Genomic DNA, 57,671 nt, shown 5'->3' with positions numbered 1-57,671 from the left:
GAAAGGCTGGTACTGGATGCCGGCATTATTCGTCATCGCGGAAAAATTCAGGCCATTATCGGCAACGCTCGCGCTTTTCTGACGATGGCGCAAAACGGAGAGTCGTTTAGCGAATTCGTCTGGTCATTTGTTGATAACCAACCGCAAGTGACTCGTGCCGCCAATCTGAGCGATATTCCCACCTCCACGTCTGCGTCAGACGCGCTGTCTAAAGCGTTAAAAAAACGCGGATTTAAGTTTGTCGGCACCACCATTTGTTACTCCTTTATGCAGGCGTGCGGCCTGGTCAACGACCATGTCACCAGCTGCATCTGTTATCCGGGAGAACAACATGATTCGTGAATCCAAGGCTGAAGATCTGCCGTCAATTCTGGCGCTGTGGATGGAAAGCACAATCCATGCCCATCCATTTATCGAAGAGCGCTACTGGCGCGAAAGTGAATCCGTGGTGCGGGATGTTTATCTGCCAGCCGCGCAAACCTGGGTTTGGGAAGAAGAAGGCGAGCTCAAAGGCTTTGCCAGCGTGATTGACGACCGCTTTCTCGGCGCGCTGTTTGTCGCACCTGCCGCCATCAGAAGCGGGATCGGCAAAGCGCTGGTGCAGCATGTCCAGCAGCGCTTTTCGATACTCAGCCTTGAGGTCTACCAGAAGAATCAATCAGCGGTGAACTTCTACCATGCGCTGGGTTTTCGTATTGAAGACGGCGCATGGCAGGAAGAGACTCACCACCCCACGTGGATTATGGGCTGGCAGGCGGATCAAACGCCGTAAGCGCCAACGTTGGTCCGCTATATTTTTCAAGCCACGCCAGCGCGGTGTTGCCCGCGCAGCCATTCCCCAGCTTCGAGCTGGGGAGATCTTTGGTCAGCACGTTGACGGCACCATTTTTACAAATACCGTTCGCTGCGAGATCCAAATCAGGCCAGGCGCCTTCATGAATACAGATGACGCCGGGTTTAATACCCGCCGTCACCACCGCGCCCGCCAGAACTTGCCCGCGCTGGTTCCACACCCTGACCGTATCGCCATCCGCAATGCCGCGCGCGTGGGCGTCCTGCGGATGAATCGTTATCGGCTCACGATCCGCTACCGCGTACTGCTCACGTAGCGCACTGTAGTTAAGCTGACTATGCAAACGGTGCGCCGGATGGGCGGAAAGCAGCTGTAGCTGGTCCGGTTCAGCGTTACCGAACCACTCATCCGGCTCCAGCCACATCGGGTGCCCCCCGCAGTCCGCGTAGCCGTAACCTGCAATCCTCGCGGAGTAGATTTCAATTTTCCCGCTGTCCGTTTTCAGCGGATGCGCCTGCGGGTCGCAGCGAAAATCCGCAAAACGGATAAACTGTGCGCTGGCGGCGTTTTCCGGCATTTCGATCAGGGCGTTGTGCTGCCAAAACTCGGCGAAAGGCGGCAATGTCACCTGCTGACTGGCCCCACGTTGCCCGGCAATATTGTAAAAAGTCTCCAGCCACGCCAGTTCGCTTTTACCTTCGGTGAACCGTTCATATCCGCCCTTTTCCCAGCGCTCACTCAGCTCGGCAAAGACATCAAAATCATTTCGCGCTTCGTCCTGCGGCGGTACGACCTGCTTCATCGGCACCAGGTGCTGGTTGCTGTAATCGCCAGTCATGGTCAAATCATTACGCTCAAAGGAGGTGGTTGCTGGCAGCACGATATCAGCATGCTTTGCTGCTGCGGTCCAGAAACACTCCGAGATGACCACCAGCTCCGGTTTTTGCCAGGCGCGAATTAAACGGTTAGTGTCCTGATGATGGGTGAAGTTAGCTCCACCCGCCCACCACAGCATACGGATGTCCGGGAAATGGCGGTCCATGCCGTTGTGCTGGTAAAAACCGCCGGGATTTTCCAGCGCTTCGACAATTCGCGCCACCGGGATTTTATCTACCGCGTCGGTGCCGCCTTTAACGCTGCCCTGCATTGAAGCCAGCACCGCAGCCCGGCGCGTTGGGTTGCCGCCGTTGGCAAAATGGTACGACAGCCCAAAACCGCCGCCTGGCGTCCCGATTTGTCCGAGCATGGCGGCCAGGGTGACAATCATCCAGTGTTTCTGCTCGCCATACTGTTGGCGCTGCATGCCCCATCCGGCCATCAGCATGGTGGTATTTTGGTGAAATATCGCTGCAAGTTCGCGTATCTTCGCTGCCGGAATGCCACAAATCTCTGCCGCCCATTTTGCCGTTTTTGCAACATCGTCAGATTTACCCAGCAGATAGTCGGCAAAACGGTCATATCCGGTAGTACACCGGGAGAGAAAGTCCTCGTCATGCCAGCCGTTTTCCACCAGCGTATGCGCGATGCCCAGCATCAGCGCTACGTCGGTCCCCATATGCGGGGCAATCCATTCCATCTTATCGCCAAAGAAATCGACGCTTTCCGATCGCATCGGATCGATACAGATCAACCGTTTACCGCTGTCGCGCAATGCCTCAAAGTACGCGAGGCCCTGCTCATCGGACGCGTTCCAGGCAATCTTCAGGGTATTCAGCGGATTGGCGCTCCACAACACCACCACCTCGCTGTTCTCCAGCACCACCGGCCAGCTGGTTTGCTGCTGGTAAACTTCGTTCCCGCCCACCACGTACGGCATGATCGCTTGCGCAGCCCCCGTCGAGTAATCCCCCAGATGCCCGGTATAACCGCCCGCCAACGCCATATAACGCTGTAACAGGGTCGCCGCTTTGTGTAACACGCCGTTGGAACGCCAGCCGTACGAACCGGCAAAAATTGAGGCCGGGCCGTAGCTGTCACGGATGCGTTTATGCTGCGTATGGATAAGATTCAGCGCGTCGTCCCAACTGACGCGAACAAACTCATCCTGCCCACGTATGCCCTGTGGGTTCTCCGGCGAGGCGAGAAACCCTTTACGCACCATCGGAAAACGTACCCGCGTTTTACTGTGAACCTGGTCGCGCACCACGGTTTGCAAAGAGTTGGGATGAGTGGTGGGCAGCGCGCCACGCGAGGAGAAAACTGTCTCCCCATCAGTGTCGACGAGGATTGGTCCCCAGTGGGCGGCGGTTAACACCGAGTAATGTGCGGGTGAATTAGCCAAGATGGCGCTCCTGAATGCGATGTGACGGATTATTTATTATGCCGTTCAATGTTACTTACAAATTTCAGAGTCTTCCCTGGAATTTTCTTCATGTTCACACGTCATAATCAACCGCCACGGTCGCTGTGGCAAAGAAGAAAAAGTCATTAAGGAATTAAGATGAAGAAACGTGTATTTGTTATTGCTGCCATCGTGAGCGGCGCCCTGGCGGTTTCTGGCTGCACAACAAACCCTTACACCGGCGAACGCGAAGCAGGTAAATCCGGCATTGGCGCAGGTATTGGCTCTCTGGTCGGCGCGGGCATTGGCGCACTCTCTTCTTCGAAGAAAGATCGCGGCAAAGGCGCACTGATTGGCGCAGCGGCTGGCGCGGCCGTTGGCGGTGGTATCGGCTATTACATGGACGTGCAGGAAGCGAAACTGCGCGAAAAAATGCAGGGAACGGGCGTCAGCGTGACGCGCAGTGGCGATAACATCATTCTGAACATGCCAAACAACGTCACCTTCGACAGCAGCAGTGCCAACCTGAAGCCTGCGGGTGCTAACACCCTGACCGGCGTGGCGATGGTACTGAAAGAGTACAATAAAACCGCCGTCAACGTGCTGGGCTTCACCGACAGCACCGGCAGCCAGGATCTGAATATGCGTCTGTCGCAGCAGCGCGCAGACTCCGTAGCCAGTGCCTTGATCACTCAAGGGGTCGCAGCTAACCGCATCCGCACTCAGGGTATGGGCCCGGCAAATCCGATCGCCAGTAACAGCACAGCGGAAGGTAAAGCGCAAAACCGCCGCGTAGAAATTACCTTAAGCCCGATCCAGTAACGTTTTGTGCCGGATGGAAGCAGACCGTATCCATCCGGCATGAAGCACTTGCCATCGTTGATTTTCGCGTTAAGGTGTTGTCACCAAATTCAGGGAAATCAGCGATGAGCAAATCAACACGGGCAACCATCAGCGATGTGGCGAAAGCTGCAAAAACCGGCAAGACCAGCATTTCACGTTATCTCAACGGTGAAAAGCACCTGCTTTCCGACGCGCTGCTGGCCCGCATTGAACAAGCCATTGCCGATCTCGACTACCGTCCCAGCCTGATGGCAAGAGGCCTGAAACATGGTCGTACCCGCCTGATTGGCCTGATCATCGCCGATATTACTAATCCCTACTCCGTCAACGTGCTAAGTGGTATTGAAGCCGCCTGTCGCGATAAAGGCTTTACCCCGCTGGTGTGTAACACCAACAACGAAGTGGATCAGGAGCTGCATTATCTCGATCTGCTGCGCAGCTACCAGGTCGAAGGGATTGTGGTCAACGCCGTCGGGATGCGCGAAGAGGGGCTGAACCGCCTGCAACAGTCTGCGCTGCCGATGGTGCTGATTGACCGTAAAATTCCCGATTTCGCCTGTGATATGGTCGGGCTGGATAACACCCAGGCGGCAACGGTTGCCACCGAGCATCTGGTAGAGCAAGGTTTTGAAGCCATCCTGTTCCTCAGCGAACCACTCGGCATGGTGAATACCCGCCGCGAACGCCTGAGCGCTTTTCGTGCCACGCTCGCGCAATACCCCGGCGTGATCGCGCAAAATGCCGAAGTCCCGCTCACGGACAATACGCAACTGGACGACACCTTGCGCCAGTTTCACCAGCAGCATCGTGGAATGCGCAAAGCCGTTATCTCTGCCAACGGTGCCCTCACGCTACAAGTAGCCCGCGCCCTGAAACGCATTGGCCTCAACTGGGGGAGCGACATTGGCCTACTCGGTTTTGACGAGCTGGAATGGGCCGAGCTGGCGGGCGTTGGTATTACCACATTGAAACAACCCACCTGGCAGATTGGTTACACCGCCGTTGAGCAGGTTGTGCGCCGGATTGATGGCGGCTCCGCTGCCATTCAGGAACAGGTCTTCTCCGGCGAGCTGATCGTGCGCGGCTCTACCGCCCGTTAAATTACCTTCGTGATGGTGATCATAAATTCGACATCATGGGCTTTTCTTTGGAACCGGTTCCATCTAGCGTTATAACAAGAACGCTAGTCTGGAGTTTCCATGAAAAGAAAAATTATGGTGGTCACCGCCGCTTACGGCCACGACCAGGTACGGGCCGCAGGCGGGCAAACGGCAATGCTGCCCATCATCGCTGAAGCCGGTGCTGACGGCGTTGAAATCCGCCGCGAGCTATTAACCGACGCCGAGCTGAAGACGCTGTCAACGATGGCCTCTGCGATCGAAATCTTCGGCCTGCTGGCCTGTTACTCTGCGCCTGAACCGTTGTTCCTTGAAGACGGTAACCTCAACCCCCGTCTTCCAGAACTACTTGAGGAAGCGCAGGCCTTGCAGGCGCTGTGGTTAAAAGTCTCCCTCGGCCATTTTTCCCATACCGAACAGTTCGACGTTCTACGCCAATGGCTGGACAACAGCGGAATGGAGCTGGTTGTCGAGAACGATCAGACCGACTACGGACGCCTGCAGCCAATGCAGCGCTTTAACGAAGCCTGTCAGGCGCAAAACCTGCCGATATCTCTGACCTTCGATATGGGCAACTGGCTGTGGGTGGGCGACTCCCCGGAACAGGCGGCGCAGAACCTGGCGTCAACCGTTGGGTATATCCATGTCAAAGCCGCAGTTGCACATCGCGACAGCTACCGCGCCGTGCCACCTGATGAAGCCGATCCGCGCTGGCTGGCGCTGCTAAAAACGCTGCCCAACGATGTCCCACGCGGCATTGAGTTCCCCCTGGAAGGGCAGGATTTGGCGGCGGTTACCCGCCGCTACGTCGAGCTGTTACGCGAGGAGTAACGCATGAAAAATTCACTGGATGTGGTCACTATTGGTGAAGCGATGGCGATGTTTGTCGCCACGCAAACCGGCGAACTGGCGGATGTGGAGCAATTTATCAAGCGCGTTGCAGGCGCGGAGCTTAACGTAGCGACCGGTCTTGCCCGTCTGGGCCTGAAGGTCGGTTGGGTAAGCCGCGTTGGCAACGACAGTTTTGGACGTTTTATCGTTAAGTCGCTGGAAAAAGAAGGGATTGATGCGCAGGGAGTCACCCAGGACGGGCGTTACGCTACTGGCTTTCAGCTTAAATCTAAGGTCGAAAATGGAACCGATCCCATTGTGGAATATTTCCGTAAAGGTTCCGCTGCCAGCCACCTCAGCATTGAGGATTACCACGAGAACTATTTTGCCAGCGCGCGCCACCTGCACCTGAGTGGCGTAGCGGCAGCGCTTTCTGCCAGCTCTTATGAACTACTGGCGCATACCGCCCGCACCATGAAGGCCCAGGGGAAGACCATCTCGTTCGACCCGAATTTGCGCCCGGTATTGTGGAAAAGCGAAGCCGAGATGGTGGAAAAACTGAACCGGCTGGCATTCCAGGCTGACTGGGTTTTACCAGGGTTAAAAGAGGGCATGATTTTAACCGGTCAGCAAACGCCTGAAGCCATCGCCGACTTTTATCTGCGCCATGGAGTGAAGGCCGTGATCGTGAAAACCGGGGCTGATGGCGCCTGGTACAAAACCGCCAGCGGCGAACAAGGCTGCGTGGCACCGGTAAAAGTCGACAATGTGGTCGATACGGTCGGCGCAGGAGATGGCTTTGCCGTAGGCGTTATTAGCGCCCTGCTGGAAGGCCGCTCGTTGCATCAGGCGGTGACCCGCGGCAATAAAATTGGCGCACTGGCCATTCAGGTTCAGGGCGACAGCGAAGGATTACCCACACGTGAACAATTAGGGGAATAAACTCCCGGCCAACTCTGTACCCTACATACAGAGGCGGCGTATCAGCATAACCAGAGGGCAGTCTATGAATAGCTCAACTAATGCAGCAAAACGCTGGTGGTACATCATGCCAATCGTGTTTATCACGTATAGCCTGGCGTACCTTGACCGCGCGAACTTCAGCTTCGCCTCCGCCGCCGGTATCAACGAGGACCTCGGCATTACCAAGGGGATCTCTTCCCTGCTGGGCGCACTGTTTTTCCTCGGCTATTTCTTCTTTCAGATCCCGGGCGCAATTTACGCTGAACGCCGCAGCGTACGAAAACTGATTTTTGTCTGTCTGATCCTCTGGGGCGCATGCGCGTCGTTAACCGGCATGGTCAGCAATATTCCAATGCTTGCCGCCATCCGCTTTATTCTTGGCGTCGTTGAAGCCGCCGTGATGCCGGCAATGCTGATTTATATCAGCAACTGGTTTACGAAATCTGAACGCTCGCGCGCAAACACTTTCCTGATCCTCGGTAATCCGGTCACCGTTCTGTGGATGTCCGTGGTTTCCGGTTACCTGATTCAGGCGCTGGGCTGGCGAGAAATGTTCATCATCGAGGGCTTCCCAGCCATCATCTGGGCGTTCTGCTGGTGGGTGCTGGTAAAAGACAAACCGTCTCAGGTCGGTTGGCTGTCAGAATCTGAAAAAGCCGCTCTTCAGGCACAACTGGAAAAAGAGCAGCAAGGCATCAAAGCCGTACGTAACTATAGCGAGGCTTTCCGCTCACGTAACGTCATCCTGCTGTGTATGCAGTATTTCGCCTGGAGTATTGGCGTTTATGGTTTTGTCCTGTGGCTGCCGTCGATTATCCGCAACGGCGGCGCAAACCTGGGGATGGTGGAAGTTGGTTGGCTGTCATCCGTACCGTATCTGGCGGCAACGGCGGCGATGATCCTCGTCTCCTGGGCGTCCGATAAGCTGCAAAACCGTAAGCTGTTTGTCTGGCCACTGTTACTGATCGCGGCGTTCGCGTTTATCGGCTCCTGGGCCGTAGGCGCAGACCACTTCTGGATTTCTTACACGCTGTTGGTTATTGCAGGCGCGGCAATGTATGCCCCCTATGGTCCCTTCTTCGCCATCATCCCGGAAATGCTGCCGCGCAACGTCGCCGGTGGGGCAATGGCGCTGATCAACAGCATGGGCGCGCTAGGTTCATTCTTTGGTTCATGGTTTGTCGGCTACCTCAATGGCGCTACCGGCAGCCCGTCTGCCTCGTACATTTTTATGGGGGTAGCGCTTTTTGTCTCAGTGTGGCTAACTCTCATTGTTAAGCCTGCTAATAATCAACAGCTACCTATTGGCGCACGCCACGCTTAAATTTTAACTTACGGAGATTCGCATGAAGCCGTCCATTATTCTCTATAAAGCGTTACCTGACGATTTACTGCATCGCCTGGAAGAACATTTTACTGTGACTCAGGTGCCTAACCTGCGCCCGGAAACGGTCGCACAGCACGCCGACGCTTTTGCCAATGCAGAAGGTCTGCTGGGCTCCAGTGAAGCCGTCAATACCGCTCTGCTGGAGAAAATGCCCAGGCTGCGTGCGACATCCACGATTTCCGTAGGCTATGACAACTTCGACGTCGATGCCCTCAACGCGCGTAAGGTGCTGTTGATGCACACGCCAACCGTGCTGACGGAAACCGTCGCCGATACGGTAATGGCGCTGGTGTTAAGCACCGCTCGACGCGTAGTGGAAGTTGCCGAACGGGTAAAGGTCGGCGAATGGACCAAAAGTATCGGACCGGACTGGTTTGGTACCGATGTACACCACAAAACGCTGGGGATTGTCGGTATGGGCCGCATTGGGCTGGCGCTGGCACAACGTGCGCATTTCGGCTTTAGCATGCCGATTCTCTATAATGCGCGCCGTCATCATCAGGAAGCAGAAGAGCGCTTCAATGCACGTTACTGCGACCTCGATACACTGTTGCAGGAGTCTGATTTTGTCTGCCTGATCCTGCCGTTAACCGACGAAACGCATCATCTGTTCAGCACCGAGCAGTTTGCCAAAATGAAGTCTTCCGCCATTTTCATTAACGCCGGACGTGGCCCGGTGGTCGATGAAAAAGCGTTGATTGCTGCCCTGCAAAAAGGCGAAATTCATGCCGCTGGCCTGGATGTATTTGAGCAAGAGCCATTATCGGTAGACTCACCGCTGCTGTCACTGCCCAACGTGGTGGCCGTACCGCACATTGGTTCAGCCACGCACGAAACGCGCTACAACATGGCGGCCTGTGCGGTGGATAACTTAATCGATGCGCTGCAAGGACACGTTGAGAAGAACTGCGTAAACCCGCAGGTCGCATCATAAACAAAAGGCCGGGTAGCGCTTACGCTCACCCGGCCTTTCATGTATTACCGTATCTTAATTACTGAGCGGCATTCACCGCAGCAGTCCAGGCCTGATTAAATGCCTGATGCTGAGCAGCCAACGGGCCAATCAGCGTATTGTACTGACTTGCCTGCTGTGACGTTGGGAACTGGATACCGTTGGCGACAAAGCTCACCTGCGTATCCTGCTGGGCCACAAAATCACCAACCTGCACCAGCTGCTGCGTGAAAATTTGCGCGGCAGGGATCAGCGGCTGTAAGGCCTCTGCTGGTGCAGTAACAACTTTGTTGTACACCTGATCAAAGACCGGTTTCAGATCTTCGCCCTGCTTCAGCGCGCCATGCGCAGCATCTGCCTGTAGTTTCGCATTCTGCAACTGTTGCCCTAATACACCTAGCGCACCATTTGCCTGACGCAGCGGTTCACGCTGAGTCACATAATCCTGAGGAACACGAATCGCATTTACGCTATCAACCACCGGACGCAGACCGGAGTCCATCGCCTGATTAACCTGTTGCGAATAGCCATACAGAATCGCGTAATCGGACACAAACGGGCCAAACTGTTTTTTCTGATCGGCGGTCAGCGTTGGTAAACGCTCTCCGCTACGCATTGCAGTATTCTGCAGAAAATCGATAAACGCTTTGCGTTGATCGCCTTCTTTATCAAAACACCCACTCAGGCCAACTACCATTAAGAGCGCCAAAACAGGCGCAAACCAGCGAGAGCAGGACTTACCTGTCGCCATTTTAATACTCCTTTCACCCAAAAATGCGCACAACGACACCCGCGTGCCTGACGTTGACAAGGATAGTCCAGGTCAGCCCCGCAAGATACCCTTTCCGCGTAATCTTGTGGGGGAAAATAACCGTTCCCGCCACCGTTCGTTTTGCTAAACAATGCTGCATTTACCACTCGGCGTCATATTTTAGTCATCTTTACAATCGGAATCGATCGTTCGGAGATCCCGACCTTTATCAGTTCGTTAGCCAGCAAAAGATTGTCACCTGCGATCCGCTGAAACGAATCCATCACACAACCCTTAAATCCGGCTTCATTTTTTCCGACTACTCTTAATGAGCTTCGAAGAAATTCACGATCCCGCTGTGTGATTTGTAGGAGTTCTCAATGGAATACAAAGATCCTATGTTTGAACTGCTAAGCAGTCTGGAGCAGATTGTTTTTAAAGATGTATCGCAGACGGTCACTCTGCCGCAAAAAACCAACCCTTTCACCGAATTTGAACAGCTACGACGAGGGACAGGTTTAAAAACAGATGATTTTGCCCGAGTGATGGGCGTGACGGTCGCGATGGTTCATGAATGGGAGTCTAAACGCGTAAAGCCTTCCACTACCGAATTGAAGTTAATGCGCCTGATTCAGGCAGACCCTAGGTTAAGTAAGCAACTGATGGATTGAACTATTTTTCAATTTTGCTTAAGAACGGTCCTGTTTCAGGGCCGTTCTCTTACGAAGGTTATCCACAAAAAAGAAAATAGTAGTTGCATCCACATGCGTAAAATGAGTTAATGCCCTCAACGGTTTGACGTACAGACCATTACAGCAGTTAGTAAGGCAAGTCCCTTCAAGAGTTATCGTTGATACCCTTCGTAGTGAGCATTTCCTTTACTGTTAAAAAATCTGTAAAGCACGCCATATCGCCGAAAGGCACACTTATTTTTTAAAAGGTAATACACTATGTCCGGTAAAATGACTGGTATCGTAAAATGGTTCAACGCTGACAAAGGTTTCGGCTTCATCACTCCTGACGATGGCTCTAAAGACGTGTTCGTACACTTCTCTGCTATCCAGAACGATGGCTACAAATCTCTGGACGAAGGTCAGAAAGTTTCCTTCACCATCGAAAGCGGCGCTAAAGGCCCGGCAGCTGGCAACGTAACCAGCCTGTAAGCTTAAAAAGCTCAAAATTCTGAATCCCTGCCAAACGGCGGGGATTTTTTTTATCTGTACTTCGCAGCACATCCCACCTAAACGCTTCTTTGCATTACTTTACCCGTCGCCCCTTTGACCTTTCCCTAAGGGTAAGCTTTATAGTGAGCCAGTCTATATTCCACAATTTTCACAAGGAATTGAAGCTATGTCGAAATCCTCACTGCTGCTGATTTTAGGTTTGCTCACTACAGGTACTGCGTTCGCGGCAACGCCGGAAGCTACTTTTCTGGCCGAACACGGGCTTAGCGGGAAATCCGTCGAACAAATCGTAGAGACGATTGATCAGTCACCGCAGAGTCGCCCGCTGCCGTACTCCGCGTCCATCACCAGCACCGCGTTGAAGCTCTCTTCGGGCGATCAGGTTTATACCCTGCCGCTCGGTGACAAGTTTTATCTGTCGTTTGCCCCGTATGAATGGCAAACACATCCTTGCTTCAACCACAGCCTTTCTGGCTGCCAGGGCGAAATGCCGGAGAAGACATTCAATGTCAAAGTGACGGATAACAAGGGTGATGTGGTGGTACAAAAAGCGATGAAGAGCGGCCGTAATGGCTTTGTCGGGGTATGGCTACCGCGCAATATGGAAGGCACCATCGCAGTGAGCTACAACGGTAAAACGGCGGAGTATCCTATTAAGACGATGGAAGACAGCCAGACCTGTCTGACAAAATTGCAGTTGCGCTAATAACATAAAAAAATGCCGGATAGCGCAATGCTTATCCGGCCTACTGGTGTTTCTCTCGTAGGCCGGATAAGGCGAAGCCGCCATCCGGCATTTTCTAAGTCAGCGCAGGGTCGTTACTGCAGCAGAGAAATATCTGCCACGCGCAAGAACAGCTCGCGCAGTTTTTCGAGCATAGACAGACGGTTAATACGCAGATCTTTATCTTCTACGTTGACCATCACTTTCTCGAAGAACGCATCAACCGGTTCACGCAGTTCCGCCAACTCAACCAGCGCTTCCTGGTAACGACCGGCAGCGAAGACAGGCTCCAGCTTATCGCGCAGCACAACCACCTGCATCGCCAGCGCAATTTCTTCCGGCTCTTTCAGCGTTGCCGCATTCACGCGGTCATTCAGCGTCTCTTCAGACTTCGCCAGGATGTTCGATACACGCTTGTTCGCGGCAGCCAGCGCGGACGCGGCTTCCAGCGTACGGAAGTGCGAAACCGCCTTCATACGTGCGTCAAAATCAGCCGGACGAGTCGGACGACGTGCCAGCACGGCCTGAATGGTGTCGACGGTATAACCTTCGTCCTGATACCAGGCGCGGAAGCGACCGAGCATAAAGTCGATAACGTCATCCACCACGTTGGCGTTGGTCAGCTTGTCACCATACAGACGAACCGCTTCTTCGGTCAGCGTTTGCAGATCCAGATTCAGGTTCTTCTCAACGATAATACGCAGCACACCCAGCGCAGCACGACGCAGCGCAAACGGGTCTTTGTCACCTTTCGGATGCTGACCGATACCGAAGATACCCGCCAGGGTGTCCATCTTGTCAGCAATCGCCACGGCACAAGCTACCGGGTTCGACGGCAGATCATCACCGGCAAAACGCGGCTGATACTGCTCGTTCAGCGCCACAGCTACATCTTCCGCTTCGCCATCGTGACGCGCATAGTGCATGCCCATCACACCCTGGGTGTCGGTGAACTCGAAGACCATGTTGGTCATCAGGTCACACTTGGACAGCAGGCCAGCACGCGTTGCGTGGTTAACATCAGCGCCAATCTGACCAGCAATCCAGCCCGCCAGCGCCTGGATACGGTCAGTCTTGTCGCGCAGCGTACCCAGTTGCTGTTGGAACAGCACGGTTTGCAGACGCGGCAGATGGTCTTCCAGACGTTTTTTACGGTCGGTATTGAAGAAGAACTCGGCATCCGCCAGGCGCGGACGAACGACTTTCTCGTTACCGGAGATAATCTGGATCGGATCTTTCGATTCGATGTTGGCAACGAAGATAAAGTTCGGCAGCAGTTTGCCGTCGTTCGCGTAAACCGGGAAGTACTTCTGGTCACCTTTCATGGTGTGAACCAGCGCTTCAGACGGAACTGCGAGGAATTTCTCTTCGAATTTCGCGGTCAGCACTACCGGCCATTCTACCAGCGAGGTGACTTCTTCCAGCAGGCTCTCGCTCAGATCAGCGTTACCGCCAATCTTACGCGCCGCTTCTTCAGCATCGGCTTTGATTTTCGCTTTACGCTCAGCGTAATCCGCAATTACTTTGCCGCGCTCACGCAGGATTTCCGGGTACTGATCGGCAGAATCGATGGTGAATTCCGGCTCGCCCATAAAGCGGTGTCCACGGATCACGCGATCGGACTGAATGCCCAGAATCGTTGCCGGAATCACTTTGTCGCCCAACAGCAGGGTCACGGTGTGAACCGGACGCACGAAGTGGACATCAGACGCGCCCCAGCGCATCAGTTTCGGGATAGGCAGCTTCGCCAGTGACGTGGCGATCATGTTTGGCAGCAGCGTTTCTGCGCTTTCGCCTTTTACATGCGCACGGTACAGCAGCCATTCGCCTTTGTCGGTAGTCAGACGCTCAGCCTGATCAACCGTGATGCCGCAGCCACGTGCCCAACCTTCTGCCGCTTTGCTCGGTTTACCTTCAGCGTCAAACGCCTGGGCAATGGCCGGACCGCGTTTTTCAACTTCGCGATCGGGTTGAGATTCCGCCAGATTCGCGACTTTCAGCGCCAGACGACGCGGCGCGGCGAACCACTCAACGTTGCCGTGCGCGATGCCAGCGTTATCCAGCTCCGCGGTAAAGTTTGCAGCAAAGGACTCAGCCAGGCTGCGCAGTGCTTTTGGTGGCAGCTCTTCAGTGCCGATTTCCACCAGAAAAGTTTTCTCAGACATGGCCGCCTCTTATTTGTCTTTGTTGCACATCGGGAAGCCAAGGGCTTCACGGGAAGCGTAGTAAGCTTCTGCCACTGCTTTGGTCAGGGTGCGAATTCGCAGGATATAGCGCTGACGCTCAGTGACGGAGATGGCTTTACGCGCATCCAGCAGGTTGAAGCTATGGGCGGCTTTCAGAATGCGTTCATACGCAGGCAGCGGCAGCGGATTTTCCAGCGCCAGCAGCTGCTGCGCCTCTTTCTCGTACTGCTCGAAGCAGGTGAACAGGAAGTCCACGTCGGCGTATTCAAAGTTGTAGGTGGATTGCTCCACTTCGTTCTGATGGAACACGTCGCCGTAAGTGGTTTTACCCAGCGGGCCGTCGCTCCAGACCAGGTCGTAAACGCTGTCTACGCCCTGAATGTACATGGCCAGACGTTCCAGACCGTAAGTAATTTCCCCGGTTACTGGTTTACATTCCAGGCCACCAACCTGCTGGAAGTAGGTGAACTGCGTCACTTCCATGCCGTTCAGCCACACTTCCCAACCCAGACCCCAGGCACCCAGCGTCGGGTTTTCCCAGTTATCTTCCACGAAACGGATATCGTGAATGGTCGGGTCCATACCCAGTTCTTTCAGAGAACCCAGGTACAGCTCCTGAATGTTGTCCGGAGACGGCTTAATCACTACCTGGAACTGATAGTAGTGCTGTAAGCGGTTCGGGTTTTCGCCATAGCGGCCATCGGTCGGACGACGAGAAGGCTGCACATAAGCAGTCGCCATCGGCTCCGGCCCCAGCGCACGCAGGCAGGTCATTGGGTGAGATGTTCCCGCGCCGACTTCCATGTCCAATGGTTGAACGATGGTGCAGCCCTGGCGAGCCCAGTAATCCTGTAAGGTCAGGATCAAGCCCTGGAAGGTCCTGGTATCAAACTTTTGCATATTATTTCGTGCTGGATACGTGTGGATTTAAAGGAAGCGGTCAGTATACCCGCTGGCTGCAAGATATACAGTACGAAACGGGAAAAAGGGGGAACTTAGCGCATGGAAAGGTGCAAAAACTGCCCGTCTGCATCAAAAGAGCAGACAAAACTCTCTTTACGGAAGGTAGAACCACGCATCTCATAGCTGCCCTGGAATTGCTCCAGGCCGGAGATATCAATTTTCTGCGCGCCAGTGTTGTAGCGTTGCGCCGCCTCATTTTTGCACAATGACTCCATATCCAGCGAACGTGTGGCACTGACCTTAACCTTTTGCGCTTTCTGCGCAGGTGCAGACGATTGTGTGTCAGCGCACGCTACCAGCAAAAGGGCAGCGATCGCGGGAAAGAAATACTTCATCATCATTTTATTACCGCCTGGTTTGCTGGTCAGTCTTATTATTAGTGTCTGGAAACAGATCCTATTTTGAGAATCTCATCAGACCATCTCAAGCTTTAGCGTAAGAACTCGGATTATTCCAGTGAGCTACGTTCGCAAAATATCGGTCAGACTTTTTTTAATGGACACAGAGGAACTGATGCAGCCCAAAATTTTCTGGATTGATAACCTGCGCGGGATAGCCTGTTTAATGGTCGTGATGATCCACACCACAACCTGGTACATCACCAATGCGCAAAGCGTCAGCCCGTTGAATTGGGATCTGGCTAACGTGCTCAATTCAGCTTCTCGCGTCAGCGTTCCGCTGTTCTTTATGATTTCGGGCTATCTGTTTTTTGGTGAGCGTAGCGCCAAACCGCGCCATTTCCTGCGTATCGCACTTTGCATTCTGTTTTACAGCAGCGTGGCGCTGGCCTATATCCTGCTGTTTACCTCGATCAACGCTGAGCTGTCGCTGAAGAACCTGCTGCAAAAGCCGGTGTTCTATCACCTGTGGTTTTTCTTCGCGATCGCCGTCATCTACCTGGTTTCTCCGCTAATACAGGTGAAAAATATCAGCGGCAAGATGCTACTGGCGCTCATGGTTGTGATTGGGGTGATTGCCAATCCCAACACCGTCTCGCAAAAAATCGGCGGCTTTGAGTGGCTCCCAGTCAACCTGTACATCAGTGGCGATACTTTCTATTACATCCTGTACGGCATGCTGGGCCGGGCGATTGGCATGATGGATACGCAAAAGCGTGCGCTCAGCTGGCTCTGTGCGGCGTTATTCATTACCGCAGTATTTATTATTTCTCGTGGCACATTGCATGAACTGCGCTGGCGAGGCAATTTTGCCGACACCTGGTACCTCTACTGCGGCCCAGCAGTATTTATTTGCGCCACCTCGCTCCTGACGCTGGTCAAAAATACGCTCAGCGCACGTACTCTGCCGCTACTGGGCCTTATTTCTCGCCATTCATTGGGCATATATGGTTTTCATGCGCTGATCATTCACGCACTACGTACCAACGGAATTGAACTCAAAAACTGGCCGCCGCTGGATATGCTGTGGATTTTCAGCGCCACGCTGGCAGGAAGTTTACTGTTGTCTATTCTGTTGCAGCGTATTGATACGCGCAGGCTGGTGAGTTAGGTGTCTCCAGGCAGCGCCTTCTTACGCGAACGCTGCAGTAAAAATTGCCCCATTAAACAGACGAAGAATGCTGCCGGGTATAACCCTATTTCGAAGGACGCCAACGGGGCATTCCACACCCCCACCAGCAACAACCCTGCCGTGATGAGCGCCACCATCTGACATACGGAAGTGAAGCGTTCATCGTTTTGATTGAGATTTACTGCGCGCTGATAGGCATACGTTACGAACATCCCCGTCATCAGCGCCCCCAAAAAATACCCCTTGCCGCTCAATAACGGGCATGCGCGCCATAAACCGATACTGTAAGTCAGTATGCCTGAGAGAAATAATATCCATGGCAACAGCCTGGTTGTCTTCATTGGGATCTCCTTATCCATCATGGATACAATATGAATAACCCGCTAAAGACAACACAGAAAAAAGCGACTACGCAGGACTTTCAGAATACATCCATACGTGTAACTTATTATTTTTGTGGATATATGTATGCGTCAAATTCCCCTCTGCTAGCCAGAGGGGAAAGTGGTCAGGACATCAGCGGTTGTAATTGCTGATAGATACGACGGAAGGTTTCTCGACGCTGTTGATAACGAGCATGACGCTCCGCGTCAGGATAATGCGCCTGCTCCAGCGTAAGCTGAGGCAGTAACTCTGATAACGACGTTTGCGGATTCATGGCAACTTGCGCCAGGCGCGCCGCGCCGAGTGCAGGGCCAACGTCACCGCCGGTACGGTAATCCAGCTGCAATCCGCTGATGTCAGATAGCATCTGACGCCAGTATTCACTGCGTGCCCCACCGCCGATCAGCGTAATGCTGGCGGGCTGAACGCCACAGGCATGTACCACGTCCATACCATCAGCCAGCGCAAACCCCACACCTTCCAGCACCGCCTGCGCCAGTTCTGCCGGACCATGCTGATGCGTCAGACCGAAAAATACGCCCTTGGCCTGCGGATTGTTATGCGGCGTACGCTCGCCGGACAAATAAGGTAAAAACCAGACCGGCTCCGCGTGTTCATCCGCCTGTTGCGCAGCGTCAATCAACGCAGGAACGCTCGCCAGTCCGGTTAATTTTGCCGCCCAGTCCAGACACGATGCCGCACTTAACATTACAGACATCAGATGCCATCGCTCAGGCAAAGCATGGCAAAAACTGTGAACCGCACTTTCCGGTTTGCTAAGGAAACCATCACTCACCGCAAAATAGACGCCGGATGTCCCCAGCGAAAGCATCGCCTGACCGGCATTCATCATGCCTACGCCAACCGCGCCCGCCGCGTTATCACCGCCTCCGGCAACAACCGCAACCTCCTGCATTCCCCAGGCTTTGGCGACGTCTGGCAATAAGGTTCCGGTAATCTCGCTGCCTTCATAGAGCGCAGGCATATGTGCGCGAGTCAGTTTACAGGCAGCCAGCATGACATCGCTCCAGTCACGCTTCGCGACATCCAGCCACATTGTCCCTGCCGCATCAGACATATCGCTGGCAAAATCACCGGTCATGCGCAAACGCAGGTAATCTTTCGGCAGCAGGACTTTATCAATCTGGTTGAAAATCTCCGGCTCGTGGCGTTGCACCCACAGCAGTTTTGGCGCGGTAAAGCCAGGCATCATCAGGTTGCCAGTGATGGCACGAGACTGCGGTACCTGATTCTCCAGCATCTCGCACTCTTCAGCACAGCGACCGTCGTTCCATAAGATAGCCGGACGCAATACCTTCTGTTGTTCATCCAGTAGCGTCGCGCCGTGCATCTGCCCGGCAATCCCCAACGCTTTCACCTCGCGGAGTGAATGCTGCTGACCCAGTGCTTTTACCGCCCGATCCGTTGCCAGCCACCACTGCTCAGGGTCTTGTTCTGACCATAACGGGTGCGGGCGCGAGACGGTGAGTTTCTCCGTTTGTGAAGCCACCACATCGCCCTGCTCATTGAGCAGAATGGCCTTTACGCCTGATGTGCCAAGATCTATCCCGATATACATAAGGCATCGTTCCTTAAAGAAAGGCCCGGTAGCGCTAGCTGACCGGGCTTACGGACGTTCTCAGAGACCCGTTATTTGTCGAACAAATAATGGTTTACCAGATTTTCCAGCAATTCCTGATGACCGCTCTGGTGCACTGGCGCCAGGTTGTGTTGTTCAGCGTACTGCGCAATTTCTGTCAGCGTCATCTGGCCTTTCAGAATTTGCTGGCCCAGCTCACCATTCCAACCGGCATAACGTTTAGCCACACGCTGATCCAGGCCACCGTCTTCAATCATACGGGCCGCAATTTTCAGCGACAGCGCCATGGTATCCATCGCGCCAATATGACCATAGAACAGATCGTATTTATCGGTGCTCTGACGACGTACTTTGGCATCAAAGTTCAGGCCGCCGGTAGTGAAGCCGCCCGCTTTCAGGATTTCGTACATCACCAGCGCATTCTCTTCTACGCTGTTCGGGAACTGGTCGGTGTCCCAGCCCAACTGTGCGTCGCCGCGGTTGGCATCGACAGAGCCAAACAGACCCAGCGCGATAGCAGTGGCGATTTCGTGATGGAACGAATGGCCTGCAAGCGTAGCGTGGTTGGCTTCGATATTCAGTTTGATCTCTTTTTCCAGACCGAACTGCTTGAGGAATCCGTACACGGTCGCCGCATCGTAGTCGTACTGGTGCTTGGTCGGTTCCTGCGGTTTCGGCTCGATAAGCAAAGTGCCCTGGAAACCGGTTTTGTGTTTGTGTTCCACGACTAATTGCATGAAACGACCAATCTGCTCACGTTCCTGACGCAGATCGGTATTCAGCAGTGTTTCATAACCTTCACGGCCGCCCCACAGAACGTAGTTTTCTCCACCTAACTTGTGCGTGGCATCCATGGCCGTAACCACCTGCGTGGCGGCCCAGCTGAACACTTCTGGATCTGGGTTTGTGGCCGCACCCGCACCGTAGCGTGGGTTAGTGAAGCAGTTTGCTGTACCCCACAGCAGCTTCACGCCGCTCTGTTCCTGTTTTGCCGCCAGCACATCAACCATCTGCGCAAAGTTGTTTTTGTACTCTTTCAAAGACGCGCCTTCCGGCGAAACATCCACGTCATGGAAGCAGTAGTAAGGCACGTTCAGCTTGTGGAAAAACTCAAATGCCACATCCGCTTTGCGTTTCGCCAGCGCCAGAGCTTCACCAGGCTGCTGCCATGGACGATCGAAAGCGCCCATACCGAACATATCCGCCCCGTTCCAGCAGAAGGTATGCCAGTAGCAGGCCGCAAAACGCAGATGATCTTCCATGCGCTTGCCCAATACGATTTCGTCAGGGTTGTAATGGCGAAATGCGAGCGGGTTGGTGGATTGAGTGCCTTCGAAACGAACACGATCGAGTTGGTCAAAATAAGCCGGCATAATAAGCTCCATAATCAGGTAATACGGCAAGTAAACTGCGATATGGCTATACTGGAATTTCCTGATTTATTGCTCAATTACGTTATTTCACACCGCCATTAAGAGAATACCCAAACGTGCGCTGGCTCCCAAAAAAACGCGCTAAATAAAGAAATAAAAAAGCGATCGCGATCGAAGGTTAGTCATTAAACAAAAAACCGTAATGCGCAGATAAAAAATGACAATTGTCATCCCGCGACCAGTATGTAAATTTTGCGTAGCCTCAGGCAATCAGGAATTTTGTCACGCTTCATCAAGCAGTCGTACCTGCGATTTTGCTAGTATCGACAGGCCCACGTTAACCTTTCCAGGACAGGTTCTTATGTTTGATAAACGTCACCGCATCACTCTGCTATTTAATGCCAATAAAGCCTACGACCGCCAGGTGGTAGAAGGTGTGGGTGAATATTTACAGGCATCGCAATCCGAGTGGGATATATTCATTGAGGAAGATTTCCGCGCCCGTATCGATAATATTAAAGACTGGTTAGGCGACGGCGTTATTGCTGATTATGACGATGATGATATTGCGCAATTACTTGCCGATGTTGAAGTTCCCATCATCGGCGTTGGAGGCTCCTACCATCTGGAGCAAGATTATCCACCGGTACATTACATCGCCACCGACAACCATGCGTTGGTAGAAAGCGCTTTCCTGCACCTGAAGGAAAAAGGGGTTAACCGCTTTGCATTCTATGGTCTGCCATCGTCAAGCGGCAAACGCTGGGCCGCGGAACGTGAATATGCGTTTTGCCAGCTGGTTGCCAAAGAGAAGTACCGCGGCGTTGTCTATCAGGGGCTGGAAACCGCACCGGAAAACTGGCAGCACGCGCAAAATCGTCTGGCGGACTGGCTACAAACACTACCGCCGCAAACCGGTATTATCGCCGTTACCGATGCACGAGCACGACACGTCCTGCAAGTTTGCGAACACCTGCATATTCCGGTTCCGGAAAAGCTGTGTGTGATTGGGATCGACAACGAAGAACTGACCCGCTATCTGTCGCGGGTGGCGCTTTCATCCGTGGCTCAGGGAGCCAGGCAGATGGGGTATCAGGCCGCTAAGCTCTTACATCGTTTACTGGCAAATGAAGAGCTGCCGCTGCAACGTACACTGGTTCCTCCGGTGCGCGTCATTGAACGCCGCTCAACCGACTACCGTTCATTAACCGATCCGGCGGTGATTCAGGCGATGCACTTTATCCGCAACCATGCCTGTAAAGGTATTAAGGTTGAACAAGTGCTGGATTCAGTGGGGATTTCTCGTTCGAATCTGGAGAAGCGTTTTAAAGAAGAGGTCGGAGAGACTATCCACGCCGTGATTCATGCCGAAAAGCTGGAAAAAGCGCGCAGCCTGTTGATATCTACCACGCTTTCAATCAACGAAATCTCACAGATGTGCGGCTATCCGTCTCTGCAATACTTTTATTCGGTCTTTAAGAAAGAGTATGACACGACGCCAAAAGAGTATCGCGATGTGAACAGCGAAGTGTTGCTGTGAGGATTATTGCCGGATGCGGCAAAGCCGCCATCCGGCACACAGAATTACATATGCGCGGCGATTAAACGCTGGTTATCCTGATACATTGCGAACAGATAGTTGTTGTAGCTCTGTCCTTTAGTGGAATAACCCTTCAGCTTATGAATCATCGCGGTAGCGGTGACTTCCTGATCGGCTTTACGCAGTTGCGCACGTGACTTACGGAATGAAGAGTAAGCCGGATGCGTGTTCAGGTTGATGACGTAAGCATTCACCGACTCTTTCACCGATTCAAACTGTGAGTAGCCTTTCACCTTACCCGGGGCATTATTACAACGACCTTTGCCACATTTCATGCCAAACAGGTTGTTGTTGCTACGCGCCAGCTTCGACGTACCCCAGCCACTTTCAGCCGCAGCCATGGTTGCCACCATACTGGTCGGGATAATGTCTACGCGCTCAAGCAGCGTATTCCATGGGATTTTACGCGTGTTGCCAGACCAGCTCACCTTGTAGCGCTTCGCGATGTCTTTCATACGCGTACGCTCAGTCGGTGACCAGCGGTTCTGGTACTGTTTTGAAATCAGCCAGTTACGGTCCGCCGTAATGGCAGCATTTTGACTGGTAATATAAGGCATAACCGTCCGGAGAAACGCTTTTTTCCTTGGTGTTCCGGAAGGGTATTTTCGCAAATCAGGAAGTGAACTACTCTTTGCACTATTGCGAGAATACTCTTGTTTACTGCTTACCTGTGTATTACTTGTCTTGATTACCTGGGGCTTGTGACTCGTTGTCGCCGTGTGTGTCTTTGCCAGCACCTCACCCGAAAATGCAACGGTGAGTAACATAAGAATCATTGCCCCATATCGTCGAATGGGAGTCAATATCATTAGGTCTCCTGGTCGGATTTATACATTCCAACACCTTATATTTTTCACAAAAATGAGAGATGAATCTCAAATCATATCAAAAATAGCCGTCAAGAGCACCCAAAGGAATAGTCCAATTCTGAAACCATGTCACGCATTAACGGTTCAGGGTGCTATTAATTCGAAGAAAATGTGGAGGTTATCGCAAAATAAGTTCATTTTTTGCGCGCGATCGCTCACCCTCACTTCTCCTCCTGGCGGAATCGACTCAAAGGAGGAGTTTCCGGCCTGATTTCACTGGCAAACTGGCGAAAATCGCAGCACCAAGGACAGCATTATGAAACTTGCCGCCGTTGCGCTGGCGCTCATGCCCGGCATTGCCATCGCCTCATCATGGACTTCTCAGGGACTCCCCACCTTCGAAGCGGAAGGTACGGGTAAATTCGTCAGCCATGCAGCGTTGACGAAGGGTACGCGTCCTTTAATCCTAAATTTTGACCAACAGTGCTGGCAGCCTGCTGATGCGATAAAACTCAACCAGATGCTGTCGCTAAAACCGTGTGAAGGCGCCCCACCGCAGTGGCGCTTATTCAAAGACGGCGATTACACGCTGGAAGTGGATACCCGCTCCGGAACGCCAACGTTGATGCTCTCGGTAAAAAGCGCCGCAGACCCTGTCACGACCCAGATTCGCCAGTGCCCGAAATGGGATGGTTCGCCGTTAACACTGGATGTGAGCCAGACCTTTCCGGAAGGTGCCGTGGTGCGTGATTTCTACAGCCAGCAAACGGCAACGGTAAAAAATGGGTCGATTACCCTACAGCCTGCCGCAGCCAGTAACGGACTGTTGCTGCTGGAACGGGCGGAAACCGATGCCCCGGCCGCTTTCGACTGGCATAACGCTACGGTGTATTTCGTCCTGACGGATCGCTTTGTAAATGGTGACCCAAGCAACGACCACAGCTACGGGCGTCGCAACGACGGCATGCAGGAAATTGGTACTTTCCACGGGGGCGATTTGCGCGGTCTGGCCAGCAAACTCGACTATCTACAACAGTTAGGCATCAACGCCCTGTGGATCAGCGCACCGTTTGAGCAAATTCACGGCTGGGTCGGCGGTGGCACCAAAGGCGATTTCCCCCATTATGCTTACCATGGCTATTACACTCAGGACTGGACCACGCTCGACGCGAATATGGGTAATGAAGCTGACCTGCGTGCGCTGGTTGACGGCGCGCACCAGCGCGGCATTCGCATCCTGTTTGATGTCGTCATGAATCATACCGGCTACGCCACGCTGGCGGATATGCAGGAGTATCATTTTGGGGCATTGTACTTGTCGGGCGATGAACTGAAAAACACGCTCGGTGAACGCTGGACGGAATGGAAGCCAGCCGCCGGGCAAAGCTGGCACAGCTTTAATGATTACATCAACTTCAGCGATAAAGCAGGCTGGGAAAAATGGTGGGGGAAAAACTGGATCCGCACCGATATTGGTGATTACGACAATCCGGGTTTTGACGACCTGACCATGTCGCTGGCTTTCCTGCCCGATCTGAAAACCGAATCCACCACGCCTTCCGGGCTGCCAAACTTTTATCTACACAAACCAGATACGCACGCTAAAGCTATTGCTGGTTACACGCCCCGAGATTATCTGACCCACTGGCTCAGCCAGTGGGTGCGTGATTACGGGATTGACGGGTTTCGGGTCGATACCGCCAAACACGTCGAACTTCCCGCCTGGCAGCAGTTAAAAACACAGGCCAGCGCGGCGCTGGTTGAATGGAAGAAAGCGAACCCGGATAAAGCGCTGGATGACAAACCTTTCTGGATGACCGGCGAGGCCTGGGGTCACGGCGTGATGCAAAGCGACTATTACCGTCACGGCTTTGATGCGATGATCAATTTCGACTATCAGGAGCAGGCGGCAAAGGCCGTCGATTGTCTGGCAAATATGGATGTCACCTGGCAACAAATGGCTGAAAAACTACAGGATTTCAACGTCCTGAGCTATCTTTCCTCGCACGATACGCGCCTGTTCCGCGAAGGTGGAGACAAAGCCGCCGAGCTATTGCTGCTGGCGCCAGGCGCGGTACAACTCTTTTACGGCGACGAATCGGCCCGGCCCTTTGGACCAACAGGTTCAGACCCATTGCAGGGTACGCGCTCAGAAATGAACTGGCCGGATGTGGCCGGGAAATCTGCCGCCAGCGTCACTCACTGGCAGCGCATCAGTCAGTTCCGGGCCAGACATCCCGCCATCGGTGCTGGTAAACAGACCACGCTGACATTGAAGCAGGGATACGGATTTATCCGCGAGCATGGCGACGATAAGGTGATGGTGGTGTGGGCCGGTCAGCCCTGATCCCAACAGGCTTCCCGCTGTGCATACAGCGGGAAACCCAACACAAAATAAAAAACCAGCCAGGCAAGCATCTGTAGCACAAAACATCAATCCAGCCCGCTCCCCCTGATTTGCACCCTGCCATAGGTAGCGCTATGGTTAGCCACTTTACTACTCAGTTCGACAGACCCCCTGCTATGACATTCTCACTTTTTGGCGACAAATTTACCCGCCATTCAGGCATCACCCGCCTGATGGAGGACCTCAACGACGGTTTACGCACCCCAGGCGCCATCATGCTCGGCGGTGGTAATCCGGCGCAAATTCCAGAGATGCAAAATTACTTCCAGTCTCTGCTGACAGATATGCTGGCAAACGGCAAAGCCACTGATGCGCTTTGCAATTATGACGGTCCGCAAGGGAAAACCGAGCTACTGTCTGAACTGGCGAAACTGCTACGTGAGAAGCAGGGTTGGGATATCGAGCCACAAAATATTGCACTGACAAATGGCAGTCAGAGCGCGTTTTTCTACTTATTCAATTTGTTCGCCGGACGCCGCGCTGACGGAACAACGCAAAAAGTGTTATTCCCGTTAGCGCCGGAATACATTGGCTATGCAGATTCCGGGCTGGAAGAAGATCTCTTCGTCTCAGCACGTCCGAACATTGAGCTGCTACCGGAAGGCCAGTTTAAGTATCACGTTGATTTTGAACACCTGCACATCGGTGAAGAGACAGGGATGATCTGCGTATCGCGCCCCACTAACCCGACAGGCAACGTGATCACCGACGACGAGCTGATGAAGCTGGACCGGCTGGCCAACCAGCATGGGATCCCGCTGGTGATTGATAACGCCTATGGCGTACCATTCCCTGGCATTATCTTTAGCGAAGCACGCCCGCTGTGGAACCCCAACATTGTGTTGTGCATGAGCCTTTCCAAGCTGGGTCTGCCAGGTTCCCGCTGCGGTATCATTATCGCGAATGAAAAAATCATCACTGCGATTACCAATATGAACGGCATCATCAGCCTTGCACCTGGCGGGATGGGACCGGCGATGATGTGCGAGATGATTAAACGTAACGATCTGCTGCGTCTGTCCGAAACGGTTATCAAGCCGTTTTACTATCAGCGCGTTCAGGAGACGATTGCGATTATTCGCCGCTACTTGTCTGAAGATCGCTGCCTTATCCATAAACCTGAAGGCGCGATTTTCCTGTGGCTATGGTTCAAAGATTTACCGATCACCACAGAACTGTTGTATCAGCGCCTGAAAGCGCGCGGCGTACTGATGGTTCCTGGTGACTACTTCTTCCCGGGGCTGGATAAACCCTGGCCGCATACCCATCAGTGCATGCGGATGAACTACGTGCCAGAGCCGGAGAAAATCGAAGCTGGCGTGAAGATTCTGGCGGAAGAGATCGAACGCGCCTGGCTGGAAGGCTAACGCAAACCCGACCCAGGTGCGGGTCGGGCTCACTTCACAGCGGCTGTGAACGCAGGCGCTGGCGCTGAATACTGACGGCATCAACACACTGCAACGCGCTGGTCGGGCAGGCTTCGACACACGCTGGTCCCGCCTCGCGATGCCAGCACAAATCGCATTTTATCGCCTGCACCCGCGACGAACGGGCAACGACATTCATTGCCCCAAACGGGCAGGCCAGCATACAGCTTTTACAACCAATACAACGTGCCTGTTCAACGAAGATATGCCCATGTTCACGACGAATGGCGTGAGTTGGACAAACATTCGCACAGGGAGCGTCTTCGCATTGATGGCAGGCGACCGCCGTGGTAAAGGCGTCGTCTTTGATGACCCGAATCCGCGGTATAAACGCAGAAGAAGAGACCGAAGCACAGTCCTGGTTTTGCTGATGCGCGACGACGCAGGCAACTTCGCAGGTACGACACCCAATACATTTTGCCGCATCCGCCATAATAAACGCGTTCATTGCCCCCTCCCTCTGCGTGAAAACCACAGAGTGCCAGAGAGACCGCCCCTGACGCTTTGATCGGACAGGGGAAACGGTTAAATACTGTCAGGTGCCTGAACGACTTTGGGGATTGCCTGCAATTTTGTAGGCCGGGTAAGCATAGCGCCACCCGGCGATCCTCATTTACGCCGAATTAATATGCTCTTTGCAGTAGCGCCTTTTCCACGCCGCAGGCGTCAGGCTGGTATGCTTACGAAAGATTTTACGAAAGTAACCCACATCATTAAATCCACATTTAATCGCCACTTCGGTAAGCGACAGCGAGTCACTGATCAACAGCTTTTCTGCCGCCCTTACCCGCTGGCGATGCAATGCTTCAGTTAGCGTCAGCCGGAAAGCGCTCCGGAATACACGCCCCAGATAATCTGCATTGCAATGCAGCTCTTTCGCCAGAGTTGAAGCACTAATCGGTAGGTGGAACTGGGTGTGGATTATTTGTTGCGCTTTCCATGCCAGCGCATTACCGGGGCTATCTGCGGGTTGCTCGCTAGCCGCCGCGGAGATTTGCTGCAAAATCAGCAGTAGGATCAGTTCCAGCGCAACGCTGCGATGAATATTTTCCTGCTCGCGTAAGAACTGGCGAAACAGCGAAATAATATATTGTGGCTCGCTAACCCGGGCATGCTGAGGAATCGCAAGCAACGGTTCTGTAAGTGAAGCATCGTTTTCTGCTGTCACCTCAAAGTGTAGCCAGTAAAATTTCAAATCAGCCGGAAACTGTCCCACACCAATATGCGAACGCTGCGGCCATAACAGCAAACTTTCTCCAGCATTCACGCAAAAAACGGTCTGGCCTTCGCGAATCGTTAATGTCCCTTTTTCGACAAAGATGATTTCCCAGGATTGCAATTGCCGCGCCGGATGGCTTCCCACACCTCGGGAAATAAATAGCCCACCATTTTGCACTTTAATCGGAAGAGACATGGATAATTCGAGCATATATATTCAAATTCCCGCTTTTTACATTATTTAAACTGCTCTTTATTATTGATTATTCACGATAAACTTGCTTTTCTCTGGATCGAAATCACATTTTTATAATGAAGTCGGAATTGTCATCTTTTTATACTTTTCTCTTCCCTTGTTGACCCAAACATTTCGTGCAGAATAAATAACGTACTTTGCAAATTACAAACAAATAACCCGCAACGTAGCGGGATACTTTCTGAACATCCTCTCCGGGAGTTATTTATGACTTCGGCTCCGATTACGACATCTGATTTGGCACAGCGTGCCCAGGACGACAAATTATCCCTGCGTGAAAAAATAGGTTATGGGTTAGGCGATGCTGGCGGGACGGTAATTACCTGTCTGATCATGAACTTCCTGACATTTTTCTATACCGATGTCTTCGGGTTAACGCCCGCGCTGGTCGGCACATTGTTTATTGCCCTGCGTGTATTTGATGCCATTTCCGATCCGATAATGGGCATACTTGCCGACCGCACGCAAAGCCGCTGGGGGCGTTTTCGCCCATGGCAGCTGTGGGTGGCAATTCCCATTGGCATCATTGGCGTACTCACGTTTACCGTCCCTGACGCCAGCATGAGCGTAAAAATAGCCTGGGCATTTGGCACCTATCTACTGCTCTCTGTCGGCTATACCGCCATCAACGTACCGTATTGTGCGCTGATCAACACCATGACGACCCGCCATAACGAGGTGATCGCCTGTCAGTCCTGGCGCTTTGTGCTGTGCGGCGTGGCGGGATTCCTTGTCTCCGTTGGTCTGCCGTGGATGGTGGATATTCTGGGTCAGGGCAATGCCGCGCAGGGTTATCAGTTCGGCGTGGGCATCCTGTGCGCCATCGCTGTGGTGATGTTCCTGTGCTGCTTCTTCTGGGTTCGCGAGCGTGTACCGCTGGCGATGATGGGGAAATTTACCCTGCGTGAACACATTGGTGGGCTACGCAAAAATGGCCAGTTGCTGCTGATGCTGGTGATGTCTTTCCTGCTGATTAACGTCTTCAATATTCGTGGCGGCGGGTACATGTATTTCATTACCTACGTGCTGGAAGGCAGTACCGCTTACACGTCGCTGTTTTTCACCATGGTGACCTTTGCGTCCATCATCGGTTCAGTGGTTGTCAGCCCGCTGACCCGCCGTATAGATACCGTCAAACTCTATTACTACACCAACCTGGTGCTGGCAGCCCTGGCAGTGATGATGTGGTTCCTGCCGACCGGTCCGGCTTATCAAACATTATGGCTGGCGGTTATTCTCGGCAACGGCATTATTCTGGGCTTTACGCTGCCTCTGCACTTCTCGCTGATGGCCTTTGCCGACGATTACGGCGAGTGGAAAACCGGCGTGCGTTCTTCCGGCATGAATTTCGCCTTCAACCTGTTTTTCATCAAGCTGGCCTGGGCCTCAAGTGCGGGGATCATCAGCCTGTTATTTATTTTTGTCGCCTATCAGCCAGGCGCTGGTAACCAAACCGCCAGTTCGCTGCAAGGAATTACCGCGATGGAGACGCTACTTCCCGCACTGTTCCACCTGCTGTTGGCGCTGTCTATCCGCATCTGCAAACTCAATAATCCGATGATGTCGCGCATTGCCACCGATCTGCGTCAGCGTCATGTACAGCCTTAAGGAGCACGAAATGAACGTACTGGAAGTCGACCTGCATAAGCTCACCGTCAGCGATCCGTTCCTCGGACAATACCAACAGTTGGTCCGTGATGTAGTGATCCCCTACCAGTGGGATGCGCTGAATGACCGCATTGCAGAGGCGGAACCAAGTCATGCGATAGAGAACTTTCGTATCGCCGCAGGACTGCAGGATGGCGAATTTTACGGCATGGTTTTTCAGGATAGCGACGTAGCGAAATGGCTGGAGGCAGTCGCCTGGTCCCTGTGCCAGAAACCTGATGCGGAACTTGAGAAAACCGCTGATGAGGTCATTGAACTGGTGGCTGCGGCACAGTGTGCAGACGGCTATCTCAATACTTACTTCACGGTAAAAGCTCCGGATGAACGCTGGACCAACCTCGCCGAATGCCATGAACTGTACTGCGCCGGTCATTTAATTGAAGCGGGCGTCGCATTCTTCCAGGCGACGGGTAAGCGTCGTCTGTTAGAAGTGGTGTGCCGCCTGGCGGATCATATCGACAGCGTGTTTGGGCTTGGTGAAAATCAGTTACGCGGCTACCCCGGACACCCGGAAATCGAGCTGGCCTTAATGCGCTTATATGAAGTGACTCAGCAGCCACGCTATATGGCGCTGGTAAATTACTTTGTTGAACAACGCGGCGCTCAGCCCCATTTCTATGACGAAGAGTACGAAAAGCGGGGGCAAACCTCTTACTGGCACACTTACGGCCCGGCGTGGATGGTGAAAGATAAACCCTACAGCCAGGCACATCAGCCCATTTCAGAACAGCAAACGGCTATCGGTCACGCGGTGCGCTTTGTATATCTGATGACCGGCGTGGCGCACCTGGCACGTTTAAGCCAGGACGAAGGCAAGCGTCAGGATTGCCTGCGTCTGTGGAAAAATATGGCCCAGCGCCAGTTGTACATTACCGGCGGCATTGGCTCTCAAAGCAGTGGCGAGGCGTTTAGCAGCGATTACGATCTGCCCAACGACTCCGTGTACGCGGAAAGCTGCGCTTCAATCGGACTGATGATGTTCGCCCGCAGAATGCTGGAAATGGAGGCCGACAGCCAGTATGCCGACGTCATGGAGCGCGCCCTGTATAACACCGTTCTCGGCGGCATGGCGCTGGACGGTAAACACTTCTTCTACGTTAACCCACTGGAAGTACACCCTAAGTCATTAAAATTCAATCATATTTACGACCACGTGAAGCCCGTTCGCCAACGCTGGTTCGGCTGCGCCTGCTGTCCGCCCAATATCGCCCGCGTCTTAACCTCAATTGGCCATTACATCTACACGCCACGTCAGGACGCGCTGTATATCAATATGTATGTGGGCAATAGCATGGAAGTCCCCGTGGCAGATGGCGCGCTCAAACTGCGCATTAGCGGGGATTATCCATGGCATGAGCAGGTGAAAATCGCCATTGAATCACCGCAGTCGATATATCACACCCTGGCCCTGCGCCTGCCAGACTGGTGCACCGCACCGCAGGTTTTACTGAATGGTCAGCCAGTTGAGCAGGATATTCGTAAAGGCTATTTGCACATCAGCCGAACCTGGCAGGAAGGCGATACGCTCAGTCTGACCCTGCCAATGCCGGTGCGTCGGGTGTACGGAAATCCATTAGTGCGTCATGTTGCCGGTAAGGTCGCCATTCAGCGTGGACCGCTGGTGTATTGCCTGGAGCAGGCCGATAACGGTGAGGAATTGCATAACCTGTGGTTGCCAAAAGAGAGTGAGTTCAGAGTATTCGAGGGTAAGGGATTGTTCAGCCATAAAATGTTAATTCAGGCTGAAGGCGTGAAGCAAAGTACTGCCGATGCAGCACAACAATCGTTGTGGCACTACGATGTTTCCCCAGCTTCGCGCCAGGCGCATACGTTGACGTTTATTCCGTGGTTTAGCTGGGCGAACCGTGGTGAAGGCGAAATGCGTATCTGGATAAACGAGCAGTAATAATAAGGCGGATGGCGGCGGTTAGCCCCCATCCGTCAATGTCTCATGAAAAGATTGCCCTCCTCCCTGAGGACAAACGGGTGAGAATCAGAAACGCCAGGTCAGACCGGACATAAAGGTGAAGCTGTCATCACGATCAACCATCGGACTATTTTTAATGTCATCCGGCAGTGCGCTATAGTTGGCGCTTGCCAGCAGCGTCAGGTTAGTGGTTAATGCGTATTTAGCGGACAGGCCAACATACGGTGTCCAGCTATCGCCTGGGGAATAGCTTGATAAGCCACTACGACGGGACTCATTACCCGAAATGCCGTAGTAGTATTCATTGAATTTTTCGTCATAGTAGAGCACGCCAATTGATGGCGTCAGCGTCAGCTTGCCCATCGGCATTGGACGGAACAGTGAAACTTCCCCTACCCAGCCATTACTGTTGTCCAGCACATCCGCAGCAGCAGAGACTTTCACGCTACCCCATCTTTCATGGTGATACCACGCGGCACCCGCCATTGCAGTTGCGTCACGCTTATCCAGCGTTTTCATCGCGTGATCGTCATTGTCGCCGGGATCAAACTCCAGCGGCATATAAGAGGCAGTAATACTAAATTCATTACTTTCACTCTTAGACAAAATATAACCTAGCGTTGTTTGCCTAAAATAAAATGATTCACTTTCATAACTGACAAGCGGTACTGCGTGAACATTATCATTATACCCGCGATAAGGTGATTCATTATATACAGCGCCAGCGCCAATAGAAAATTCTGCGGCAGTTGCACTCGCCATAAAAGAAAAGGCGAGCAGCGCCACAATATTGTGTTTAATTAACATGCCAACATTCCATTTTAAAATAAGCTACAAAGCGGGTGCATAATAATGCTTACAATTTCATCGGTGCAAGGTTCATATTTATATAGTAATATATATAAAATTATATATATTGGGCTTGGCGATGAATAAATTACAACTTAAACACCGGGAACTGAAGATTATTTCGGTAATTGCTGCCAGTGAAAATATCAGCCATGCCGCTACTGTTCTCGGCATTGCTCAGGCCAATGTAAGTAAGTATCTTGCTGATTTTGAATCAAAAGTTGGGCTAAAGGTATTTGACCGCACCACCCGACAACTGACCCTCACGCCGTTTGGTATAGCGTTACTTCCTTACATCAATGACATGTTAGACAGAAATGATCAGTTAAATAATTTCATTGCTGATTATAAGCACGAGAAACGTGGAAAAGTAACGGTATATGCACCAACCGGAATTATTGCTTACTTATCGCAACATGTTATTGCAAAAATTATGGATATTGGCGATATCAGTCTGGTGCTAAAAACCTATAACCTGGATCGCAAAGCATTTTATGAAGGCGTCGACTTTCCTGACGATTGTGATATTTTACTTTCCTATGCTCATCCTAAAGATGAATCACTGGTCGCCAGTTTTATCACTAAATATGCGGTTATTGCTTTTGCCAGCCAGGAATATCTCACAAAGCATCCCATTAGCAGTCCTGATGAATTAGTCAACCACTCCTGTATTCTAATTGATTCTATGATGATTGATGATGCCAACATTTGGCGATTCAATTCCGCTGAAGACAAAAAGATGCGTGACTATCGCGTTACGGGAAATTACATCTGCGACAATACACAATCTGCACTGGCGCTGGCGCGTAACCATTTGGGGATTGTTTTTGCGCCAAATGAAAGTGTGCAAAAAGATTGTCGTTCCGAGATGCTGGTCCCGTGTTTCTCAGAACAACATGAATGGTGGCTGGATTTAGTGGCGATTTTCCGCAAGCGTGAATACCAGCCCTGGCGAGTGCAGTATATTCTCGATGCAATGCTCGCGGAGATACGTCAGCAACTTGCTCAGGCGATACGACAGCCTGAGTAAGCGAAATAGCCTGCGCTAGTGGTCGAGGTACAGGTAATGCACCCAACTGGTCATCCGCAGCAACACCTTGCGCATGACCGACACATGTTCGAAGTGGTCAGAGTAAACGGCGACCTGGGCGTAGATCCCATCAGGTAATGCGTTCACATCCGCATTGTCATTCAGCTCAATCGTGGCGATTACCCCTTCCGAACCAGGCGTAGAGTTTAAAGATTGCAGTGCCCCGTTCGACTGGTATGTACCACCCGGTACTGCCGGACTAATAGCTGCCAGTTTACCGCTAAACACCTTACCCGGCAGGGCATTAAACACCACTTCCGCTTCATCGCCTGGCTCCAGTCGCAACAACGAGTTTTGACGGAACTGGGCGATAATTTGTCGTTTCTGATCCGGGATGAATACCATGACCGGGCGCATCGGCAGCGCGGCGGCATAGGTTCCTGGGCGCATCAGCACCTGAGTGACGTAACCATCGCTGGGCGCGCGAACCACGGTCTGGTCCAGGTTGAACTCTGCTTCCGCTAGCTGTGCTTTCAGGCTGGCAATTTGCGAATTCTCACCCAGTACCAGGCTGTCCAACTGGCTCTGAATTTGCTGTTGTTCTGCAACGGAGGATTTCACCGAAGCTTCCTGCGCCAGGTAGTTTTGGCGCGCCGCGTCGATATCGCGTTCAGAAAAAGGATTCACCTTCGCCTGACTCCCCTGCGCATAGCGCTGGTAATCTTTTGCCAGTTTGTCACGCGTGGCCTTTGCCCGCTGCGTGTTGGCTTTCATTTCGTCTAACTGCGCAACCAGAGCCTGCTCTTTATGCTGTGCGGTAACAATATCAGCCTTCAGGCGATCGACCCGCGCCTGATAACGCCCTGGATTAAGCTTAAACAGAACCTCGCCTTTTTTGATTAGCGTATTCTTCTTATCCGTCACTTCTGTCACTACACCCGTTACCTGCGGCACCACGGGAATAGAAATTACCGCTTTTTGTGCCTTAAATGTATACGGATGGTTATAATTCATCAGTAATATAAGTCCGCAAACAATGAATATACCGCCTAATGCCGCGGTAGGAACTGTCCATTTATTTACAGGAATTTTAAAAATTTTAAATATTGACCATGCACACGCCACATAGGTCAGAACAATCAGTAAATCCATCGATATTACTCCGCCGGAGAGGTCTTGGCCTCACCCAGTTTCTTTTCCAGATCCGCAACCCTTGCCTGAAGCTGGCTCAGGGAAGAATCCGCGCTCTGCATGCCCCACCCGCGTTCCGGGCGATAAAGCGTTGCCCAGATCCATAAAAAGGGCCAAATAACATGTAAGGTAAACAAACTAACCCACCCCGCAACATGTATTGCGTCGGCATGAGGATGGTTACGTTTCTTTGCAATTAGATAGGGAATATCATGCAGAATAATAATCCCGTAAAAAATGACCAGGAATACAAAAATAAGCACTCCTAATGCAAAATAATTAAGGAACATATTTGCCTCAGGGATTTAAATTAAGGAATTCGGATGCAATTTGATTTAAACAATAGAGTTGATAATAGTATTGGAATGACCAGATTGGATGCAATTATCTTATTTATATAACGATATATGGGTTTATATATACCCGTCGTCTTTCGAGCTGCTTCTTTGTTGGCTGCGTTCGTTCACCCCAGCCACTTACCTGAGGACATAACTTGATGCCCGGTACGCTAAACGCGACCGGGCAGTAGGTGACGTGAAATTAAAACAGCCCCAGTGGTTTATCAGAGTAGCTCACTAACAGGCATTTGGTTTGCTGATAATGCTCAAGCATCATCTTATGCGTCTCGCGCCCGATACCCGACTGCTTGTAGCCGCCGAACGCCGCATGTGCCGGGTAAGCATGGTAACAGTTGGTCCAAACTCGTCCCGCCTGAATCCCACGCCCCATTTTGTAAGCCAGATTTCCGTTACGACTCCAGACGCCAGCGCCAAGCCCATATTGGGTGTCATTAGCGATTTCCAGCGCTTCCTCCATAGTTTTGAAGGTCGTGACGGCCAGCACCGGTCCGAAGATCTCCTCCTGGAAAACCCGCATGTTGTTCTTACCAAACAGAATAGTCGGTTCGAGGTAGTACCCCTCTTTTAACTCGCCATCCAGCTGCTTGCGCCGCCCGCCGGTGAGAACATCTGCCCCTTCTTTTTTACCAATGTCGATGTAATTCAGAATGGTTTCCAGTTGACCATGCGACACCTGCGCGCCCATTTGCGTCACGCTGTCTAACGGGTTGCCGCTACGGATACTTTCCACCCGACGAATGGCTCTTTCCATAAAACGTTCGTAAATGGATTCTTGTACCAGCGCCCGACTCGGGCAGGTACATACTTCGCCCTGGTTGAAGGCAAACAATGCAAAACCTTCCAGCGCTTTGTCAAAGAACGCATCTTCTTCATCCATCACGTCCGCGAAGAAGATATTGGGGGATTTCCCGCCCAGCTCCAGCGTGACAGGGATAATGTTCTGCGTGGCGTACTGCATGATCTGCTGCCCAACTTCCGTTGAGCCGGTAAACGCCACTTTTGCAATGCGTTTTGACGTCGCCAGATACTCACCGATTTCCCCTCCCGCGCCGTTTACCACGTTCACCACGCCTGGCGGGAGCAGATCGCCGACAACTTCCATCAGCAACAACACGGACAGCGGCGTCAGGCGCGCAGGTTTAAGCACGACACAGTTACCGGCAGCCAGGGCGGGCGCCATCTTCCAACTGGCCATCAACAGCGGGAAGTTCCACGGGATAATTTGCCCCACCACGCCAAGAGGTTCATGGAAGTGATACGCCACGGTATCGCTATCAACTTCGCTTATTCCCCCTTCCTGTGCACGAATACAGGACGCGAAATAGCGGAAATGGTCAATCGCCAGCGGCACATCTGCCGCGCTGGTTTCACGGATGGGTTTACCGTTATCCCAGGTTTCAGCCGTCGCCAGCAGCTCCAGATTTTGCTCCATACGATCGGCAATTTTGAACAAAATCGCCGCCCTGTCCTGCACGGAAGTCTGCGCCCATTTGTCTTTTGCTTTGTGCGCGGCATCCAGTGCCAAATCGATGTCCTTTTTGCCGGAAGAGGCCACTTCGCACAGTAATTGCCCGGTTACCGGCGTCAGGTTTTGGTAATACTCACCGTCCACCGGTGCGATCCAGTCACCGCCGATAAAGTTATCGTATCGGGCTTTTAACTTCAGAGGGTAACCATACTCGCCGGGATAAATACGCGTTGAAGGGGGGTTATTGGTCATGACCGTCTCCTTGCTGTAGGGGTACTACAAGGGTAGACGGGACTGGCGAATTATTCGCCAGCCTTTTACTGCTTTACGACAGGTATCACGAATTACATGGCAGCACGATAAATCGCTATGATTTCTTCATGTGTCGCCTGAATCGGGTTAGTGAAACCACAGGCATCTTTCAGGGCATTAGTCGCCAGAACGGCAAAATCTTCTTCTTTCACGTTCAGCTCACGCAGCCCAGCCGGAATATTCACTTTCTGCGCCAGTTCACGGATCGCCGCGATGCAGGCTTCTGCCCCTTGATCTTCGCTCAGACCAGCAACGTTCACACCCATTGCCGAGGCGCAATCGCGCAGACGGGCGGCAGCAACTTTGCTATTAAATACCTGTACGTGCGGCAGCAGTACGGCATTACATACTCCGTGTGGCAGATCGTAGAAGCCACCCAGCTGGTGCGCCATCGCATGCACGTAGCCAAGAGAGGCATTGTTAAATGCCATACCTGCAAGGAACTGCGCATAGGCCATGGCTTCGCGCGCCTGAGCATTGCCGCCCTCTTCCACGGCGACCGGCAGGTTTTCCGCAATCATGGCGACCGCTTTAAGCGCGCACGCATCGGTAATGGGGGTCGCAGCAATAGAAACATAGGCTTCGATAGCGTGAGTCAGCGCATCCATACCTGTAGCCGCCGTCAGAGACTTCGGCATACCGGCCATCAGCGAGGAGTCATTGACGGACAGCAGCGGTGTAACATGCTTATCCACAATCGCCATTTTAATGTGGCGTACTTCATCAGTGATGATGCAGAAGCGGGTCATTTCAGATGCCGTACCCGCCGTGGTGTTGATGGCGATCATCGGCAGCTGCGGTTTTGCAGAGCGGTCTACACCTTCGTAGTCACGAATATCGCCACCATTAGCCGCCACCAGCGCAATGCCCTTCGCACAATCGTGAGGAGAGCCGCCGCCGAGAGAAATAACGCTATCACAGTCATTTTCTTTCAGCATTTTCAGGCCAGCAGCAACATTACTGGTCGTGGGGTTAGGATGCGTACCATCGTAAATTACGCTGGAAATATCATGTTCCTGTAGCACTTTTTGAATATCGCCAGCCATACCTAATTTCGTCAGCATGGCATCCGTAACAATCAGCGTACGGCGAAAACCATATTCCGCCATTGTATTCATTGCGTCTTTTAATGCGTCAGCGCCGATTACATTCACGGAAGGAATAAAAAATGTTGAAGCAGCCATTGTACGATCCTTAATTACTCTAAAGAGGTAGGAAGCATACGAGTGAAATTTCCAACAAAATATGATCGTGGTTGTTATTTTAATAACACTTACAATTAAAAAGCACATTAGGTTCATAATCTAATGTGCTTATTTCAATCAACATCTATTTTGTATTAATTCATTTAATCCATGAATTAATTGTTTCATTATTTTTCAGGGAACAGCAAGGCATCGCGTAATAAATGATCATTTCCCCGACGGCGAGTAAAACCAATGCGGTCAAAATATTCCAGAATTTGGATAGCCAATTTGCGCCCAACGTTAAGCCTGTCGCGAAAATCGGCGGCACATGTCGATCCCCTTTCCTGATCCAGTTCGCGGATCATATTGGCAAAGGCCACAATCCGATCGTTACGGTAATAACGATCTTTCACGATCGCGGTAATGATGCCTTGCTGTGCCGCTTGTCGTAACGCCACACGCATCATCTGCTCATCCGTTCCCGTTTGTTTTGCCAAATCGCGCACCCACCACGGCTCATCGCCAAAAAGTGGTTCTACTTTTTGCCAGATTGCCAACTGCTCATCGCTGAAACCCGCCTTATGTTCCGGCAAATGCAACCAGCCATGATGGCTATGGATCGCGCCACTCTCGCGCATCTTTTCAATTAGCAGCAATACCAGCGCTTCGTCTTCCATCGGCAAAGCCATACGGCGCAGGCGCTCGCGCCCGGGTCCTGGTTCATCACGGTGCTGCTCATGGTAGGTCGCCAGCGTATCGAGAACTTTCCGCTGCCAGCGCGCGGCAACGGGGGCATTCAACAGGCTGTATCCCGCCTGAATAAATCCATGTTGCTCAATCAACGGACGCATACCATTGCCATTGAGCTGACGCGCCCAGGCAAAGTCAGGAATATTCACCGCCCCACGCGCCAGGTGCAGCGCCAGAGCGTCACCGTCAGTCTCCGCGTTTTCCAGCGCCGACAGCCACTGTAAATATTCCGGCTTACGCTTTCCGCGTCGCGGCGGATTAAGCGTCACAACACGTGCACCTGCCAGCGTTGTCCGGGCAGAAATATCACGCAGCACCAGACGGTCGTTATCAGCAAGCCAGAGTGGTGTATCAAACACCAGTTCCGCCAGCGTTCCTTCAAGCAGAGAGATGCGCCCGGTGACATGGCTGGCCGCGTGGTGAATATGCAACGGTTGCCACTGCATCAGCGGCGCGGCATGTTCTAAAGAAACAATCACGCGGGTAAAAGCCTCTGGCGGCGCATCGGAAAGCAGCCAGTCGCCGCGGTTTAGTTCTTCTTTTTGCGCATCACCGGCAATATTCAGCGCAATACGTTGTCCCGCTTGCGCGCGGTCGGTGGCCTGGTTTTGTGCATGCAAGCTACGTACGCGCATCGGTTTGTTGACGCCCGTGAGCCACAGCGTGTCACCGACATTCACTTCACCGCTGAGCGCCGTCCCGGTTACCACCAGTCCTGCGCCTTTGACCGTAAAGGCGCGGTCAATCGCCAGGCGGAAGCTGTGATCGCGGGCATGCTCGCGCGACGTTAATTGCAACAAATGGTCACGCAGTTCCTCGATGCCACGGCCTTCACTGGCCGCAGTGACAAAAAGCACCGACTCCGCGAAACCATAATTCCCCAGCGTGGCCTGAATCTCCGCACGCACCTCTTCAATTCTTGCTTCGTCTACGCGGTCGGCTTTCGTGAGTGCCACGGTGATCTGCGGATTGCCCGTCAGCTGCAGAATTTGCAAATGCTCACGGGTTTGCGCCATTACGCCATCATCACACGCCACCACCAGCAACGCATGATCGATGCCGCCGACCCCCGCCAACATGTTGGACAAAAACTTTTCGTGTCCAGGAACGTCGATAAACCCCAGCACCCGCCCATCCGGCTGCGGCCAGTAGGCATAGCCGAGATCGATGGTCATGCCGCGCTTTTTTTCTTCCGGCAGACGGTCGGCATTCACACCGGTAATCGCCTGTAATAACGTTGTTTTTCCGTGGTCAACGTGTCCGGCGGTTGCAATAATCATTTCAGCATCATCTCCATAAACCGGGTCTCGTCTTCAAGGCAGCGCAGATCCAGCCATAAGCGGCCATCATAAATTCGCCCAATAACCGGTACGGGCAGCGTACGCCAACGGGCTGCCAACGCTTCGAGGCGGCTCCCGCGCCCATCATGTGGGGTAAAGGTTAGCGCCGCGCTGGGCAGCCTATCAACAGGTAGTGAGCCGCTGCCAATCTGCGACAGGCAAGGCATCACATTCAGGGCGAACTCATCGCCGTAATGCTCTGCAAGCTGTGCCTGTAATTGCTGTGCCTGCGCGTGGATCGCTTCTTGTGAGCGGGTGAGCTGGCGCAACGTCGGCAACTTCTCCGCCAGTGCTTCCGGGTGCAGATAGAGCCGTAGCGTCGCTTCCAGCGCAGCCAGTGTCATTTTATCTGCCCGTAATGCGCGTTTCAGCGGATGGCTCTGCAAACGAGCGATCATCTCTTTTTTACCGACAATTATCCCAGCCTGCGGCCCGCCCAGCAGTTTATCGCCGGAGAAACTCACCAGACTGACGCCAGCGGCAATCAGTTGCTGCGGCATCGGCTCCTGCGGCAAACCATACTGGCTGAGATCGACCAGCGAACCACTGCCCAGATCCGCCACCACCGGTATATCCAGCTCCTGGCCAATTACGGCCAGCTCCGCCTCATCCACCGACTTTGTGAAGCCTTCAATGCTGTAATTACTGGTATGCACTTTCATCAGCAGACCGGTGTTTTCATTCACTGCCTGGCGGTAATCTTTCGCATGGGTCCGGTTGGTGGTCCCCACCTCGCGTAGAATGCATCCGGCCTGACACATGACGTCCGGAATACGAAACGCGCCGCCAATTTCCACCAGCTCGCCGCGAGAAACAACCACCTCTTTGCCGTTCGCCGTGGCGGCCAGCATCAGTAGAACAGCTGCCGCATTGTTATTGACGATACAGGCGTCTTCCGCCCCCGTCAGACGGCAGAGTAAATCCGCCAGGGCCCGATCCCGATGTCCCCGCCCGGCATCATCCAGACTGTATTCCAGCGTCACCGGCGTGCGCATCGCCTGTACCACCGCTTCAATTGCTTCTTCGGCCTGCGACGCGCGCCCAAGGTTGGTATGCAGCACCGTTCCGGTCAGGTTAATCACCGGGCGTAGCGCACTTTGCGATTCTCGTTCCAGCCGGGCGCTGGCTTCTTGTGCCCAGTCCTCACACCATGCCGGGAGCGCGTGCGTGTCGCGAATAGCTTCTCTGGCTTCATCGAGCATGTGACGCAGCAGGTCAACCACCCGGGTATGGCCGTGAGATTCACGTAGGGCTGGGAAGGCGCTATCGCGCAATAAACGATCGATAGCAGGAAGCTGGCTGTAGAGTGAACGCATGTCGGTTGTCATGAAAGGGCCTGGCTGTTGGTGGCCCTCTCCACCGTGGAGAGGGATATCGATATAGGAAGGATTGTACCGTGACTTTGCTCAGGCGGACATAATACGCATCAAGCCTTTGGCGGTTCTGTACGGGCAAAACTCTCGCGTTGAAAGAGCGTTTCCACCAGTTTGACCAGACGGGGTCGGTCAACACACCAACCGGGCGCAACCCGACGGAAATTGAGATAACCGACGGCGCAGGCAATCGCAATGGTTGCCAGGTTAACCGTATCCGTTTTCAGCGTACCATCCGCCAGATAGCCTTCCAGCACATCCAGACTACGGGTGATCTTCTCACGCTGACGTAATAATTCAGTTTCTGACTGCTGCGCGGCAGGGCGAGCCTGTTCGCGCACCGAAACTAAACCGGCATCCATAATGCCGTCTGCCAACGCTTCCAACTGGCGTACCTTCAGCGCAGCCAGCGGATCACGCGGCAGCATGGCTGGTGCAATATCCAGTAGCTCTATATATTCCGCGATGATAGGAGAATCAAACCAATACTCGCCCGCATCGGTGACCAACGCGGGTACTTTACCTAACGGGTTATAGCGCGCCACGCCGCTATCCGCGTTATAGGGGAGTTCATTCACAAATTCGAAGGTGATGCCCTTTTCCAGTAACAGAATAGAAATTTTACGCACAAAAGGGCTGGTATAGCTGCCAATGAGTTTCATGCCGGGTCCTTTTTGCCAACAAAAAAGCGGTGCCCAACGATAGTGGGACACCGCTTAGTATGGCTCAGGTCACTGAAAATGGCAGGTGATGGCAGTCTCAATGATCCAAATAAAGGTAATGCATCCAACTGGTCATGCGCAGCAGTACTTTACGCATTACCGACACGTGGGCGAAATGGTCGGAATAGACTGCAACCTGAGCATAGATACCGTCCGGCAGCGCATCCACATCGGCATTCGGATCCAGCTCAATCGTGGCCAGCACGCCATCGGTACCCGGCACCACCGTTAAGGACTGTAATGCGCCCTGCGCCTGATAAGAACCGCCCGGAACGACCGGAAGAATACTGGTCAGCTTGCCGGTGAAAACCTGGCCAGGCAGCGCGTTAAACACCACTTCCGCTTCATCGCCTGGTTTAAGGCGCAGCAGCGAGTTCTGGCGAAATTGCGCCACGATTTGCCGTTTTTGTTCAGGAATAAATACCATAACTGGTCGCAGAGGCAACGCGGCGGCGTAAGTCCCCGGGCGAATGAGCACCTGCGTCACGTAACCGTTGCTGGGCGCACGAACTACCGTCTGTTCAAGATTGTATTTAGCCTCGGCAAGCTGAGCACGTAGGGACGCAACCTGAGATTGCTCACCGTTGACCATACTGTCTAACTGGCTCTGAATCTGCGTCTGTTCTGCAACCGAGCCTTTGACCAGCGCATCCTGTGCCAGATAGTTTTGCCGGGCGTTATCGATATCGCTTTCAGAGAACGGGTTAACCTTCGCCTGACTGCCTTTCAAATAGCGTTGATAATCTTTATACAGACGGTCACGTTCAGCAGATACACGGGTGGTATTGGCGACCGCTTCCGACAACTGTGCTTTCAGGTTGTCGATGTTGTGCGTAGCGGTAACCAGATCAGCCTGCAGCCTGTCGACACGCGCCTGATACCGTACCGGATCGAGCTTAAACAGCACATCGCCTTTTTTAATTAGCTGATTATTTTTATCCGTTACCTCACTAACAATTCCTGTGACTTGCGGAGTGACCGGAATTGAAATAACCGCTTTTTGCGCCGTAAAGGTATATGGGTGGTTATAGTTCATTAATAAAATCAATCCCGCAACAATGAACACCCCGCCTAATGCAGCGGTAGCAAGCGTCCATTGGTTTACCGGAATACGGAATATTTTAAAGATGGCCCAGGCAAAGGCCACATAGGTCAGGACTATCAACAAATCCATGATTAAATCTCCGGAAAGGTGGAGTTATCGGTTTTTTTCTCCCCATCCAGTCTTTTTTCCAACTGGGTGATTCGCGCTGCCAGCGCGGCAATCTCAGGGTCTGACTCCTTTCCGGTCGGTGTGATGTGTGACTGCATTCCCCATCCCTTTTCAGGCTGGTAGAGCGTGGCCCAGATCCACAGGAACGGCCAAATAACATGAAGAGTGAACAAGCTCACCCATCCTGCAGTATGGATGGCATCGGCATGGGGATGGTTGCGCTTCTTAGCCATGTTATAGGGGATATCGTGGATGGCGATGATTCCATAAAACAGAACCAGAAATACGAAAATCAGCACGCCCAACGCGAAATAATTTAGAAACATACCTGCCTCGAATTCACACTAATTAGAGTTTTTTTATGCCGGCAGCCGTATGCACCCTGGCTGATGTTTTGAACATAACTGGAGTTAAGGGTTTTTGCCATACCACAAAATAAATATTTTTTCTGGTGAGAAATTGCTTTGTTTTGCAATAAAAAATGTCGGGGGTAGAACCTGCCGCAGATCACATCTGATAAATTTCAGATGAAAATACTTTGCGATTCACATCACAAAAATCCAACAAACAAGGAAAGAAAAAATGTGAACCACTTCACATTTAATCCTCATTTTCAGCGAATTATTGCACTGCGATGTTTTTTTGTACGGGTATTTTGTGATGAAAATCACATTAACTAACGCCATACACCCTATATTTACGTGACGAATGTCACATAAAAGGCCGTCGACTGGACAGTTGAACGATTCAGTGCCAGATTTCGCAGTATCTACAGGGTCCGGCTACCTCCTGCCGCTACATTAACAAACCTCGGGCTTTCAGCCTGCGTGATAGCAAACATAAGAAGGGGTGTTTTTATGTCATCCGATATTAAGATCAAGGTGCAAAGCTTTGGTCGATTCCTCAGCAACATGGTGATGCCAAATATCGGCGCGTTTATCGCGTGGGGTATTATCACCGCATTATTCATTCCGACAGGGTGGTTGCCGAACGAAACGCTGGCGAAGCTGGTCGGCCCGATGATCACCTATCTGCTGCCGCTACTGATCGGTTATACCGGTGGTAAACTGGTTGGCGGCGAGCGTGGCGGCGTAGTTGGTGCAATCACCACCATGGGCGTTATCGTCGGTGCGGACATGCCAATGTTCCTCGGCGCGATGATTGCAGGTCCACTGGGCGGCTGGGCGATCAAACACTTCGACAACTGGGTAGACGGTAAGATCAAATCCGGTTTTGAGATGCTGGTGAATAACTTCTCCGCTGGCATCATCGGTATGATCCTCGCCATTCTGGCATTCCTCGGCATTGGCCCATTGGTTGAAGCACTGTCCAAAATTCTGGCGGCAGGCGTTAACTTCATGGTTGTCCATGACATGCTGCCGCTGGCGTCTATCTTCGTTGAACCGGCGAAAATCCTGTTCCTCAACAACGCCATTAACCACGGTATTTTCTCACCGCTGGGTATTCAGCAGTCCCATGAGATGGGCAAATCCATCTTCTTCCTGATTGAAGCTAACCCGGGTCCGGGTATGGGCGTCCTGCTGGCGTACATGTTCTTCGGTCACGGCAGCGCTAAGCAGTCTGCAGGCGGCGCGGCTATCATCCACTTCCTGGGTGGTATCCACGAAATTTACTTCCCGTACGTGCTGATGAACCCGCGCCTGATCCTGGCCGTTATTCTCGGCGGTATGACTGGCGTATTTACCCTGACTATCCTGAACGGCGGTCTGGTTTCTCCGGCGTCTCCGGGTTCTATCCTGGCCGTGCTGGCAATGACACCGAAGGGAGCTTACTTCGCTAACATCGCTGCTATCTGTGCGGCTATGGCAGTCTCCTTTGTGGTCTCAGCCATTCTGCTGAAAACCAGCAAAGTGAAAGAAGATGATGACATTGATGCCGCAACCCGTCGTATGCACGACATGAAAGCGGAATCCAAAGGCGCATCTCCGCTGGCGGCTGGCGACGTCACCAACGACCTGAGCCATGTGCGTAAAATCATCGTTGCCTGCGATGCCGGTATGGGTTCCAGTGCCATGGGTGCGGGCGTACTGCGTAAGAAAGTACAGGATGCAGGGCTGTCTCAGATTTCCGTCACTAACAGCGCGATTAATAATCTGCCGCCGGATGTGGATCTGGTCATTACCCACCGTGACCTGACCGAACGCGCGATGCGCCAGGTGCCTCAGGCACAGCACATTTCGCTGACCAACTTCCTCGACAGCGGTCTGTACTCCAACCTGACCGAACGTCTGGTCGCTGCGCAGCGCCACAACGTGAACGAGGAGAAAGTTCGCGACCACCTGAAAGACAGCTTTGAAGAGGGTGATACCCACCTGTTCAAACTGGGTGCGGAGAACATCTTCCTTGGCCGTAAAGCGGCTAACAAAGAAGAAGCGATTCGCTTTGCTGGTGAGCAACTGGTGAAAGGTGGTTACGTTGAGCCAGAATACGTCGAGGCGATGCTGGACCGCGAAAAACTGACCCCGACTTACCTGGGTGAGTCCATCGCAGTACCGCACGGTACGGTTGAAGCCAAAGACCGCGTGCTGAAAACCGGTGTGGTGTTCTGCCAGTACCCGGAAGGCGTTCGCTTCGGTGAAGAAGAAGACGATATTGCCCGTCTGGTTATTGGTATCGCAGCGCGTAACAACGAGCACATCCAGGTGATTACCAGCCTGACCAACGCTCTGGATGATGAATCCGTGATCGAACGTCTGGCCCATACCACCAGCGTGGATGAAGTTCTGGAACTGCTGGCAGGTCGTAAGTAAGCGTTATTGCCCGGTGGCGCTCACGCTTACCGGGCCTACAAAATCCTCTCCCTTGTGGAGAGGGTTAGGTTGAGGGAAAAGCCTCACCCCAGCCCTCTTGGGTAAAAACATTAATGAAGGTTAATACTATGAAAGCATTACATTTTGGCGCAGGTAATATCGGTCGTGGCTTTATCGGCAAACTGCTGGCGGACGCGGGGATACAGCTGACGTTCGCGGATGTAAATCAGGTCGTGCTCGATGCCCTGAATGCCCGTCATAGCTATCAGGTTCATGTCGTGGGTGAAAATGAGCAGGTTGATACCGTCTCCGGCGTCAACGCTGTAAGCAGCATCGGCGATGATGTTGTTGAACTGATTGCCCACGTAGATTTAGTCACTACCGCCGTCGGTCCGGTTGTACTTGAGCGTATCGCTCCAGCCATCGCCAAAGGACTGGTTAAACGCAAGGCGCAGGGCATCGCTACTCCACTAAATATCATCGCTTGTGAAAACATGGTGCGCGGAACGACCCAGTTGAAAGGCCATGTAATGAACGCGTTAGCAGATGAAGATAAAGCCTGGGTTGAAGAACATGTTGGCTTTGTCGATTCTGCCGTGGACCGCATTGTTCCGCCTTCAGCTTCAGCAACCAACGATCCGCTGGAAGTTACCGTCGAAACCTTCAGTGAGTGGATTGTCGACAAAACACAGTTCAAAGGTGAACTGCCAAATATCCCAGGAATGGAATTAACTGATAACCTGATGGCATTTGTCGAACGTAAACTCTTCACGCTGAACACCGGGCATGCTATAACCGCGTACCTCGGAAAATTGACCGGTCATCAGACCATCCGTGACGCGATTCTCGACGAGAAAATCCGCGCAGTGGTAAAAGGTGCGATGGAAGAGAGCGGCGCGGTACTGATCAAACGCTATGGCTTTGATGCAGCAAAACATGCGGCATACATTCAGAAAATCCTCGGTCGTTTTGAAAACCCGTATCTGAAAGATGACGTTGAGCGCGTGGGTCGTCAGCCGCTGCGTAAGCTGAGCGCAGGCGACCGCCTGATTAAACCGCTGCTGGGTACGCTGGAATATGGTTTGCCGCATGCGAATCTGGTTACCGGTATTGCGGCAGCGATGCACTATCGCAGCGAAGAAGATCCGCAGGCACAGGAACTGGCCGCGCTGATTGACGAAAAAGGTCCACAGGCCGCGCTGGCGCAAGTTTCCGGGCTGGATGCCAATAGTGATGTCGTGCTTGAGGCTGTTAACGCGTATAACGCAAAGAAATGATGCAGGACCTGGCGCAGGATATCCTGCGCCTGAATAATAGATTGTCAGATATGCAGGCAATAATGGAACAAACGCAGGCCTTTGAAAATCGTGTGCTTGAGCGTCTGAATGCTGGCAAAACCGTACGCAGCTTCCTCATCACCGCCGTAGAACTGCTCACCGAGGCGGTGAATATCCTTGTGCTTCAGGTATTTCGCAAAGACGACTATGCGGTGAAATACGCCGTAGAACCGCTGCTAGACGGCGACGGTCCGTTGGGCGATCTTTCCGTTCGTCTGAAGTTAATCTACGGCCTGGGCGTACTCAGTCGCCCGGAGTACGAAGATGCGGAGCTGCTGATGGCGCTGCGGGAGGAGCTGAATCACGACGGCAACGAATACGCATTCACCGACGACGAAATTCTTGGACCGTTTGGTGAACTTCACTGCGTGACGGCACTCCCGCCGCCACCCCAGTTTGATACCTCAGACTCTGGTTTGCATGCCATGCAGATCCAGCGTTACCAGCAGATGGTACGATCCACCATGGTCCTTTCCCTGACCGAGCTGATTTCTAAAATCAGCTTAAAAAAAGCCTTTCAAAAATAAGACGATGCTTGCTTATTTCTCTTCCTGCTGCGGTCGATACAGCTGCCGATAGTACGCCAGACGTTGCAGATACAGCTGCGCGTTTTCCTGCGGTATTTCTGAAGGGACAACGTTGCGCGGCGGTGTTTTATTCAAATATTCGCGAAAAGCCTGGCTTGAAGCCATAAAATCGACAGTTTTATCAATCAGGATTGAAACGTTCTCACCTATTTTCGCCATAATCTTCCCTCCTCCATGTATTAACCGCGCTCAGCCTGTGCGGTTGATCATTTAAGTTTAGGATCAGTTGGGTGTTTATATTGAGGAAAACGTGCTTCACCACGAACACGCCAATAAAAAGCACCACGGTCGATCTTATCGCTTAAAATTCCTTGTTAATCAATGTAATAACATTATCATTAGCTAATTAATACTTACGGTATTTGATTATTTATCTTCGAGCAGTTGTGAATAATCCCGCTCTGCGCGCATACTATAGGGCATTCATCCTATTTTTATCAGAAGCTATCCTATGAAAGAAGTCGAAAAAAACGAAATTAAACGCCTGAGCGATCGTCTGGACGCTATTCGCCACCAGCAGGCAGACCTGTCCCTGGTTGAAGCCGCCGACAAATACGCCGAGCTGGAAAAAGAGAAAGAAACTCTGGAAGCCGAGATCGCACGCCTGCGTGAAGTTCACGGCCAGAAACTGAGCAAAGAAGCGCAAAAGCTGACAAAACTTCCGTTCCGTCGGGCCATCACCAAAAAAGAGCAGGCTGACATGGGCAAACTGAAGAAAAGCGTGCGCGGCCTGATCGTCGTCCACCCGATGACCGAGCTTGGCCGTGAAATGGGCCTGAAAGAGATGACGGGCTTCGCGAAGAGCGAGTTCTAATCTCCCACCGGGCAACATCCGCTTGCCCGGTCCTTCATTCCCCCCTCAATTGGCCCTACCAATTTTAGCCAGATCCTACCAGCACCTCACATTTCATTAAAATGTACGTACAATACCGTTGCCAATAAATAACATTTGATTAACCATTCATTGTCATTACCCCTACACAACAATATTGGCAGGGCCACTTTTACACATAATGTGACGAAGATTTGAGCAAAGACTCATTCCATTATGTCAGCGGCCCCCAGGAGACCTGCAATGAATCTCTGGCAACAGAACTACGACCCGGCCGGTAATATCTGGCTTTCCAGCCTGATCGCATCGCTCCCTATCCTGTTCTTTTTCTTCGCCCTGATTAAGCTCAAGCTGAAAGGCTATGTTGCGGCGTCATGGACGGTGGTGATCGCTTTGTCGGTCGCCCTGCTGTTCTACAAAATGCCGGTCGATCACGCACTGGCATCCGTTGTGTACGGTTTCTTCTACGGTCTGTGGCCAATTGCCTGGATCATTATCGCCGCGGTATTCGTCTATAAAATCTCGGTGAAGACCGGGCAGTTCGACATCATCCGCTCATCAATACTCTCGATTACCCCAGACCAGCGTCTGCAAATGCTGATTGTTGGTTTCTCCTTTGGGGCATTCCTCGAAGGAGCGGCAGGCTTTGGCGCTCCGGTAGCGATTACCGCCGCACTGCTGGTTGGTCTTGGCTTTAACCCGCTGTATGCGGCAGGTTTGTGCCTGATCGTAAATACCGCGCCGGTCGCTTTTGGCGCAATGGGCATTCCGATTCTGGTCGCCGGTCAGGTTACCGGACTGGACAGCTTCGAGATTGGCCAGATGGTAGGTCGTCAGCTGCCGTTCCTGACCATTATCGTGCTGTTCTGGATTATGGCGATTATGGATGGCTGGCGTGGTGTCAAAGAAACCTGGCCTGCGGTGATGGTCGCTGGCGGCTCGTTTGCTATCGCACAGTACCTCAGCTCTAACTTTATCGGGCCGGAACTGCCGGATATCATCTCTTCTCTGGTCTCACTGGTGTGTCTGACGCTGTTCCTGAAACGCTGGCAGCCGGTACGTATCTTCCGTTTTGGCGATATGGGCGCTTCGCAGGTCGATATGGATCTGTCGCGCACCCGCTTCACCGCTGGACAGGTGGTACGCGCCTGGTCACCGTTCCTGTTCCTGACAGCTACCGTCACACTGTGGAGCATACCGCCGTTTAAAGCGCTGTTTGCGCCAGGCGGCGCGATGTACCACTGGGTGGTCAACATTCCGGTTCCGTTCCTCGACAAGCTGGTTGCCCGTATGCCGCCGGTCGTACACGAAGCCACGGCCTACGCGGCGGTGTACAAATTTGACTGGTTCTCCGCGACCGGTACCGCAATACTGTTTGCCGCCCTGCTATCTATCGTCTGGCTGAAGATGAAGCCATCTGCTGCGCTGCAGACCTTTGGTAGCACGCTGAAAGATCTGGCGCTGCCTATCTACTCCATCGGGATGGTGCTGGCGTTCGCGTTTATCTCTAACTACTCCGGGCTTTCATCCACCCTGGCACTGGCCCTGGCACATACCGGCAGCGCATTTACCTTCTTCTCGCCGTTCCTTGGCTGGCTGGGGGTATTCCTGACCGGGTCCGACACCTCATCAAACGCATTGTTCGCCGCCCTGCAGGCCACGGCCGCTCAGCAAATCGGCGTTTCTGATGTGCTGATGGTGGCCGCAAATACCACCGGCGGCGTGACCGGCAAAATGATCTCTCCACAATCTATCGCTATCGCCTGTGCGGCAGTGGGATTAGTGGGGAAAGAGTCTGATCTGTTCCGCTTTACCGTGAAGCACAGCCTGATTTTCACCTGCATGGTGGGTGTGATTACCACGCTGCAGGCCTATGTCTTAACCTGGATGATTCCATGATAGTGATGCCCAGACGCCTGTCAGACGAAGTCGCATCTCGTGTGCGGGCGCTGATTGAAGAACAACAGCTGGAGGCGGGCATGAAGTTGCCCGCTGAGCGCCAGCTGGCCGTACAGCTCGGCGTATCGCGCAACTCGCTGCGCGAGGCGCTGGCGAAACTGGTGAGCGAAGGCGTGTTGATTAGCCGTCGTGGCGGCGGGACGTTTATCCGCTGGCAGCATGAGGCATGGTCTGAACAAAACATCGTTCAGCCGCTGAAAACTCTACTGGCAGACGACCCTGATTACAGTTTCGATATTCTGGAAGCCCGCCACGCCATCGAAGCCAGCACCGCCTGGCATGCAGCTATGCGTGCCACTGCTGCCGACAAAGAGAAGATCAGACTCTGTTTCGAGGCCACACAAAGCGAAGATCCAGATCTCGCCTCGCAGGCAGACGTTCGCTTTCATCTCGCCATTGCGGAAGCCTCGCACAACGTGGTGCTGTTACAGACCATGCGCGGTTTCTTCGACGTATTACAGTCTTCGGTGAAACAGAGCCGTCAGCGTATGTACCTTGTGCCGCCCGTATTTTCGCAACTGACGGCGCAGCATCAGGCCGTCCTGGATGCGATTGTTGCCGGAGATGCCGACGGAGCGCGTAAAGCAATGATGGCGCACCTCAGTTTTGTCCACACCACGATTAAACGATTTGATGAAGATCAGGCCCGCCAGGCGCGTATCACGCGCCTACCCGGTGACCCTGGTGAGAATAGCAGGGAGAACAACACATGATTATTTCAGCAGCCAGCGACTATCGCGCCGCAGCCCAGCGCATCCTACCCCCCTTCTTGTTCCACTATATAGACGGAGGGGCGTATGCAGAGCACACTCTGCGCCGTAACGTGGCAGACCTGTCAGAGGTGGCGCTGCGCCAGCGCGTGCTGAAGAATATGTCCGACCTGAGCCTGGAGACAAAGCTGTTCAACGAAACGCTCTCCATGCCGGTGGCCCTTGCACCTGTCGGTCTGTGCGGCATGTACGCGCGCCGGGGCGAAGTTCAGGCCGCCGCCGCCGCTGATGCCAAAGGCATTCCGTTTACGCTTTCCACGGTATCCGTATGTCCGATTGAAGAAGTCGCCCCAACCATCAAACGTCCGATGTGGTTCCAGTTATATGTTCTGCGCGATCGTGGCTTTATGCGCAACGCGCTGGAGCGCGCCAAAGCGGCGGGCTGCTCTACGCTGGTCTTTACCGTCGATATGCCAACCCCTGGCGCACGCTACCGTGATGCCCATTCCGGGATGAGCGGCCCAAATGCCGCACTGCGCCGCTACTGGCAGGCAGTCACCCATCCACAGTGGGCATGGGACGTTGGCCTGAACGGTCGCCCACATGATTTAGGCAATATCTCGACTTATCTTGGTAAACCTACCGGTCTTGAGGATTACATCGGCTGGCTGGCGAATAACTTCGATCCGTCAATTTCCTGGAAAGACCTCGAGTGGATCCGCGAATTCTGGGACGGTCCGATGGTGATCAAAGGGATCCTCGATCCGGAAGATGCTCGTGATGCCGTACGCTTTGGTGCGGACGGCATCGTTGTCTCTAACCACGGTGGTCGCCAGTTAGACGGCGTGCTGTCTTCAGCTCGCGCGTTACCCGCTATTGCCGATGCGGTAAAAGGCGATATCACCATTCTGGCAGACAGTGGGATCCGCAACGGTCTGGACGTCGTACGTATGATTGCGCTGGGCGCGGATAGTGTTCTGCTGGGACGTGCTTATCTGTACGCGCTGGCCACCCACGGTCAGGCCGGGGTGGCGAATCTGCTGAATCTGATCGAGAAAGAGATGAAGGTGGCAATGACCCTTACCGGGGCGAAATCGATTAGCGAAATCAGCCGTGATTCGCTGGTACAGGAACTGGGTCAGAACCTGCCTGCTGCATTAGCGCCTCTGGCCCAGGGTAGCGCTGCGTAACACTCTCCCCCGTAAAATCGCGTTTTCTGCATGGTCGGCCTGTTCTCAGCCCGGCCATTTTTTATGCAAAAATAACGACCAGTTAACATTTACAACCAATATATTTGACAACTTTTTATCCACCTGCCAAATGTATATACAAGCTAATACAAGAGCGATTTATACAGATAACAACCATCATAACGGGCGAGGGTGACATGGCTTATTCCGGTAAAGTGAATATCCAGCAGGCGATAGATGACAGTCCTTTTTCGCGCTTCCATTGGGTCATTATTGTCCTGGGATTTCTGGTTTTAGCCATTGACGGCTTCGATACCGCGGCGATGGGTTATATTGCTCCCACGCTCTCAGCCGACTGGGGCATCAAGAAGCAAGATCTCGGACCGGTGTTAAGCGCCGCGCTATTAGGCCTGTCATTTGGCGCCCTGCTCGCCGGACCCATTTCCGATCGTATGGGCCGTAAGCGTGTCCTGGTATTTTCCTGTCTGTTCTTTGGCCTCGCCAGTCTGGGAACCGCCTATGCCCAGACCCTGAATATGCTCACATTTTGGCGTTTTCTCACTGGACTTGGACTTGGCGCGGCAATGCCCAACGCCATCACCCTGGTGTCAGAATTCGCCCCGAAACGTTGTCGTTCAATGGCGATTAACACCATGTACTGCGGCTTTCCGTTAGGCGCTGCGGGCGGCGGCGTAATCTCCTCCTGGCTTATTCCCAATTACGGCTGGCACAGTGTTCTGCTTGCCGGTGCGATCGCCCCGCTGGCCCTCACCGTACTGTTGGTGCTGTTCCTGCCGGAGTCGGTGAAGTATCTGGTTCACCGCGGTAAAGGGGTGGCACAGGTTAAACGCATTGCTCAACGTTTTATGTCGGGAAATCTGGAACAGGTTACTCAGTTTTATCTGGATGAAGACCGCGTCACGATCAAAAAAGGCAGCGTGGCGCAGCTATTCAGTATGCCCTGGCTGCCGGGCACGCTGATGCTCTGGACGACCTACTTTATGGGGCTGGTTATCTATTACGTGCTGCTGAGCTGGATGCCAACGCTGATGCTGGGCATGGGCTATCCGCTGGCTGAATCCGCCTGGCTGACGTCACTGTTTACCTTCGGCGGTACCGCAGGTATCCTGCTGGCCGGTTGGTTAATGGACCGTTGGGAAGCGCATAAAGTGGTATCACTCGGCTTTATGCTGACGATGCTGTTTGCCCTCGCTCTCGGGTTTGAACACAACCATATCATCCTGTTCGGCGCACTGATCTTCCTGATGGGGATTACCATGAACGGCGCGCAGTCCGGGCTACAGACGCTGGCTGCAACGTTTTATCCAACCCACTGCCGCGCAACGGGCATTGCCTGGATGCAGGGCGTGGGCCGCTTCGGCGGCGTAGCCGGAACGATGATGAGCGCCCAGTTGCTTTCCCTGCAATGGCAGGCAGACAGTATCTTAATGTTCCTCAGCCTTCCGGCTTTGGTCGCCGCTGCCGCGACGATTTACAAGCTGCAACGCTATAAACCGCACGCGCTGACCGTCGCATAGTACCGGCTCTTTCTGCTATTCTGCCCCCCGTACTTAAGGGGGCAGCATGCTAAACATCGTTTTATTCGAACCAGAAATCCCGCCAAATACCGGCAATATTATTCGCCTTTGCGCCAACACCGGCTTTCGTCTGCATATTATTGAGCCAATGGGCTTTACCTGGGACGACAAGCGCCTGCGTCGCGCGGGGCTGGATTACCATGAATTTGCCGCCGTGCAACGCCACCCTGATTACGCCGCCTTCGTCGCCGCAGAAAATCCGCAACGTCTGTTTGCCCTGACCACCAAAGGTACGCCAGCGCATAGCGCGGTAAGCTATCAGGATGGGGATTATCTGATGTTTGGCCCGGAAACTCGCGGTCTGCCAGCCAGCATCCTCGACGCGCTGCCTGCCGAACAAAAAATTCGTATTCCGATGATGCCGGACAGTCGCAGCATGAACCTGTCGAATGCGGTGTCGGTGGTGGTGTATGAGGCCTGGCGCCAGTTAGGTTATCCTGGCGCGGTATTGCGTAGTTGATTTTTGTCGGATGGCGGCTGACGCCTTATCCGACCTACGAAAGAATTTACCGTTATTTTTCGAGCGTTATCGGCGTAGTCAGGTTGGACACGGACTGCGCTTGCCGACCTGCGCGTACACGTAGTACGTGAGGATGGCGAGCACAGCCCGGGTTCAAGATGACAAGTAAGATAGCTCGAAATCAGATTCCATCGCCGTATTCGAAAGTATGATGAATCCCGTTGAAATGCTGATCCATATCCATAGACGGCTTATCGCTGTCTGGCTTACCGACGATGCGCGCCGGTACGCCTGCGGCGGTGGTATGCGGCGGTACGGGCTGTAGCACGACCGAACCTGCGCCAATCTTCGCGCCGCGTCCGACTTCAATGTTGCCGAGAATTTTTGCTCCCGCGCCAATCATCACCCCTTCACGAATTTTCGGGTGGCGGTCACCGCCGGCTTTACCGGTCCCACCCAGCGTGACGGATTGCAGAATAGAGACGTCGTTTTCAATCACCGCGGTTTCACCCACCACAATACCGGTGGCGTGATCGAGCATAATCCCACGGCCAATTTTTGCCGCCGGATGAATGTCTACCTGGAAGGTAACGGACACCTGATTTTGCAGGAAGATCGCCAGCGCCTGACGCCCCTGATGCCACAGCCAGTGACCGATACGGTAGGCCTGAAGCGCATGAAAGCCCTTCAGATACAGCAGTGGAGTGGAATATTTATCGACAGCCGGGTCACGCGTGCGTACTGCCTGAATATCGCAGGCCGCTGAGGCAATCATTTCAGGATCGGCCGCGTAGGCCTCTTCTACAACTTCGCGAATCGCAATGGCGGGCATGATTGGAGAAGCGAGTTTATTCGCCAGCATATAGCTTAGCGCACTGCCGAGATTTTCATGCTTGAGCAGCGTTGCGTGGTAAAAACTGGCCAGCATTGGCTCACATTCCGCCAGTGCCCGGGCTTCCGCTTTAATGTTTTTCCAGACGATATCCAGTTCTTCACACGGCATTGCGTACTCCAGAAGGTAGCAAAACGACCGATCCGTTCTTCGCGGATCGGGTCGTTATATTCAACAGTTCCTTACAGCTAGTGGCGACTCAGCTCGTCCTTGCGTGCACGGCCTAATAACGTCAATGCTGCCTCGCGCGCGTTTTTTCCGCAATACAATACTTGATAAATTTCCTCGGTTATTGGCATCTCAACACCAAAACGGTGCGCCAATTCACGAACTTCTTTCGTATTGCGATAGCCTTCAACCACTTGGCCAATCTTGTCCTGCGCACCCTGCACGTCCATCCCCTGGCCGAGCATCATGCCAAAACGACGGTTGCGCGACTGGTTGTCGGTACAGGTCAGCACAAGATCGCCTAAACCCGCCATCCCCATAAAGGTGGCAGGATCGGCCCCCAGCGCCGCACCAAGACGAGACATTTCGGTCAGCCCACGGGTGATCAACGCGGTTCGTGCATTCGCGCCAAAACCGATGCCGTCAGACATCCCCGCACCAATGGCAATGACGTTTTTCACCGCGCCGCCAAGCTGCACGCCAATGAAATCCGGGTTGCTATAAACGCGGAAGCTTTTGCCGCAGTGCAGCAACTGCTGGAGATCGTCAGCAAAAGTGTCGTCCGTCGAGGCCAGAGAAATCGCCGTCGGCATGCCCGCAGCCAGCTCTTTGGCGAACGTCGGGCCGGAAATAACCGCCAGTGGAATTGAGTCCCCCAGCGCTTCACGCGCGACGTCCTGCAGCAGACGCCCTGTTTCCGCTTCCAGACCTTTTGTCGCCCAGACCAGTCGTGCGTCAGGACGCATCAATGGTTTGATGTTACGCAGCACTTCGCCAAAGACGTGGCTCGGCACCACCACCAGAATATTACGACTGGCGGCCAGTGCAGTGGCTAAATCACTTTCCAGGCGCAGCGTGTCGGGAAAAGGCACATCAGGAAGGAACGCGACGTTGCAGCGATCGTGCTCGAGAGTCGCGATATGTTTAGGATCATGGCCCCACAGGACAACCTGATGGCCATTTCTTGCCAGGGTGATGGCAAGAGCGGTGCCGTACGAGCCGGCACCAATCACAGTCATTGAAGCATTACTTTGGTTCATCAGGCATCCTGATGTTCTTCAGTACCTTCGCCAGCCTGCTGCTGTAAATAGTTCATGAACAGCGCATCAAAGTTGACCGGCGCAAGGTTCAGTTGCGGGAACGTACCGCGTGAAACCAGGCTGGTGATGCATTCGCGGGCATACGGGAACAGAATGTTCGGGCAGTATGCGCCCAGGCAATGCGCCATCTGAGTCCCTTCGATACCACTGATGGAGAAAATACCGCCCTGCTGAACTTCGCACAGGAACGCAGTTTCTTCACCCAGGGAAGCCGTTACGGTGACACGCAGCACTACTTCATACACGTCATCTGCCAGTTGGGTAGATGCGGTATCAAGATCCAGTTTAACCTCTGGCTGCCAATCTTTCTGGAAAACATGCGGTGCATTTGGCGCTTCGAAAGACACATCCTTGGTATAAATACGTTGGATCTGGAAAGCCATTTCAGTGTTATTTTGTTCTGACATGTTGAGAAAACCCTTTAGTGTTGTCCTTTAAATACTTCGGTACGCCTTAACGCAGCAGTGGATCCAGTCCACCACGCGCATCCAACGCATACAAGTCGTCACAACCACCAATGTGCTGTGCATCAATAAAAATCTGCGGAACCGTAGTACGGCCACTGCGCTTGATCATTTCTTCACGCTTCACGGTATCACCGTCAATCGGAAGCTCCTGGAAACTCACACCTTTGCTGTTTAACAGCGCCTTTGCGCGATGGCAAAACGGGCAGGTTGCTTTGGTATAGATCTCAATATTGGCCATGACTTATTCTCCAGTGTTCTTTTTACCCTGCGGCATGAAAGAAGACGGGTAAATTACTTGCCGCGAACCAGTGGCAGATTCTCACCACTCCAGCCCGCTACGCCATCTTTCAGTACAGACACCTGCTCAAAACCGGCTTTGATCAGCGCAGTTGCTGAATCCTGGCACTGCATGCCTGAGCCATCAACCACAATAACAGGTTTGTTTTTGTGTTTTTCCAGTTCGCCAAAGTTGTTGGCTTTGATTTCGCTCGGCAGCAGGTTAGTGGAGCCAGCGATATGACCTTTGCGGAAGTCGTCGCGCTGACGTAAATCCACGACAACGGCGTCTTCTTTATTGATGAGACGTGTGGCTTCTCCGCGCGTAATCACCTTCACTTTGGAAGTCAGGCTC

At 53.0% G+C, this 57,671-nt stretch carries 54 protein-coding genes (2 of these 54 cut by a window edge); 27 read left to right on the top strand and 27 right to left on the bottom strand.

The features are described from left to right. Both tag and OGY09_RS09390 read left to right on the top strand, forming a co-directional pair. Positions 1-342: the 3' portion of a DNA-3-methyladenine glycosylase I gene (gene tag, locus OGY09_RS09395; RefSeq protein WP_032945325.1), read on the top strand. The gene continues 228 nt to the left of window position 1, outside the view; the window shows 342 of its 570 coding nt (coding positions 229-570); its start codon lies off the left edge, out of view; the stop codon is at positions 340-342. Next, positions 332-772: an N-acetyltransferase gene (locus tag OGY09_RS09390; RefSeq protein ID WP_003827401.1), complete on the top strand. Its 441-nt coding sequence runs from the start codon at positions 332-334 to the stop codon at positions 770-772. The genes tag and OGY09_RS09390 overlap by 11 nt, the downstream gene beginning before the upstream one ends. Here the strand turns inward: OGY09_RS09390 and OGY09_RS09385 are convergent. After that, complete coding sequence (locus OGY09_RS09385) at positions 741-3,074, bottom strand: molybdopterin guanine dinucleotide-containing S/N-oxide reductase (protein ID WP_032945326.1); 2,334 nt, start codon at positions 3,072-3,074, stop codon at positions 741-743. The genes OGY09_RS09390 and OGY09_RS09385 overlap by 32 nt on opposite strands. Before the next feature lie 159 nt (positions 3,075-3,233). Between OGY09_RS09385 and OGY09_RS09380 the strand changes: the two genes are divergently transcribed. The 6 genes from OGY09_RS09380 to ghrB all read left to right on the top strand — a co-directional run bounded on the left by OGY09_RS09380 (position 3,234) and on the right by ghrB (position 9,150). Next, positions 3,234-3,896 (top strand): OmpA family lipoprotein, encoded by a 663-nt coding sequence (locus OGY09_RS09380; protein ID WP_003827397.1) that lies wholly within the window; start codon positions 3,234-3,236, stop codon positions 3,894-3,896. A 104-nt stretch (positions 3,897-4,000) separates the two neighbouring features. After that, positions 4,001-5,017 (top strand): LacI family DNA-binding transcriptional regulator, encoded by a 1,017-nt coding sequence (locus tag OGY09_RS09375; protein ID WP_005133828.1) that lies wholly within the window; start codon positions 4,001-4,003, stop codon positions 5,015-5,017. Positions 5,018-5,116: 99 nt separating this feature from the next. Beyond that, the gene (locus OGY09_RS09370) at positions 5,117-5,866 is read left to right on the top strand and encodes a sugar phosphate isomerase/epimerase family protein (RefSeq protein ID WP_032945327.1); all 750 of its coding nucleotides are present in this window, start codon (positions 5,117-5,119) and stop codon (positions 5,864-5,866) included. Between the two features lie 3 nt (positions 5,867-5,869). Next, positions 5,870-6,808, top strand: coding sequence for a sugar kinase (locus OGY09_RS09365; protein WP_032945329.1), 939 nt, complete (start codon positions 5,870-5,872; stop codon positions 6,806-6,808). A gap of 64 nt (positions 6,809-6,872) precedes the next feature. Next, positions 6,873-8,153, top strand: coding sequence for an MFS transporter (locus tag OGY09_RS09360; RefSeq protein WP_003827389.1), 1,281 nt, complete (start codon positions 6,873-6,875; stop codon positions 8,151-8,153). A gap of 22 nt (positions 8,154-8,175) precedes the next feature. Beyond that, positions 8,176-9,150, top strand: coding sequence for a glyoxylate/hydroxypyruvate reductase GhrB (gene ghrB / locus OGY09_RS09355; protein ID WP_003827388.1), 975 nt, complete (start codon positions 8,176-8,178; stop codon positions 9,148-9,150). Between the two features lie 58 nt (positions 9,151-9,208). On the opposite strand, the gene OGY09_RS09350 is transcribed toward ghrB, so the two are convergent. Further along, a complete protein-coding gene (locus tag OGY09_RS09350) occupies positions 9,209-9,919 on the bottom strand; it encodes a DUF3053 domain-containing protein (RefSeq protein ID WP_003827386.1) in 711 nt (236 codons plus the stop codon). Positions 9,920-10,299: 380 nt separating this feature from the next. Between OGY09_RS09350 and OGY09_RS09345 the strand changes: the two genes are divergently transcribed. The 3 genes from OGY09_RS09345 (at position 10,300) to cueP (ending at position 11,809) form a co-directional block, all read left to right on the top strand. After that, complete coding sequence (locus OGY09_RS09345) at positions 10,300-10,590, top strand: HTH-type transcriptional regulator (RefSeq protein ID WP_003827383.1); 291 nt, start codon at positions 10,300-10,302, stop codon at positions 10,588-10,590. Between the two features lie 279 nt (positions 10,591-10,869). Further along, the gene (gene cspE, locus OGY09_RS09340; RefSeq protein WP_000014594.1) at positions 10,870-11,082 is read left to right on the top strand and encodes a transcription antiterminator/RNA stability regulator CspE; all 213 of its coding nucleotides are present in this window, start codon (positions 10,870-10,872) and stop codon (positions 11,080-11,082) included. A gap of 187 nt (positions 11,083-11,269) precedes the next feature. Next, positions 11,270-11,809: a copper-binding periplasmic metallochaperone CueP gene (gene cueP, locus OGY09_RS09335; RefSeq protein WP_032945331.1), complete on the top strand. Its 540-nt coding sequence runs from the start codon at positions 11,270-11,272 to the stop codon at positions 11,807-11,809. Positions 11,810-11,922: 113 nt separating this feature from the next. Here the strand turns inward: cueP and glyS are convergent, their stop codons facing one another. The 3 genes from glyS to OGY09_RS09320 all read right to left on the bottom strand — a co-directional run bounded on the left by glyS (position 11,923) and on the right by OGY09_RS09320 (position 15,317). Next, positions 11,923-13,992: a glycine--tRNA ligase subunit beta gene (gene glyS / locus OGY09_RS09330; protein ID WP_008786433.1), complete on the bottom strand. Its 2,070-nt coding sequence runs from the start codon at positions 13,990-13,992 to the stop codon at positions 11,923-11,925. A 9-nt stretch (positions 13,993-14,001) separates the two neighbouring features. Beyond that, positions 14,002-14,913 (bottom strand): glycine--tRNA ligase subunit alpha, encoded by a 912-nt coding sequence (gene glyQ, locus OGY09_RS09325; RefSeq protein ID WP_001168551.1) that lies wholly within the window; start codon positions 14,911-14,913, stop codon positions 14,002-14,004. Between the two features lie 95 nt (positions 14,914-15,008). Next, positions 15,009-15,317: a YsaB family lipoprotein gene (locus OGY09_RS09320; protein WP_020996059.1), complete on the bottom strand. Its 309-nt coding sequence runs from the start codon at positions 15,315-15,317 to the stop codon at positions 15,009-15,011. Positions 15,318-15,489: 172 nt separating this feature from the next. Here OGY09_RS09320 and OGY09_RS09315 point away from each other — a divergent pair, with 172 nt between their 5' ends. After that, entirely contained in the window at positions 15,490-16,485 is a 996-nt protein-coding gene (locus tag OGY09_RS09315; RefSeq protein ID WP_032945525.1) for an acyltransferase, read from the top strand. On the opposite strand, the gene yiaB is transcribed toward OGY09_RS09315, so the two are convergent. The 3 genes from yiaB to xylA all read right to left on the bottom strand — a co-directional run bounded on the left by yiaB (position 16,482) and on the right by xylA (position 19,863). Continuing rightward, positions 16,482-16,847, bottom strand: coding sequence for an inner membrane protein YiaB (gene yiaB, locus OGY09_RS09310; RefSeq protein ID WP_008786436.1), 366 nt, complete (start codon positions 16,845-16,847; stop codon positions 16,482-16,484). The genes OGY09_RS09315 and yiaB overlap by 4 nt on opposite strands. 167 nt (positions 16,848-17,014) lie before the next feature. Further along, the gene (xylB, locus tag OGY09_RS09305; protein ID WP_032945333.1) at positions 17,015-18,469 is read right to left on the bottom strand and encodes a xylulokinase; all 1,455 of its coding nucleotides are present in this window, start codon (positions 18,467-18,469) and stop codon (positions 17,015-17,017) included. A 71-nt stretch (positions 18,470-18,540) separates the two neighbouring features. Further along, positions 18,541-19,863, bottom strand: a complete 1,323-nt coding sequence (xylA, locus tag OGY09_RS09300; protein ID WP_003024252.1) for a xylose isomerase — start codon at positions 19,861-19,863, stop codon at positions 18,541-18,543. A gap of 361 nt (positions 19,864-20,224) precedes the next feature. On the opposite strand from xylA, the gene xylR reads away from it, so the two are divergent. Then, positions 20,225-21,403, top strand: coding sequence for a D-xylose utilization transcriptional activator XylR (gene xylR, locus OGY09_RS09295; protein ID WP_003827365.1), 1,179 nt, complete (start codon positions 20,225-20,227; stop codon positions 21,401-21,403). A gap of 44 nt (positions 21,404-21,447) precedes the next feature. Here the strand turns inward: xylR and OGY09_RS09290 are convergent, their stop codons facing one another. Further along, positions 21,448-22,272, bottom strand: coding sequence for a protein bax (locus OGY09_RS09290; protein WP_008786441.1), 825 nt, complete (start codon positions 22,270-22,272; stop codon positions 21,448-21,450). A gap of 316 nt (positions 22,273-22,588) precedes the next feature. Here OGY09_RS09290 and malS point away from each other — a divergent pair, with 316 nt between their 5' ends. Then, positions 22,589-24,619, top strand: coding sequence for an alpha-amylase (malS, locus tag OGY09_RS09285; RefSeq protein WP_032945335.1), 2,031 nt, complete (start codon positions 22,589-22,591; stop codon positions 24,617-24,619). A 176-nt stretch (positions 24,620-24,795) separates the two neighbouring features. Then, complete coding sequence (gene avtA / locus OGY09_RS09280) at positions 24,796-26,046, top strand: valine--pyruvate transaminase (RefSeq protein WP_003837697.1); 1,251 nt, start codon at positions 24,796-24,798, stop codon at positions 26,044-26,046. Positions 26,047-26,080: 34 nt separating this feature from the next. On the opposite strand, the gene OGY09_RS09275 is transcribed toward avtA, so the two are convergent. Both OGY09_RS09275 and OGY09_RS09270 read right to left on the bottom strand, forming a co-directional pair. Beyond that, positions 26,081-26,554 (bottom strand): 4Fe-4S dicluster domain-containing protein, encoded by a 474-nt coding sequence (locus OGY09_RS09275; RefSeq protein WP_008786443.1) that lies wholly within the window; start codon positions 26,552-26,554, stop codon positions 26,081-26,083. Between the two features lie 165 nt (positions 26,555-26,719). Next, on the bottom strand, positions 26,720-27,535 hold the full coding sequence (locus OGY09_RS09270) for a helix-turn-helix domain-containing protein (RefSeq protein WP_003827350.1): 816 nt from the start codon (positions 27,533-27,535) through the stop codon (positions 26,720-26,722). Between the two features lie 252 nt (positions 27,536-27,787). Here OGY09_RS09270 and OGY09_RS09265 point away from each other — a divergent pair, with 252 nt between their 5' ends. After that, a complete protein-coding gene (locus OGY09_RS09265) occupies positions 27,788-29,188 on the top strand; it encodes an MFS transporter (RefSeq protein WP_286590358.1) in 1,401 nt (466 codons plus the stop codon). Positions 29,189-29,198: 10 nt separating this feature from the next. Next, a complete protein-coding gene (locus tag OGY09_RS09260; protein ID WP_032945337.1) occupies positions 29,199-31,154 on the top strand; it encodes a glycoside hydrolase family 127 protein in 1,956 nt (651 codons plus the stop codon). 87 nt (positions 31,155-31,241) lie between these two features. Here the strand turns inward: OGY09_RS09260 and OGY09_RS09255 are convergent, their stop codons facing one another. Continuing rightward, positions 31,242-31,982 (bottom strand): MipA/OmpV family protein, encoded by a 741-nt coding sequence (locus OGY09_RS09255; protein WP_032945338.1) that lies wholly within the window; start codon positions 31,980-31,982, stop codon positions 31,242-31,244. Between the two features lie 121 nt (positions 31,983-32,103). Here OGY09_RS09255 and OGY09_RS09250 point away from each other — a divergent pair, with 121 nt between their 5' ends. Next, entirely contained in the window at positions 32,104-33,054 is a 951-nt protein-coding gene (locus tag OGY09_RS09250) for a LysR family transcriptional regulator (protein WP_032945340.1), read from the top strand. 15 nt (positions 33,055-33,069) lie between these two features. Here OGY09_RS09250 and OGY09_RS09245 read toward each other — a convergent pair whose 3' ends face one another. The 9 genes from OGY09_RS09245 to OGY09_RS09205 all read right to left on the bottom strand — a co-directional run bounded on the left by OGY09_RS09245 (position 33,070) and on the right by OGY09_RS09205 (position 43,295). Next, complete coding sequence (locus tag OGY09_RS09245) at positions 33,070-34,206, bottom strand: HlyD family secretion protein (RefSeq protein WP_003827345.1); 1,137 nt, start codon at positions 34,204-34,206, stop codon at positions 33,070-33,072. Between the two features lie 5 nt (positions 34,207-34,211). Next, on the bottom strand, positions 34,212-34,535 hold the full coding sequence (locus OGY09_RS09240) for a DUF3302 domain-containing protein (RefSeq protein ID WP_032945342.1): 324 nt from the start codon (positions 34,533-34,535) through the stop codon (positions 34,212-34,214). A gap of 250 nt (positions 34,536-34,785) precedes the next feature. Further along, the gene (gene aldB, locus OGY09_RS09235; protein ID WP_008786449.1) at positions 34,786-36,324 is read right to left on the bottom strand and encodes an aldehyde dehydrogenase AldB; all 1,539 of its coding nucleotides are present in this window, start codon (positions 36,322-36,324) and stop codon (positions 34,786-34,788) included. A 92-nt stretch (positions 36,325-36,416) separates the two neighbouring features. After that, positions 36,417-37,568 carry an L-threonine dehydrogenase gene (gene yiaY, locus OGY09_RS09230; RefSeq protein WP_286590355.1) on the bottom strand — a complete coding sequence of 384 codons (1,152 nt, stop codon included), beginning with the start codon at positions 37,566-37,568 and terminating at the stop codon, positions 36,417-36,419. 188 nt (positions 37,569-37,756) lie between these two features. Continuing rightward, a complete protein-coding gene (gene selB / locus OGY09_RS09225; protein WP_032945345.1) occupies positions 37,757-39,601 on the bottom strand; it encodes a selenocysteine-specific translation elongation factor in 1,845 nt (614 codons plus the stop codon). Beyond that, on the bottom strand, positions 39,598-40,989 hold the full coding sequence (selA, locus tag OGY09_RS09220) for an L-seryl-tRNA(Sec) selenium transferase (protein WP_032945347.1): 1,392 nt from the start codon (positions 40,987-40,989) through the stop codon (positions 39,598-39,600). The genes selB and selA overlap by 4 nt, the downstream gene beginning before the upstream one ends. 98 nt (positions 40,990-41,087) lie before the next feature. After that, positions 41,088-41,696, bottom strand: a complete 609-nt coding sequence (locus OGY09_RS09215; protein ID WP_008786453.1) for a glutathione S-transferase — start codon at positions 41,694-41,696, stop codon at positions 41,088-41,090. A 97-nt stretch (positions 41,697-41,793) separates the two neighbouring features. Further along, on the bottom strand, positions 41,794-42,930 hold the full coding sequence (locus tag OGY09_RS09210) for an HlyD family secretion protein (protein ID WP_008786454.1): 1,137 nt from the start codon (positions 42,928-42,930) through the stop codon (positions 41,794-41,796). A 2-nt stretch (positions 42,931-42,932) separates the two neighbouring features. Further along, positions 42,933-43,295: a DUF3302 domain-containing protein gene (locus OGY09_RS09205; RefSeq protein WP_003827338.1), complete on the bottom strand. Its 363-nt coding sequence runs from the start codon at positions 43,293-43,295 to the stop codon at positions 42,933-42,935. A gap of 531 nt (positions 43,296-43,826) precedes the next feature. On the opposite strand from OGY09_RS09205, the gene mtlA reads away from it, so the two are divergent. The 3 genes from mtlA (at position 43,827) to mtlR (ending at position 47,604) form a co-directional block, all read left to right on the top strand. After that, positions 43,827-45,740 (top strand): PTS mannitol transporter subunit IICBA, encoded by a 1,914-nt coding sequence (gene mtlA / locus OGY09_RS09200; RefSeq protein WP_286590351.1) that lies wholly within the window; start codon positions 43,827-43,829, stop codon positions 45,738-45,740. 128 nt (positions 45,741-45,868) lie between these two features. Continuing rightward, complete coding sequence (gene mtlD / locus OGY09_RS09195) at positions 45,869-47,017, top strand: mannitol-1-phosphate 5-dehydrogenase (protein WP_020996057.1); 1,149 nt, start codon at positions 45,869-45,871, stop codon at positions 47,015-47,017. Continuing rightward, the gene (gene mtlR / locus OGY09_RS09190; protein ID WP_003024179.1) at positions 47,017-47,604 is read left to right on the top strand and encodes a mannitol operon repressor MtlR; all 588 of its coding nucleotides are present in this window, start codon (positions 47,017-47,019) and stop codon (positions 47,602-47,604) included. Before mtlD ends, mtlR begins: the two co-directional genes overlap by 1 nt. A gap of 12 nt (positions 47,605-47,616) precedes the next feature. Here mtlR and OGY09_RS09185 read toward each other — a convergent pair whose 3' ends face one another. Continuing rightward, positions 47,617-47,823, bottom strand: coding sequence for a hypothetical protein (locus OGY09_RS09185; protein WP_032945348.1), 207 nt, complete (start codon positions 47,821-47,823; stop codon positions 47,617-47,619). A 292-nt stretch (positions 47,824-48,115) separates the two neighbouring features. On the opposite strand from OGY09_RS09185, the gene OGY09_RS09180 reads away from it, so the two are divergent. The 6 genes from OGY09_RS09180 to trmL all read left to right on the top strand — a co-directional run bounded on the left by OGY09_RS09180 (position 48,116) and on the right by trmL (position 54,413). Continuing rightward, positions 48,116-48,478 (top strand): YibL family ribosome-associated protein, encoded by a 363-nt coding sequence (locus OGY09_RS09180; protein ID WP_008786458.1) that lies wholly within the window; start codon positions 48,116-48,118, stop codon positions 48,476-48,478. Between the two features lie 261 nt (positions 48,479-48,739). Beyond that, complete coding sequence (gene lldP / locus OGY09_RS09175) at positions 48,740-50,395, top strand: L-lactate permease (protein WP_032945350.1); 1,656 nt, start codon at positions 48,740-48,742, stop codon at positions 50,393-50,395. After that, positions 50,392-51,168: a transcriptional regulator LldR gene (lldR, locus tag OGY09_RS09170; RefSeq protein WP_003024170.1), complete on the top strand. Its 777-nt coding sequence runs from the start codon at positions 50,392-50,394 to the stop codon at positions 51,166-51,168. The genes lldP and lldR overlap by 4 nt, the downstream gene beginning before the upstream one ends. Continuing rightward, positions 51,165-52,355 (top strand): FMN-dependent L-lactate dehydrogenase LldD, encoded by a 1,191-nt coding sequence (gene lldD, locus OGY09_RS09165; protein WP_032945351.1) that lies wholly within the window; start codon positions 51,165-51,167, stop codon positions 52,353-52,355. The genes lldR and lldD overlap by 4 nt, the downstream gene beginning before the upstream one ends. A gap of 197 nt (positions 52,356-52,552) precedes the next feature. After that, positions 52,553-53,893, top strand: a complete 1,341-nt coding sequence (locus OGY09_RS09160) for an MFS transporter (RefSeq protein ID WP_032945353.1) — start codon at positions 52,553-52,555, stop codon at positions 53,891-53,893. 46 nt (positions 53,894-53,939) lie between these two features. Beyond that, complete coding sequence (gene trmL / locus OGY09_RS09155) at positions 53,940-54,413, top strand: tRNA (uridine(34)/cytosine(34)/5-carboxymethylaminomethyluridine(34)-2'-O)-methyltransferase TrmL (protein ID WP_032945354.1); 474 nt, start codon at positions 53,940-53,942, stop codon at positions 54,411-54,413. Positions 54,414-54,594: 181 nt separating this feature from the next. Here trmL and cysE read toward each other — a convergent pair whose 3' ends face one another. From cysE to OGY09_RS09130, 5 genes are all read right to left on the bottom strand, one after another. After that, positions 54,595-55,416 (bottom strand): serine O-acetyltransferase, encoded by an 822-nt coding sequence (gene cysE / locus OGY09_RS09150; RefSeq protein WP_003024160.1) that lies wholly within the window; start codon positions 55,414-55,416, stop codon positions 54,595-54,597. A gap of 77 nt (positions 55,417-55,493) precedes the next feature. Next, a complete protein-coding gene (gene gpsA, locus OGY09_RS09145) occupies positions 55,494-56,513 on the bottom strand; it encodes an NAD(P)H-dependent glycerol-3-phosphate dehydrogenase (protein ID WP_008786462.1) in 1,020 nt (339 codons plus the stop codon). Beyond that, positions 56,513-56,980 (bottom strand): protein-export chaperone SecB, encoded by a 468-nt coding sequence (secB, locus tag OGY09_RS09140; protein WP_003024155.1) that lies wholly within the window; start codon positions 56,978-56,980, stop codon positions 56,513-56,515. Before secB ends, gpsA begins: the two co-directional genes overlap by 1 nt. Positions 56,981-57,026: 46 nt before the next feature. Next, entirely contained in the window at positions 57,027-57,278 is a 252-nt protein-coding gene (gene grxC / locus OGY09_RS09135; protein WP_032945356.1) for a glutaredoxin 3, read from the bottom strand. A 53-nt stretch (positions 57,279-57,331) separates the two neighbouring features. Beyond that, positions 57,332-57,671, bottom strand: the 3' portion of a protein-coding gene (locus OGY09_RS09130; RefSeq protein WP_003024148.1) for a rhodanese-like domain-containing protein. 92 nt of this gene lie beyond the right edge of the window; the window shows 340 of its 432 coding nt (coding positions 93-432); its start codon lies beyond the right edge, outside the window — the gene reads right to left on this strand; the stop codon is at positions 57,332-57,334.

It is taken from the genome of Citrobacter sp. Cpo071 (assembly GCF_030332765.1).
Lineage (GTDB): Bacteria > Pseudomonadota > Gammaproteobacteria > Enterobacterales > Enterobacteriaceae > Citrobacter > Citrobacter portucalensis.
This window is presented reverse-complemented; position numbering and strand designations above follow the sequence as displayed.

Excerpts from the sequence above, each read along its gene's own strand:
- OGY09_RS09380 (WP_003827397.1), top strand. The coding sequence starts at position 3,234 with ATGAAGAAACGTGTATTTGTTATTGCTGCCATCGTGAGCGGCGCCCTG.
- lldR (WP_003024170.1), top strand. The coding sequence starts at position 50,392 with ATGATAGTGATGCCCAGACGCCTGTCAGACGAAGTCGCATCTCGTGTG.
- OGY09_RS09345 (WP_003827383.1), top strand. The coding sequence starts at position 10,300 with ATGGAATACAAAGATCCTATGTTTGAACTGCTAAGCAGTCTGGAGCAG.
- gpsA (WP_008786462.1), bottom strand. The coding sequence starts at position 56,513 with ATGAACCAAAGTAATGCTTCAATGACTGTGATTGGTGCCGGCTCGTAC.
- OGY09_RS09210 (WP_008786454.1), bottom strand. The coding sequence starts at position 42,930 with ATGGATTTGTTGATAGTCCTGACCTATGTGGCCTTTGCCTGGGCCATC.
- OGY09_RS09260 (WP_032945337.1), top strand. The coding sequence starts at position 29,199 with ATGAACGTACTGGAAGTCGACCTGCATAAGCTCACCGTCAGCGATCCG.
- grxC (WP_032945356.1), bottom strand. The coding sequence starts at position 57,278 with ATGGCCAATATTGAGATCTATACCAAAGCAACCTGCCCGTTTTGCCAT.
- OGY09_RS09360 (WP_003827389.1), top strand. The coding sequence starts at position 6,873 with ATGAATAGCTCAACTAATGCAGCAAAACGCTGGTGGTACATCATGCCA.
- glyQ (WP_001168551.1), bottom strand. The coding sequence starts at position 14,913 with ATGCAAAAGTTTGATACCAGGACCTTCCAGGGCTTGATCCTGACCTTA.
- OGY09_RS09390 (WP_003827401.1), top strand. The coding sequence starts at position 332 with ATGATTCGTGAATCCAAGGCTGAAGATCTGCCGTCAATTCTGGCGCTG.
- aldB (WP_008786449.1), bottom strand. The coding sequence starts at position 36,324 with ATGACCAATAACCCCCCTTCAACGCGTATTTATCCCGGCGAGTATGGT.
- OGY09_RS09265 (WP_286590358.1), top strand. The coding sequence starts at position 27,788 with ATGACTTCGGCTCCGATTACGACATCTGATTTGGCACAGCGTGCCCAG.
- OGY09_RS09240 (WP_032945342.1), bottom strand. The coding sequence starts at position 34,535 with ATGTTCCTTAATTATTTTGCATTAGGAGTGCTTATTTTTGTATTCCTG.
- selB (WP_032945345.1), bottom strand. The coding sequence starts at position 39,601 with ATGATTATTGCAACCGCCGGACACGTTGACCACGGAAAAACAACGTTA.
- OGY09_RS09350 (WP_003827386.1), bottom strand. The coding sequence starts at position 9,919 with ATGGCGACAGGTAAGTCCTGCTCTCGCTGGTTTGCGCCTGTTTTGGCG.
- OGY09_RS09180 (WP_008786458.1), top strand. The coding sequence starts at position 48,116 with ATGAAAGAAGTCGAAAAAAACGAAATTAAACGCCTGAGCGATCGTCTG.
- xylR (WP_003827365.1), top strand. The coding sequence starts at position 20,225 with ATGTTTGATAAACGTCACCGCATCACTCTGCTATTTAATGCCAATAAA.
- OGY09_RS09375 (WP_005133828.1), top strand. The coding sequence starts at position 4,001 with ATGAGCAAATCAACACGGGCAACCATCAGCGATGTGGCGAAAGCTGCA.
- OGY09_RS09370 (WP_032945327.1), top strand. The coding sequence starts at position 5,117 with ATGAAAAGAAAAATTATGGTGGTCACCGCCGCTTACGGCCACGACCAG.
- yiaY (WP_286590355.1), bottom strand. The coding sequence starts at position 37,568 with ATGGCTGCTTCAACATTTTTTATTCCTTCCGTGAATGTAATCGGCGCT.
- yiaB (WP_008786436.1), bottom strand. The coding sequence starts at position 16,847 with ATGAAGACAACCAGGCTGTTGCCATGGATATTATTTCTCTCAGGCATA.
- mtlR (WP_003024179.1), top strand. The coding sequence starts at position 47,017 with ATGCAGGACCTGGCGCAGGATATCCTGCGCCTGAATAATAGATTGTCA.
- mtlA (WP_286590351.1), top strand. The coding sequence starts at position 43,827 with ATGTCATCCGATATTAAGATCAAGGTGCAAAGCTTTGGTCGATTCCTC.
- mtlD (WP_020996057.1), top strand. The coding sequence starts at position 45,869 with ATGAAAGCATTACATTTTGGCGCAGGTAATATCGGTCGTGGCTTTATC.
- lldP (WP_032945350.1), top strand. The coding sequence starts at position 48,740 with ATGAATCTCTGGCAACAGAACTACGACCCGGCCGGTAATATCTGGCTT.
- OGY09_RS09255 (WP_032945338.1), bottom strand. The coding sequence starts at position 31,982 with ATGTTAATTAAACACAATATTGTGGCGCTGCTCGCCTTTTCTTTTATG.
- OGY09_RS09315 (WP_032945525.1), top strand. The coding sequence starts at position 15,490 with ATGCAGCCCAAAATTTTCTGGATTGATAACCTGCGCGGGATAGCCTGT.
- trmL (WP_032945354.1), top strand. The coding sequence starts at position 53,940 with ATGCTAAACATCGTTTTATTCGAACCAGAAATCCCGCCAAATACCGGC.
- selA (WP_032945347.1), bottom strand. The coding sequence starts at position 40,989 with ATGACAACCGACATGCGTTCACTCTACAGCCAGCTTCCTGCTATCGAT.
- OGY09_RS09365 (WP_032945329.1), top strand. The coding sequence starts at position 5,870 with ATGAAAAATTCACTGGATGTGGTCACTATTGGTGAAGCGATGGCGATG.
- OGY09_RS09275 (WP_008786443.1), bottom strand. The coding sequence starts at position 26,554 with ATGAACGCGTTTATTATGGCGGATGCGGCAAAATGTATTGGGTGTCGT.
- cspE (WP_000014594.1), top strand. The coding sequence starts at position 10,870 with ATGTCCGGTAAAATGACTGGTATCGTAAAATGGTTCAACGCTGACAAA.
- ghrB (WP_003827388.1), top strand. The coding sequence starts at position 8,176 with ATGAAGCCGTCCATTATTCTCTATAAAGCGTTACCTGACGATTTACTG.
- avtA (WP_003837697.1), top strand. The coding sequence starts at position 24,796 with ATGACATTCTCACTTTTTGGCGACAAATTTACCCGCCATTCAGGCATC.
- secB (WP_003024155.1), bottom strand. The coding sequence starts at position 56,980 with ATGTCAGAACAAAATAACACTGAAATGGCTTTCCAGATCCAACGTATT.
- xylA (WP_003024252.1), bottom strand. The coding sequence starts at position 19,863 with ATGCCGGCTTATTTTGACCAACTCGATCGTGTTCGTTTCGAAGGCACT.
- lldD (WP_032945351.1), top strand. The coding sequence starts at position 51,165 with ATGATTATTTCAGCAGCCAGCGACTATCGCGCCGCAGCCCAGCGCATC.
- OGY09_RS09215 (WP_008786453.1), bottom strand. The coding sequence starts at position 41,696 with ATGAAACTCATTGGCAGCTATACCAGCCCTTTTGTGCGTAAAATTTCT.
- OGY09_RS09205 (WP_003827338.1), bottom strand. The coding sequence starts at position 43,295 with ATGTTTCTAAATTATTTCGCGTTGGGCGTGCTGATTTTCGTATTTCTG.
- OGY09_RS09320 (WP_020996059.1), bottom strand. The coding sequence starts at position 15,317 with ATGATGATGAAGTATTTCTTTCCCGCGATCGCTGCCCTTTTGCTGGTA.
- malS (WP_032945335.1), top strand. The coding sequence starts at position 22,589 with ATGAAACTTGCCGCCGTTGCGCTGGCGCTCATGCCCGGCATTGCCATC.
- cysE (WP_003024160.1), bottom strand. The coding sequence starts at position 55,416 with ATGCCGTGTGAAGAACTGGATATCGTCTGGAAAAACATTAAAGCGGAA.
- glyS (WP_008786433.1), bottom strand. The coding sequence starts at position 13,992 with ATGTCTGAGAAAACTTTTCTGGTGGAAATCGGCACTGAAGAGCTGCCA.
- xylB (WP_032945333.1), bottom strand. The coding sequence starts at position 18,469 with ATGTATATCGGGATAGATCTTGGCACATCAGGCGTAAAGGCCATTCTG.
- OGY09_RS09245 (WP_003827345.1), bottom strand. The coding sequence starts at position 34,206 with ATGGATTTACTGATTGTTCTGACCTATGTGGCGTGTGCATGGTCAATA.
- cueP (WP_032945331.1), top strand. The coding sequence starts at position 11,270 with ATGTCGAAATCCTCACTGCTGCTGATTTTAGGTTTGCTCACTACAGGT.
- OGY09_RS09185 (WP_032945348.1), bottom strand. The coding sequence starts at position 47,823 with ATGGCGAAAATAGGTGAGAACGTTTCAATCCTGATTGATAAAACTGTC.
- OGY09_RS09270 (WP_003827350.1), bottom strand. The coding sequence starts at position 27,535 with ATGCTCGAATTATCCATGTCTCTTCCGATTAAAGTGCAAAATGGTGGG.
- OGY09_RS09160 (WP_032945353.1), top strand. The coding sequence starts at position 52,553 with ATGGCTTATTCCGGTAAAGTGAATATCCAGCAGGCGATAGATGACAGT.
- OGY09_RS09290 (WP_008786441.1), bottom strand. The coding sequence starts at position 22,272 with ATGATATTGACTCCCATTCGACGATATGGGGCAATGATTCTTATGTTA.
- OGY09_RS09250 (WP_032945340.1), top strand. The coding sequence starts at position 32,104 with ATGAATAAATTACAACTTAAACACCGGGAACTGAAGATTATTTCGGTA.